Origin of the sequence: Sphingomonas dokdonensis (genome assembly GCF_002197685.1) — a bacterium.
Lineage (GTDB): Bacteria > Pseudomonadota > Alphaproteobacteria > Sphingomonadales > Sphingomonadaceae > Sphingomonas > Sphingomonas dokdonensis.
In genome coordinates this window covers 509,543-565,582 of record NZ_NBBI01000002.1, presented here as the reverse complement: position 1 = coordinate 565,582, position 56,040 = coordinate 509,543, and the positions used below count along the sequence as shown (strand labels likewise).

Genomic DNA, 56,040 nt, shown 5'->3' with positions numbered 1-56,040 from the left:
TCGACGGACGCGTCAGCGCCGATTTGTCGACCGAGACGCCGCGTTCGCGCATGTAATCGGTGGCGGCGGCGGGCATGATCTGCATGAGGCCGTAGGCGCCGGCAGGCGAGACGACCTTGTTGCGGAAGCCCGATTCCTGGAGCGTGTGGGCGTAGACCAGCGCCTTGTCGATCCGCCACCCCGTGTCGGGCGTCCAGTTCGGCGTCGGGTAGCGTGTTTCGGCGGTGGCGACGAAGCCGCGCGGGCAATTGTGTGCGAGCCACACGACGCTGGCGGGCAGATCCATCTGCTCAGTGACGCGCATCAGGCTGGCGAATTCGTTGGCCGGGCCGATCTTCGCCTGCTGGCGGATGACGTCATCGGCGGCGTCGAGCTCGCCGATCTCGGCGAGTGCGGCGGCGACGCGGACGTTGGGGCGACGCTCCAGCGTGGCCCAATCGCTGGTCACCTTCTGCGGCTTCACCGCGCTGGTCTGCATGCCGAGCGACTGGCGGGCGAGCTGGCCGTAGAAGGTTTCGCCATATTGCGACGCGTTGCGCAGCCGCGCCTCGATGCGATCGGGACGGCCGCAGGTCATGTCGGCGCGGCTCGCCCAGTAGAGCCCGGCAGCGCGCATGTCGGTATCGCCGGCGCGCGCGGCGACGTCCTGGAAACCCTCGCCGGCCGCGGCGCAATCATTCTGCCGCCAAGCGGCGAGCGCACCCGTCCAGCGCGCGTGGGTGGCCCAGTCGCCCTGCCCCTGCGCGGCCTTGGCGCCGAGACGGCGGGCATCATCGTCGCGGCCCTGCAGGAAATAGATCCAGGCGACGCGCGACTGCCATTCGGTGGTCGCTTCGGGTGTCAGTCCACTGGTCGAATCGAGCAGCGACTCTGCTTCGCGCCCCATGTCGCCCTTCACATAGGGCTGCATGCGATCGGCGAGCTCGGCGGCGATGGCGTCGCTGCGGGTCGCCTTGGCACGCACGCGGATCGGGGCGCCGTCCTGCCAGACGAGCCGCTGCTGCTCGGGCAGGCTCGGCAGGTCGGCGGCGCCGCGCGACTTGGCGAGGCGGGCGATCGTCTCGGCCTGCGGCAGCTCGGGTGCCTCGGTCAGCAAGCGGACCAGCGGCTCCATCTCGACGCGCGGCGAGCCCTTGGCGGTGTAAAGCTCGGCGCGGGCATAGCTGTGCAGCGGGCCGGTAGGCATGGCATCGAGGCTGAGCTGCGCATCCTGCCAGCGACTTTCGCGAATTGCGGCAAAGACGGCGCGATACTGCGTGCGCTGCTCGGCGGAGAGCTGCGTGGGCAGCGCAGGGCGGGCGGCGCTCGCCTTGGCGGCGGCCGGCGGCTCGGCTGCGGCAAGCGCAGGTGTCATCGCGGCAACACTCACGGCGGCAAGCAACACGCGGCTCACTTCGATCCCCCCATCAACATTTGCAGATCTCTCCAAGCCTCAGCCTTCAGGACGGGACGCTCCAGCAGCATGCGCGGATGGAAGCTCGCCACGACCTGGCTCTGAGTGTCAGCCTTATGGTTAAAAGGGTGCAAACGTCCGCGTGCCTCGATGACGTTCGCCGACAAGATCGCACGGCTCGCCGCATCGCCCATCACGAGAAGGCGTTTTGGCGCGGCCAGGCCAACGTGATGGCGTGCGATTTCGGCGAGCCGCGCCTCCATGTCGCGCGGGAGACGCCCGGCGGCGGGACGCGCGGCGCACAGGCTGGCGAGGTGCACGTCCGCGCGGCTGCGGCCGATCGCGGCGAGCATGCGGTCGAACAGGCGCCCCGCCGCACCGCCAAGCAACGAATCGGCCGCGTCGCGCTCCGGACAGTCGATCAGGATCATCAGGTCGGCATCCGCCGGGCCGGTCGCTGGCACCAATGCGGTGTTCCACCCCGCCTCTGGCGCGGATGCCCCGATACGCCAGGCGAGCAGCTCGGCCATCGTTCCGGGCAGCGTCTCGCCGGGGATCGCTGGCGCCGGGGCGGCGGGCGCTGCCGCTGGTGCGTGGGACGGGGGGGGCAGCGCCACGACCTGGTCGGCCGGCTCGGGCGCGAGCCAGTCGAACGGCTCGTCGCCGACCAGCACGTCAACGCCGGCGTCGCGCCACCATTCCATGGCGCTTGCCGCGGCTTGTCGCCAGTCGATGGTTAAATCTGCCCCCATGTGCACCCACTTAAGCCTGATGGTTGACGTGGCGGTCAATTCACTGGACAGCCACAGGGGACGGAACGTTGCCGGCATGCGCCCGACTGCGGGGGCGATGGGCGGGTTGGCAGATGGAGAGAAGAATGAGCGAACGCGAGTCGATGCCGTATGATGTTGTGATCGTGGGCGCGGGGCCGGCCGGCCTCAGCGCGGCGATCCGGCTGAAACAGCTCGCAGCGGAAAAGGAAGCCGACATTTCGGTCTGCGTGCTCGAAAAGGGCAGCGAGGTCGGCGCGCACATTCTGTCGGGGGCGGTGATCGACCCCAAGAGCCTGGACGAGTTGCTGCCGGACTGGCGCGATGACGGCTGCCCGCTGGCCGAAGTGCCGGTGACGCAGAACATCCATTGGGTGCTGAGCAAGGGCGGCAAGTTCAACATGCCGCATTTCGTCACCCCCTCGTTCATGCACAACAAGGGCACCTACACGGGCAGCCTGGGCAATCTGTGCCGCTGGCTCGCGGGCAAGGCCGAGGAGCTGGGCGTCGAGATCTTCCCCGGCTTCGCCGCGGCCGAGATCCTGTTCAACGAGGACGGCAGCGTGAAGGGCGTCGCGACCGGCGACATGGGCGTGGCGCGCGACGGCACGCACAAGCCCGATTATCAGCCCGGCCTCGAGCTGCACGCCAAATACACCTTCTTCTCCGAGGGATGCCGCGGGCACCTGTCAAAGGAGCTGATGCGCATCTTTGACCTGCGCGCCGATTGCGACCCGCAGTCCTATGGCCTGGGCATCAAGGAATTGTGGGACATCGATCCCGCGCTGCACGAGCCGGGCAAGGTGATCCACACGCAAGGCTGGCCGCTGAGCGAAAGCGAGACCAACGGCGGCGGCTGGATCTATCACCAGGCGAACGGCCAGGTGAGCCTTGGCCTCGTCACCTGGCTGAACTATTCCAACCCGCACGTCTTTCCGTTCATGGAAATGCAGCGCTGGAAGACGCACCCGGAGATTGCGGCGCTGCTCAAGGGCGGCAAGCGCGTGAGCTATGGCGCGCGCGCGATCAGCGATGGCGGCTTGCAGTCGATCCCCAAGCTGGTCTTCCCGGGCGGCGCGCTGATCGGCGACAGCGCCGGATTCCTTAACGTGCCGCGGATCAAGGGCACGCATACCGCGATGAAGAGCGGCATGATGGCCGCCGAGGCCGCCGCCGACGCGATCCTGTCGCAGCGCCAGAGCGACGAGCTGACCGCCTACCCCGCCGCGTTCGAGGCGTCTTGGGTGAAGAAGGAGCTGTCGATCGTCCGCAACGTCGCGCCGCTGGTGAAGAAGTTCGGCGACTTCCTGGGATCGGGCATTGCCGGCATCGCGATGTGGATGGAGCATTTCGGCCTGAAATGGCCGCTGACCATGAAGCAGCATGCCGACCACGACACGCTTTGGCGCAAGGATCTGGCGAAGAAGATCGATTATCCGAAGCCCGACGGCGTGCTGACGTTCGATCGCCTGTCCTCGGTATTCCTGTCGAACACCAATCACGAGGAGGACCAGCCGGTCCACCTGACGCTGAAGGACCCGGACGTGCCGGTCGAATACGACCTGCCGCTCTACGACGAGCCGGCGCAGCGTTACTGCCCGGCGGGCGTGTACGAGATCGTCGGCGAGGAAACGGGCGATCCGAAGTTCGTGATCAACGCGCAGAATTGCGTCCATTGCAAGACGTGCGACATCAAGGACCCGACGCAGAACATCAACTGGGTGGTGCCCGAGGGCGGCGGTGGGCCGAACTATCCGAACATGTGAGACGGCGGTGCGACGCCCCGCACCCGCCCTTGCTACCGGTGCGCGCGGCGGCCGTTCCGGCGGCCGCGCCACTTTCCGCCTGACGGTCGCGCTCGCCGCCCTGGGCCTGCTCGCCCCCGTGCCGGCGGTGGCGAAAACGCCCGACCTGCTGGCGTACATGCAGGCGCGCGCCGCGGACGCCGATGGCGCGGCGGCGCTGGCGGCGCGGCGCTACGCCGATGCGCTGGCAGCGGCGCCGGGCGACACGCGCGTCGCCGCTTACGCCTATCGCCAGGCGGTGGCGGCGGGCGACCTCTCGCTTGCCTTTTCCACCATCAGCGCGCTCGGCCAGGCGGCGCCGCCCGATGCGGACCTGCTGATCCTCGCCAGCGCAGCCGTGCATGACGATGCGGCGGCAGCGGACGCCGCGATCGCGCGGATCGGCAAGGGGCAGTTGGCGGTGCTTTCCTCGTCGCTCGCCGCCTGGGCGGCGCTGGCGGGCGGGCGCGATCCGCTGCCGCTGCTCGCCGCCACGCGCGACGATCCGGTGGCGCGCCGCTTCGCCAGCGAGACGCGCGCGCTGATCCTCATCGCGCAGGGCCATGTTCGCGAAGGCATGGCCACGCTGCGCGCCATACTAGGCAACGGCCAGGCGAGCGAGGATCTGCGGATCATCGCCGCGCGGCTGCTGGTCGGCATGAACAAGACGGCCGAGGCGCGCACCTTGCTGGTCGGCGATGCGCCGGCCATCGCGGCGATGCGCGCGCGGCCGGGCGATGGCAGCAAGCCGACGCTGGGCTTTGGCGTGTCGGCGCTGCTGACGCGCGTGGTGACCGATCTGATCGCCGGCCCGCCCGGGCCGCTGCCGCTTGCGATGGCGCAGGCGGCGGTGGTCGCCGACCCGGCGAACGACCGCGCGCGGCTGCTGCTCGGCTATTCGCTGGGTCGATCGGGTGAGACGGTGCGGGCGCTAGCGACGTTAGAGGCGGTGGGCGACAACAGCCCCTATGCCGCGGCGGCGCGCGGCGGCCGGGTACAGATCCTGGCGGGCGCCGATCGCATGGACGAGGCCTTGGCCCAGGCCGCGGTGCTGGCGAAAAGCGACCGGGCCGATGACCTGCAACGCTATGCCGATCTGCTCGCCAGTGCCGACCGGCCGGCCGCGGCGGCGCCGCTTTACCGCCGGATCATCGATCAGGCCGGGGACAGAGCGGAGTGGTCGGCGTGGATGCAATATGGCGCCGCGCTGGACGAGGCGGGCGATTGGCCGCAGGCGCGCCGCGCGCTGGCCGAAGCGGTGCGGCTGGCACCCGACGAGCCGCTGGCGCTCAACTATCTCGGCTATGCGCAGATCGTCCATGGCGAGCCGGTCGCCCCGGCGCAGGCGATGCTGGAGAAGGCGCGTCGGCTGCGACCCGAGGATGCGGCGATCACCGATTCGCTCGGCTGGGCCTATTTCCTGTCAAACGAGCCCAGGCGCGCACTGCCGCTGATCGAGCAAGCGGCGGCTGCCTCGCCGGTCGATCAGGAGGTGAACGAGCATCTTGGCGACGTCTATTGGGCGCTCGGCCGGCGTTTCGACGCGCGCTACGCCTGGCGCGCGGCCAAGGTGGCGGCAGAGCCCGACGAGGCGGCGCGGTTGGCGGCAAAGATCGCAAACGGCCCGGCGCCGCGCCCATGACCGACGACGTGGAGACGGTGGAGCTGGCACCCGCCAAGCTGAACCTTGCGCTGCACGTGCGGCGCCGGCGCGCCGACGGATATCACGATATCGAGACGCTGTTCGCCTTTTGCCGCGACGGCGATGTGATCACCGTCCGACCGGCGGCGCAGGACGCGCTGAGCATCACCGGGCCGTTCGCGGCCGCGCTTGGCTCGCCTGCTGGCGCCGCCGGTGACGCTGTCGACCCCGACAATCTGGTGATCCGTGCGCTGAACGGCTTTCGCGGCCGCTTCGCCATCGAGGATCGGTACCGGATCACGCTGGAGAAGAACCTGCCGGTCGCCTCCGGCATCGGGGGTGGATCGGCGGACGCGGCGGCGACGCTGCGGGCGCTGGCGCGCATGCACGGCATCGCGGCGAACGATGCGCGGCTGTTCGCCCTATCCGCAGGCTTGGGGGCGGATGTGCCCGCCTGCTTGGTCGGGCGCACCGCGCTGGGCACCGGCAAGGGCGATGCGCTGGTGCCTTTGGCGGATCGCGAGGGAACGCCGGTGTTGCTGGTCAACCCCGGTGTGGGCGTATCAACCGCCGCAGTCTTTTCGGGCTGGGACGGCGTCGATCGCGGCGCGCTGGACCCGAGCGATCCGGAAGGCGGGCGTAACGATCTCGAGCCGCCAGCCCGCGCCGTGGCGCCGGTGATCGACGACGTGATTACCCTTTTGGCGGGACAGCCCGGCGTAACGCTGGCGCGCATGTCCGGCTCCGGCGCGACCTGCTTTGCCTTGTTCGACACGGCGGAGAGTCGCGATCGTGCGGCCGCCACGGTGCGCGCGGCGGCGCCGGCGTGGTGGCTACTCGCCACGTCGCTGTCGTGATCACGCTGGAGCGCGACGGGCCGATCGCCCGGCTGACGCTGAACCGCCCCGAGCGGCGCAACGCGATGGGCATGGCGCATTGGCGCGCGCTGGCCGATATGGTTGGTACGATCGGCGATGACGTGGCCGTGGTGCTGCTCCAATCGGCCGTGCCGGGCACGTTTTCGGCCGGGGCGGACCTCAGCGAGATCGCATCCCTCGCCGAGGACGTGGAGGCCCGCGCGCCGTTCCGCCTGGCGCTGCGCGCGGCGGTCGACGCGATCGCTGCGTTGCCGATGCCGGTGGTGGCGGCGATCGACGGGGGTTGCCACGGCGCCGGCGTCGCGCTGGCGCTGGCGGTGGACCTGCGGGTCGCCGGGCCGGGCGCCAGCTTCGCGCTACCGCCGGCGCGGCTGGGGATCGGCTATCCGGCGGAGGACCTTGGCCTTTTGCAGCGGCTGATCGGGCCGGGACAGGCGGCGCGGTTGCTCTACACGGCCACGCCGATCGACGCGGCGGAGGCGCACCGCATCGGCCTGGTCGACGTGATCGGCGATGGCGCGGCGGTCGCGGCGACGATCGCCGACAATGATCCGGCGGCGCTCGGGACGCTGAAGGCGATGCTGCGCGATCCCGCCGACCCGGCGCATGGCCGCGCGTTCGAGGACAGTTTCGGCAGCGCACGTTTTCGGGCGGGCACGCAACGCTATCGTTGATCGCGCACGATGAAGGGGCGATAGCACCTAGATGCCGATCGACCAGTCCCTCCCCTTCCTGCCCGTGCGCATCGCCGTGCTGACCGTTTCCGACACGCGCGGGCTGGCGGAGGATCGTTCGGGCGATACCCTGGTCGCGCGGCTGGAGGAGGCGGGCCACGTGCTGGCCGACCGGCTGATCCTGCGCGACGATGCCGATGCGATCGTCGCGCAGCTGCATGCCTGGATCGAAGATGCGGCGGTGGATTGCATCATCACCACCGGCGGCACCGGCGTGACCGGGCGCGACGTGACGCCCGAGGCGGTGGAGCGGGTGGCGGACAAGATGATCCCGGGGTTCGGCGAGCTGTTCCGCTGGCTGTCGTTCAAGACGATCGGCACTTCGACGGTGCAATCGCGCGCCTGCGCCTGCGTCGCACGCGGCACCTATATCTTTGCGCTGCCGGGCTCGACCGGGGCAGTGAAGGACGGGTGGGACGGCATCCTGCGCGATCAGCTCGACAGCCGGCACCGGCCGTGCAACTTCGTCGAACTGATGCCCCGGCTGACCGAGCGCTAAGCGCCTGTAATCGGCGGGCGAGCATGGTATGTTCCGCCGCAATGAGCGTTGTAACCACTACCCTCCCCGTGGCCGATCCGTGCGATTTTGTGGTGATCGACGTGGAGACCGCCTGCTCGCGCGTCAGCAGCATCTGCCAGATCGGCATTGTCGGCTTTCGCGCCGGCAAGGAGGTGTTCGCCTATGACACGTTAGTCGATCCGTGCGACGAATTCTCCCCCTTCAACACGCGCATTCATGGGCTGTGCGAAGATCATGTCATGAACCAGCCGACCTATGCCGGCGTGCATGAGATCGTGGCGGGGCACCTCACCGGGCGGGTGACGGTGGCGCATTCGATGTTCGACAAGGGCGCGCTGGCGGCGGCATGCGCGGTGCATGCGCAGACGCCGATCGAGGCGACGTGGCTCGACAGCGTGCGCGTCGCCAAGCGCGCCTGGCCCGATCTGCCGAGCCATCGGCTGAGCGCGCTCGCGAAGTTTCTGGGGCTCAGGCACAAGCACCACAATGCGCTGAGCGATGCACGCACGGCGGGCATGGTGATCGTGCGCGCGATCGAGCATACCGGCATCGACATCGCCGGTTGGCTGAACCCCGCGACCTATCGCACCGCTGCGGCACCGAAGGCCGCCGCGGAAGGCCCGCTGAAGGGGGAGCGGATCGCGATCCTCGGCGCTACCCGCAACGGGGCGCTGGGCCGCTGGCTGGCCGAGATGGGCGGGCGAGTCGTCGCCTCGGTCGGCACCAGCTCGACGATGCTGGTGGTCAGCAACGAGCAGCCATACGGCCGATTCTTTCACGCCAGCCCCGCGCATCGCCGCGCGGAGGAGCTGCAGCGTGCCGGCTCGCGGATCGAGATCGTCATGGAGGACACACTGCGCGCGCGAGTCGCGGCGGCGGGCTGACGCCGTGCGCGATGCTTTATTGGTGTGACGAGGATAGGTTCAGATAGCGAGGTTGCGGGCGGTTCCATTTTCACGCCTGCGATGAGGATTAAGGCCATCGACCCCTCGCCAACAAAGCATCACGGCCAGCAGCGGGGGTAAGCGACACTCCTTCCGCCTTGACGCTGCCAGCACCTTGCGCTCTCGGGCGCGGGGTGCTGCTCATTGGGGCTTGGCCGGGTAATTATACGCTTTGGAGTATTTGTTTCGCCAGAGAGCGTCCTGCACCTGAACGACGACCTTCCTCTTCAAGGCATCACTGAATAGTTTTTCGACGGTCTCGCTGGGAACGAATATCCAATGCGACTGGGCGGGCTCAATGGTAACCGGACATCCGTCTTCAAGATCAAAGTTAGAGAGCGAGCTGTGGCACCATCCGATTCGAACTGGCAAACTCTTGAACCGCACTAGATGGCTGATCCGGTCCCGCCAAGTTACTCTCCGCCAAGGATACACAAACGAGACATTCGTGATGTGAGCCGCACTAGAAGAGGGATTTTGGACTGAAATACCCAGCCCCGCTTTTGCAACCCCTTCGATCGTCTCCACAGCAAAGGTCAGGCGCACCTTGATCTTAGGAGTGGATCGTGTGGCGTTCCATATGAATACCAGCGTGGAAAGCGCAGCGCCGTAGATCGCTAGGTAGTCAGTAAGTTTCATATCGCCTCGTCCCGGCATTGGGCGACAATCCAAGTGCCGAGTCAACGACAACTCGTACATGCCTCGTACACGGCACGCACAAGCCAAAACGGGCAGCTTTCGCTGCCCGCTTTTAGCTTTACAAATGCTTGGCTTTCTTGGTCGGGGCGACAGGATTCGAACCTGCGACCCCCACACCCCCAGTGTGATGCGCTACCAGGCTGCGCTACGCCCCGACCGAGGGGGGCGCCTCTACGCGGCGCGCCCCCATTATGCAAGCGGCGATCAGATTAGCTTGCGCCAATGCTGCCCGTCCCACGCGTCGATCGACATGGCGCTGGGCGAATGATCGCGCAGCGCGCGGCCGAATGCCTTCTGGTGATCGGCCTGGCCGTGCGCACCCAGCGCCTCCGGGCTTGCCCAACGCTCGGCGACGCGCACCAGATCGGGATCGGCCGCGTCGAACGCGAAGGAATATTCCTCGCAGCCATCCTCGGTGCGGACCACCGCGGCGTGATCGGCCAGCATCTTGGCGGCCTTTGCGCCCTCGCCTGCGCCCAGCTTGATCGTGCCCATTACCAGGATCGTCATTCACCTCTCCTTTTGTTGTCTGCGCCCGGTGGCGGGCGAGCCAGGTCGTCACGTACCTGCACCGGCGGATTGCGCCAAGGGCGCAGCAATGTTAGCGGCGCAGGCTTCCCGTGGCGCCCTATTCCGGGCGCCGCGACTCATGTGCACGCAAGGACGGCATGTTCATTTCCCCTGCTTATGCCCAGACGGCCGGCGCCGCCGGTGCCGAGGGCGGCCTCGCCGGCTTTCTCAGCCTCGCCCCGCTCGTTCTCGTCTTTATCGTCTTCTACTTCCTGATGATCCGCCCGCAGCAACGCCGGATGAAGGCGCTGCAGGCCGCGGTGGCCGCCGTGAAGAAGGGCGACACCGTCGTGACCGCCGGCGGCGTGGTCGGCAAGGTGATCAAGGTCGACGATCAGTTCGTTGACGTGGAAATCGCGCCCAACACCCGCATCAAGGTGGTGAAGGCAACGCTCGCCGAGGTGACGGCGCTCGGCTCCAAGCCGGCCAACGACTAAGAACTGGGCCGCCAAACATGCTCGATTTCCCGCGTTGGAAGGTTGTCTCGATCTGGCTGACGATCGCCGTGCTGTGCGCATTGGCGATTCCCAGCCTGATCCCGCAGCGGATCACCGACAAATGGGGCGTCAACCTGCCCCGCATCAACCTGGGGCTCGACCTCGCCGGCGGCAGCTACCTGCTGCTCGAGGCGGACGTGAACGACGTCGCCGAGAGCCGGCTGGAGGCGATGCGCGAGCAGGTGCAGACCGAGATGCGCCGGCAGGATCCGCGGATCGAGATCGGCGACATTTCGTCGCGCGGCGGGCGGCTGTCGTTCCTGCTGCGCGATCCTTCGCAGGTCGATGCCGCGCGCGAGCGGCTGCTGAGCATCACCGGCGGCGGCGTCGGCATGACCGGCCAGCGCGAATGGGACATCCAGGTGGTCGATTCGAGCCGCCTGGTGCTTACCCCGACTCAGGCGGGGCTGACGCAGGCGGTGGACACCGCGATGGGCGACGCGACCGAAGTGGTCCGCCGCCGTATCGACGAGCTTGGCACGCGCGAGCCGACGATCATCCGTCAGGGTTCGAACCGCATCGTCGTCCAGGTGCCCGGCTTGCAGAATCCGCAGGCACTGAAGGACCTGCTGGGCAAGACCGCAAAGCTGGAATTCAAGCTGGTCGACGAAAGCGCGACCCCGCAGCAGCTCGCCAGCAAGCAGGCGTCGGCGGGCAGCCAGGTGCTGGTCTATCCGAACAACCCGACCGGCATCCCGCTGATCGCGGTAAAGCGCTCCGCGATCATCACGGGCGACCAGCTCAGCGATGCGCGCATGGAGTTCAGCCAGCAGACCAACGAGCCGCAGGTCGCGATCACCTTTGACAGCCAGGGCGGGCGCAAGTTCGCACGGGTGACGCAGGAGAACGTGAACAAGCCATTCGCCATCATCCTCGACAATCAGGTGATCTCCGCGCCCAACATCAACGAGCCGATTACCGGTGGTCGGGCCCAGATCTCGGGCAGCTTCACGACCGAAAGCGCCAATGCGCTCGCCATTGCGCTGCGCTCGGGCAAGCTGCCCGTCGCGCTGAAGGTGGTGGAGGAATCGACCGTCGGCCCCGACCTCGGCGAAGAGTCGATCCGTGCCGGCATTCTCGCCTCCGCCGTCGCCGTGGCGCTGGTCGTCGCCTTCATGCTCGTCACCTACGGCCGGTTCGGCGTCTATGCGAACCTCGCCGTGGTCATCAACGTGTTCGTCATCGTCGGCGTGCTGGCGCTGATCGGGGGTACGCTGACGCTGCCCGGTATCGCCGGCTTCGTGCTGACGATCGGTACCGCGGTGGACGCCAACGTGCTGATCAACGAGCGTATCCGCGAGGAGCGGCATCGCGGGCGATCGGTGGTGCAGGCGGTGGAGCTGGGCTATAAGGAAGCCAGCCGCACCATTTTCGAGGCGAACATGACCCACGCCATTTCGGGCATCATCATGTTCCTGCTCGGCTCGGGCCCGGTGAAGGGCTTCGCGGTCGTGCTGCTGATCGGCATCGCCACCAGCGTGTTCACCGCCGTGCTGTTCACCCGCATGCTGACCGCCGGGTGGCTGCGCCGCACCAAGCCGAAGACGATCAACATATGATCGCCGCACCGACCACCATCGTCCCCGTCCTTGCGGGGAACCCTGTTTCCGGACGGCCGGGCCTTAGTTGCGGCCCTGCCCGATCGGCTTCCTGCACCCGCGGGAATGACGGAAGATTGCCATGCGCCTGCTGAAACTCGTTCCCGACAACACCAATATCGATTTCGTCCGGCTGCGTGGGCTGGCGTTCGGCCTGACGCTGATCCTGTCGGTGCTGGCGATCGGCGTCACCTTCGCCAAAGGGCTGAACTTCGGCGTCGATTTCGAAGGCGGACTGATGATCGAGGAGCGGTTCGTGACGCCGCCCGATCTCGATCGCCTACGCGAGGTGGTGAACGCCCAGAATGTCGGCGAAGCCTCGCTGCAGCAGTTCGGCGACCCGCGCACGCTCACCATTCGCCTGCCGATCCAGGAGGGCGCCGACGAGGGCGCGACCAATGCGGCGGTGAAGAAGGTGGAGACCGCGATCTCGCAGGCCTTCCCCGGCGCGACGTTCAGCCGTTATTCGACCATCTCAGGCAAGGTTTCGGGCGAGCTGGTGCGCAACGGCGTGCTTGCCGTGGTGCTGGCGGTGCTCGGCATCGGCCTGTTCGCGATCGTGCGGTTCGAATGGCAGTTCGGCGTGTCGACCATCGCGGCGATCGTCCACGATCTGTTGATGACGCTCGGCTTCTTTGCGCTGACGCAGTTCGAATTCGACCTCAACATCGTCGCCGCGGTGCTGACCATCATCGGCTATTCGATCAACGACAAGATCGTGATCGACGACCGGATCCGCGAGAACATGCGCCGTTATCGCAAGATGGAGATGCGCGAGATCGTGAACCTGTCGGTCAACGAGACGCTGCCGCGCACGGTGATGACCTCCGTCACCATCTTGCTGGCGCTGGGCGCGCTCTTGTTCCTCGGCGGGCACGTGCTGCGCGGCTTCACCGCGGCGATGATCCTGGGCATCGTGGTGGGCACCTATTCGTCGATCTACGTCTCCTCCTCGCTGCTGATCACGCTGGGCCTGCGCGCCAATCCGGCGCCCGAGAAGGTGACCCGCAGCGGCATCGAGAACGCCGAGCGCGTGGCGCCGCGCGGCGAGTGACGCGGGCGTGAAGATCAACCGCGAGCGCGACGCGGGCGGGCCGATCGTCCGCGGCTTCGCGCGCGGCGGCTTTCGCCTTGACGAGGAGCAGGTGCTGCCCGCCGTGCTGCTGACCGTCAGCGCGGCGCAGGGCTGGTCCCCGCCGCCGCTGGCTGAGCTTGACGAGGCGGCGCTGGAGGCGATCCTGTCGCCGGCACCCGAGTTCATCCTGATCGGCACCGGGGCGACGCTCGCGCGGCCACCACGTGCACTGGTGAATGCGGTGGAGGCACGCGGCATCGGCGTGGAAATGATGGACAGCCGCGCTGCTGCGAAGGCCTGGGGCGTGCTGCGCAGCGAAGGGCGGCAGATCGCCGCCGCGCTCTACCCGCTCGACGCATAGCGCCTGCCCCTCGCCCGGTTGGGGCGGATTAGCGCTCGATCATCGCGCGCATGGTGATACGATCGGCGGCATGGCAACAGACAGCGGCACCGTTTCCTTCATCGTCGATCAGCTGGCGCAGACGAACGACGTCGCGGCGAAGCCGATTTTCGGCGAATACGGCATCTACAGCGATGGTAAGCTGGTCGCGCTGATCTGCGACGGGCAGTTGTTCGTCAAACCAACGCCCGGCGGGCGCGCCTTTGCCGGCGATTGCGCGGAGGCGCCGCCCTACCCCGGCGCGAAGCCCAGCCTGTTGATCGATGCCGATCGGTGGGACGACGCGGACTGGCTGGGCGAGCTGGTGGCGATCACCACCGCCGAACTGCCCGCGCCCAAGCCGAAGACGCCGCGTAAGCCCAAGGTGCAGAAGTCAGCCTGACGGGCTGGGCGGCCCCTCCCCCTGATGGAAGGAGCCGCCGGTCGTTATGCCACTGACGGGCGGCGCGCGAAGACGCCGAAGCTGGCGATGATCGCGTAGCAGATCACCGGCAGCACGAGTGCAAACGCCAGGCTGCCCGTGGTGTCCGCCAGCGTGCCATAGAGCGGCGGGACGACGGCACCGCCGACGATGGCGGTGGCGATCACGCCCGATCCTTCGGCAGCGCGCTTCCCCAGCCCCTCGGACGCGAGGCTGAAGATCGTCGGGAACATGATCGAGTTCGCCAGACCGATGGCGATCAGCGCCCAGCCTGCCGCCGTACCGCTGCTGTTGGCGGAGAAGAGCAGCAGCATGATCGCGACCGAGCCGGCGGTCGCCAGCACCTTGCCCGGCGACACCACGCGAAGGATCGCCGAGCCGGCGAAGCGGCCGATCAGTGCGCCACCCCAATAGAAGGGCACGTAATTGCCGGCGGTTTCCAGCGGCACGTTCCACACGGTCGGTTGTGACAGGTAGACGACGAGGTTCGAGCCGATCGCGACTTCCGCGCCGACATAGAGAAAGATGCAGGCGACGCCGAAGGCGAAGCGCGGGCGCTTCAGCAGCGTCAACGGGTGGAAGATCGAGCCGCTCTGCTCCTGCTCTTCCTTGAGGCGATTGCGGCGGGTCCAGACCACGCCCGCGATCACCAGCAGCGCCACGGCAAGGCCGATATAGGTGTGGACGATCGCGCGCGATGCCTCGACGCGATAGGCGTCGAGCGCGGGGCCGCTCAGCGTCGCGGCGCTGACGCCGGCGAGGCTGCCGAGGATCAGCGTCGAGCCGACGCGCGGGAAGATGGTGGTGCCGAGCGAGTTGAATGCCTGCGCAAAGGTGAGCCGGCTCGACGCGGTGCGCGGCGGGCCGAGCAGCGAGATCAGCGGGTTCGCGACGACCTGAACCACGGTGATGCCGGCGCCGAGCACGAAGAGCGCCAGGAGGAACATGCCGAAGGTGGCCGAGCTGGAGGCCGGGATGAACAGCAGGCAGCCCAGCGTCATCAGGATGAGGCCGAACGTCGCCGTGCGCATATAGCCGGCGCGGCGGACCACCGCGGCGGCTGGCAGCGAGAACAGCAGATAGGCGAGGAAGAAGGCGGAATTGACGAGGTTCGCCTGCGCGTGGCTGAGCGTGAACAGCTCCTGCAGCTTGGGCATGACGATGTCGTTGAGGCTGGTGATGCCGCCAAAGATGAAAAACAGCGCAAAGACGAACCAGCGCAGATCGGGCGCGTCGGCATAGGCCGCCCCCACCGCGTCCGCATCTTGCGCGGCGGCGTCGGCACCCGTCGTTACCTGGGCAAATGCCATGAATTAATCCCCTCCGAGAACGTGTAACCGTTTACCGGGAAATTGCCGGAGGGCAAACGCGCCTTTCGCGGGTGTCACTTGTGGCGGGGAAACCACCACATCACGGTGAGGGGAAGCGGGGTCCACGCGCCGATGCGGATGCCGGCAAAGCGCAGCGCGTCCCCTACCCAGCCGTTGCAGGTGCGCAGCGCGCTGTATCGGCCGCGTGCCTCGTAAAAGGCGTCATAGCCGAAATAGCCGTGGCGCCGCTCGCCGCCGTCAGCGAGCGACGCCCGGACATAAGCGGCAAGGCGTCGGTATTCGGCGGGGCGCACGACCAGTCGCCGCACGCTGCCGTCGGCGGCGGGGTGCGGCAGATGATCGACATGGAGCATCGTTCGGCTGCTGCCGAGCGCGGCGGCCGTCACGGTCGAGAGCTTCAGGTCTGCCCAGGTCGGGGTGTTCAAGTAGAAGTCGCGGTCGCCCCAACCGATCGAGACATGATCGTACGCGCCGTAGCGGGGGTCGCGCAGGTCCGTGGCTGGGAAGATCGGGCGCCAGTCGACCCCTGCCGCGACTTTCGGCAGGACAAGGCCGGTGTGGATCCCGTTGCTTTCGATGAATAGCGTGACCCCCTGCTCGGGCGCTTGCCAGCCGCGGTTCGTCGGCAGCGCGCCGCCGATCAGCGCCGCGATCGGATACGCGAGCAGGACCGTTAGAAGGCCGGCGAGGACAAGCGGTAGCGGGCGGCGGCGCATCGGCAGCGTGTATCAGGATGACGGGCGGCTGGCATGCGGCTTTGCGCCACCCCGCCCTCGCGCTGGCCTACAAAACAAAACGGCCGCACCCGGATGGGCGCGGCCGCTTGTTTCGCCGTAAAGGACGGGATCAGTTCGGGCGGCCGATGCCTGCGATCGTGCGGTTGATCAGGGCGCGGTCGGCCTCGGCCCCGTGACGCTCCGCGATCAGCGCGGCGGCGGCGTTAGCCGCGGCTTCAGCCGTCTTGGCGCGGACTTCGAGCAGCGCGGCGCGTTCGGCGGCGGCGATCTTGTCCTCGGCCATCTTGCCGCGGCGCATGACCAGCTCGTCCGCATCCGCCTTGGCCTTGGCGATGATCACTTCCGCCTCGTGATTGGCCTGCGCCGCCATCTCGCCCGCGGTCTTTTCCGCGTCGGCGATCTTGCGCGCATATTCGTCGCGCAGCGCCTCGGCTTCGGCGCGCAGCGCCTTCGCCTCGTCGAGCTGGCGGCGGATGTCGGCGATCTGGCGATCGAGGCCGCCGACGATCAGCGCCGGTACCTTTTTCCAGATCAGGATCGCGAACAGCACGAGCATCGCGAGCGACACCCAGACGGTGCCGTTCAGGCCGAGCAGCGCCGGATCGACGTGATGCTCCGGGCCGCCCTCGGCAACGCTGGTGCTTAGCGCCTCGGAGCCATCGGCCGTCATGCCGCGTGCTTCCGCCGCATGGGCAAGATTCTGCGCCACTTCGGCCGAGCCGCCGGTCGCGGCACTCAGGATGATGAACTCAGCCATGTGCCATCGCCGCCTTCACGGCGCCCCTTGCTTCGTCCGCCGACACCTGAACGCCCGAAACGCGCGCCACGATGTCCTGGGTGGCTTCCGCCGCAACCGCCTCGATATCGTCGAGCGCGCGCTGCGTGGCCGCCGTGATATCCGCCTCAGCCGCCGCAACGCGCGCCGCCTGCTGGTCGCCAGCCGCGTTCAGCGTTTCCTCGCTGGCCTTGGCGGCACGCTGGCGTGCCTCCGCGACAAGCGCCTGGGCTTTCTCGCGATTGGCCTGGTCGCGCACGCGCCAGTCCGCCTCAACCTTGTCCGCTTCGTCACGCGCCGCCGAAGCCGCCGCGAGATCCGCCGCGATCGAATAATCGCGCGCGTCGATCGTCTTCTGCACCTTGGGCAGCATGCCGCGGCCCACGACAAAGAAGACAACGCCGAAGGTGACGACGAGCCAGAACAGCTGCGACGCCCAGGTTGCGGCAAGTTGGGAGATCTGAGGCATCTTGAACCCTTAACCTCCCCTCCGTTCGCGGGCCCGGCTTATGCGCGCTCGATCACCAAGGATCGAGGCCCGGGCCGCGCGAACGGCGGAGGATTTCGTTTCGTGTTAAGCGACGAAAACCAGGATCATCGCGACAACGAACGAGAGCAGACCGAGAAGCTCGGCACCGGCGAAACCGATGAAGAGACGGCCCTGCTGCGCGTCGGCGGCACCCGGATTGCGCAGCGCGCCTTCGAGGAACTTGCCGAACACGTTGCCCACGCCGAGCGAGGCGAGGCCCGCGCCAACAGCGGCCAGACCGGCGCCGAGCAGCTTTGCGGCTTCTGCGTCCATTTTAGTAACTCCCTATCAAAATCAGATGGTTGGATTGAACAGTACGAAACTCAGTGCAGGTTGACCGCGTCGTTCAGGTAGAGCGAGGTCAACAGCGCGAAGACATAGGCCTGGATACCGGCGACCAGCAGTTCGAGCGCCGAAATGCCGACCATCAGGCCGAAGCTGGGGATGCCGACCAGCAGGCCGATCCCCGCGCCAGCGTTGCCGGCGTTGATCACGAAGCCCGCCAGCACCTTCAGCAGCACGTGCCCGGCAGTCATGGCGACGAACAGTCGCAGGCCGAGGCTGAACGGGCGCACCATGAACGAGACGAACTCGATCAGCGGAATGACCGGCAGCAGCCACCAGGGCGTGCCATGCGGCACGAACAGGCTGAAGAAGTGCAGACCGTGGCGCCAGAAGCCGACCACCAGAACGATCGCGAAGCTGAGGATCGCGAGAATGCCGGTGATGGTGAAGTGGCTGGTGAAGGTGAACGGATGCACGCCGACGACGCCCAGCGGCATCAGGCCGAGGATGTTGGCGAACAGGATGAACATGAACAGCGAGAAGACGTAGGGAACGTAGCGCTTCCCCTCTGGCCCGATGTTCGATGCGAGCATGTTGTCGATGAAGCGCACCACGCTTTCGACCATCACCTGCCCGCGGCCGGGGATGAGCTTGCCCTTGGTGCCGAGCGACATGAAGGCGATGAGCCCTACCGTCGCGACCGCCATCCACATCGCCGAATTGGTGAAGGCGATGTTGTACCCGGCAATCTGCCAGTCCTGGGTGCCGAACAACGGCTCAACCAGGAACTGGTGCATCGGATCGATCTTGCCGCCGCCTTCCGCCACGCCTGTTTCCCTTAACGAAAGCGCCCGATCTTACTTCGGGCGCTGGCTAGAAATCCGAATGATGTTCCTGAACGCGGCGCCCGTCCCGAGGGCGAGCATCACGAGCAGACCCCAGGGCTGCGTACCCGCGAATCGGTCGATCACCCAACCGATCAGCGCGCCGCCGACCATTCCCCCGATCAGTTCGGCGAGCACTCGGTTGCCGAGGCGATAGCCGCCATCGGGTTCCGCCTTGCCCGCCCCTGTCCGGTGCGCCTCGTCCGTTTGCGCCGCCTTCAACCGCTCCTCAAGAGAAGTCAGGCGAGCATCGGTGCCGAGGGTGTCTGGTCCGGGCTCGTTCTCTGCCATCCAAGCGTCCCCCACATGTTTTTGGGCAGGCGCAAGGTAGCCAAGTGGCGAGCCCGCCAAGGCGCCGTCCGGTTAGCCGGGGGGTGTGGGGGTGTCAACACTTGCGCAACCTTGTGTCACAGCGGCGCAAGGAGCGAAGCCGTGTGAGCCGAACGCGTTGACGGCAGAGACGCAAGAGCGGCCGCTGGCCGCGGGCCGGAGCCACGCGGCGAAAGAGGAGGAGATGGTCGGCCGGGCGCGCGTCACCTCGGCCGGCCAATCAGCCCCGGGTCAGACGATCAGACGCAGCGTGGATCGCGAGTCGGTGCACCAGCACCACGAGTCGCCCATTCGCCGGTCGGCGTGCGGTACTTTTCGCCGGTGGACGTCTGCTGGATGAGGTTGCAGCCGCTGGTGAAGGCGAGCTGCTCGACCGTGGCGCCCGATGCCTGCGCCTTTTGCGTGTACGCCGCCTTGCGCTGGATGTTGATCGCGTTGACCAGCGCGCGCAGATCGGCCGAGCCGCCTCCTACCACGCCGAGATAGCCGTCGGGCTGCTCACCCACCTGCCCGGCCGCGCGCGCGGCGGCGTAGGCCGGGTCGCGCTGCGCCCAGGCGGCGGCGGACACGCCGCTAAGGGCCAGCGCCCCAGCCACCATCAGCATCGCCTTTTTGGTCTTCATCAGAAAATTCCCGGATTCTGCTTGATCAGCGACTTCGCCTCATTGTCGAGGCGATACACCACTTCCTGCGTCACGCTGATGTTGAGATTGATCACGATCGGCTTGTCCGGCGCGGATACGTTCACGCACGCACCGCTCGCCAGACCAAGGCCGACCACCACCATTCTCTTCACCATTGCAGAAATCGTGTGCCCCTGATGCTTCGTCAATGTGTCGCTCATGGCATATTCTCGCTTGCGGGGGGCTGAATGGCGGGCGGGTCGGCGCGCTTGTTCTGCTCCTCGAGCAGCGCGGGCAGGTTGCGCTCCACCAGCCGCTTGGGATCGTAGAAGGAGGCGGCGGTGTCGATCAGGCTGCGGAACGGCGCCTTGATGCGGACATTGAAGACGAACGGCAGCCGCTGCAGCCGCCGGATGAGGAAATTGGACTTGGCGCCCTCGCCCTGGCTGACGCCGGCGAAGCGCACTTCGGTGACCATATCGCCGGCCAGCGGGCCGTTCATCACCAGCTCCAGATTGCGGTAGCGCAACGAGCGGAGCGCCTGGAACGCGATATTGCCCCAGGTGCCCAGATCTTCCTTCGTCAGTTCGCCGAGATAGGCCAATGTTCCGCCACCCTCGCGCACGACCAGGCGGCCGTTTTCGATCCGCCCGCCGGACTGGTCGAAGATCATCGGCAGTTCGCCGTCGAAGACGCCGGTGGCGTCGATGTTCTTGAGGTCGAACTGCTGAAGGAACTGGCGCAGCTGCACGCCTTCGGCGCGGAAGGTGAGGTTGCGATCGCGGGGCGAGGAGAAATCGAGCAGAGTCGGCTGCAGCGTCAGCGTGCCGCCGCCGAACGGCCAGCGCCCGCCCTTCACCGCGACCCTTAGGTCACGCAGCAGCTGATATTTGATGACGCCGTCGGTCACCGCCACGCCGGGGTTGATCTCCGCCACGGTGGCGATCTGGCCGGGTGCCGATTCGAGCGCCAGTAGATCGGTGAACTGCACCTGCCCCTTGATCCCGCTGACGGGGCCGAACGCCGCCGCAAGGTCCACCTTGTCGGTGCCGAAGGTACCGGTGGAAGTGACGCCGTCGGGGCTCCACGCGATCCGGCCATTGCCGCGGATGGTGCCGCGCACGTCGGCGATGACGCCGAAGGTCAACCGGGTCAGCTCCTCCGGCTGGAAACCATCGCCGAAGGTGATGCCGGGGACGGCAAGTTGCGCCTCGCCGCTGCCGCTCGGCAGCGCGTGACGGATGGCGACCTCGGCGACCTTGACGCTCTTTTCCGGCGTGAACAGCGTACCCTGCGCCGTGATGACGTTGTCGCGTAGTGCGAGCGAAACATCACGTGCGTCCAACTGGTTGAAGCGCGGATCTGCGGCAGCGTCCGCAACCTTGAGCGCGCCGGTCAGCGCCAGGGCGCCATTGGCAAAGCGCCAGTCGCCGCGCGCGCCCGAGAGCAGCAGCGGCACGTTGCCGATCTGGCCCGCGCCATCGGCAAAGGTGCCGGCCAGTGCCGTGCCGTTCGTCACGCGCCCGCTGAGCTTGCCGAAGTTCAGCCGCGTCACGCTGTCCGGCCGCCCGATCCGTGCAGCGACTTGCGCGAGGGTGAAGCCGAGATCGGCATGGCGCCAGCGAACGTCACCGATCGACAGCGCAAGCGGCGAGCCGCCGAGCGCACCGGCGAGGCGGACGTTGTTCGTTGCGATACCGCCGCGCAACCTGCCGCCCTCCATCCGCAGCAACGCCCCATCGGCAGGGCAGAGCGTGAGGCTGGCCGGGCGCAGGCGCAGCCCCGAAAGGCTGAGCGACTGGAAACTCGCGGGCACGCAGCTAGAGTCGACCGAAAGGCGCGCGCCCGAGGCGCGGACAACCAGCGGCAGGCGCAGCGCCTCCAACCGCCCGCCGCTGCCAAGCGGGCCGGTGAGGGTCGCGACGGTCTTGAGCCGCCAGCCGCCGTGCGGCGAAAAAGCAAAGCTGGCCGGCGACAGCGCGAGGCTGGCGTCGCCGGCGGCGTAGCGCGCGATCCGTGCGGTGCCGGTCACCGTGCCGCCGGGCCGCGCCTGCGCCAGATCGATGCGGCCGACCGGCAGCCCGCCGCCGCCGAACCGTAGCACGCCATCGGCACGCAATCCGCCTCGCTCGCCCAGTTCCAACCCGGCGCCATCCCCGAACCGTACGGCCGCGCCCGAACGGGACTCCATCGCCAACGTACGCACGGTGACCAGAGGCTGGCCCGCGGCGGTGCCGAGCGCCACCTCGCCGTTCAGCGCAAAATCGCCCGCGGCGGTGGCGAGCGCCTGCGCCAGCGAGCCGGCCAGCGGCGCCACCGGCGTTCCTGTCGCCGTGCGTGCGACGCTTTCCAGCTGTCGCCGGGTGCCAGGCGCAAGCGCAAGGTCGCGTCCCTCGATGCGACCGGCAGCGATGGCGCGACCGGCGGCCACGCGCCACGTGCCGGCAAAGCTCGCCGCGCCACCCCGCACCATGTCGCTTTGCAGCGTCTCGGCGCGAAGCCGGGCTTCGCCCTCGGTGCGCGCGGGGCTACCGTTGAAACGGATCTGGCCGTCCAGGCTGGCGAGCCGGATGCCCGGTGCGGCGATGCGGTCGGTGCGCAGCCCGGCGGTGCCTTGCCAGCGATCGAGCGCGGCGCCGAGCGCCACGTCGACGGTCGCGCGCGGTGATTGGACGGTGACGCCATCGCAGCTGATCGCCTGCATCCGCACCGGCCCGGCGATCGTCGGCGCCTCCTTGCGCACGGCGATGTCGAGCAGCGCTGTTGGACGCTGCATCGTGCAACCGCCCATCGCAATGCGATCGGTGACCGCCGCCAGCGTCCCGCGGAAGCCATCGTTCAGCTGGCCTCGGCCGGCAAGCTTCAGCCCCACCACGCCGAGCGGCGTGGCAAGCCGCATCCGCGCGTCCGCGACGTTCAGCTCGATCGCCGGCAGCGCGAACGGCTTGCCCGACGGGGCGGGCAGCAGGCGATCGAGCGCGCCGAGCGACAGGCGGCCATCGACCAACGTGCCGCGCAGCCGGACCTTGCCGGCCGACACCGTCGTCACCGTGGGCGTCCCGCCGATCAGCGACAGTCGCGTCTCGACCCAGTCCGCGACCAGATCGGGATTGCGCGGATCGCCGATCACGACGTTGGTCAGGCGTTGCCGCTGGAGCCCGAGATCCTCGATCTGATAGCGCGCCGGCACGCCATTCGCCGCGAGATTGTTGTCGACGACGCGCGTTGCGATCGGCACCCGGCCGAACCACAAGGCGAGCAGCACGATGATGACGAAAAGGAGCAGGCCGAGCAGCACGCGGAGCCAGCGTCTCCGGACCGGCCACTCTTCCTCCGCTACGACCGCCACCTGACCCCTTCCAAAACGCGGAACGGCCACTCTCCTAGGGGCTGATACCGCCGGTTGGAAGCGGGCGCGCGCGCCTGGCGCGACCATCGCGCGGCGCGGAGCGATTGCACTATCGCCGGCCGCCGCCTAGCCATGCTGCCGATGGCCGACAGCGACCCGAATGCGACCGACAACCACGGCCATCGTGCACGGCTTCGCAGCCGCCTGTTGGCGGGCGGCGGCGAAGCGCTGCTGGACCATGAGCTGATCGAATATCTGCTCGCGCTCGCCATTCCGCGCCGCGACACCAAGCCGCTCGCCAAGGCGCTGCTGCGCGAGTTCGGCGGGATCGGCGGGCTGCTGACGGCGGATGCCGAGGCGCTGATGCGCGTGCCGGGCATGGGCGAGACGAGCGCGGCGGCGATCAAGATCGCGCAGGCGGCGGCGGTGCGGCTGGTGCAGGCGGAGGTCGCGGCGCGGCCGGTGCTCGGCAACTGGCAGGCGCTGCTCGACTATCTCCACGCCGACATGGCGCATCACGTGATCGAGCGGGTGCGCGTGCTGCACCTCAACAGCCGCAACATGCTGATCCGCGACGAGGTGATGAGCGAGGGCTCGATCGATCAGGCCCAGGTGCATGTGCGCGAGGTGATCCGCCGTGCTATCGACCTCGGCTCGGCGGCGATCATCCTGGTGCATAACCACCCCTCCGGCGACCCTTCCCCCAGCCGGGCGGATATCGAAATCACCAAGGCGATCGTCGATGCGGGCAAGGGGATGGGGATTGTCGTTCACGACCATCTGATTGTCGGCACCAGCGGCCATGTGAGCCTGCGCGCGAAGGGGTTGATGTAGCGCTTCACCGTCATGCCGGCCTGTCCCGGCATTCACCGGGCCGCGGATCCGGCGCCACGAGGTTTGCCGGCCGGTCCCCCCGGCACAAGGCCGGGGTGAAGAAAGGTCAGCGCTGGGCGTTCTTCTCCGCCTTTTCCTCGGCCGCCGTCTTCGGCTCGGCCAGCTGCGGCGGTTCGGACGTCATCATCGAGCCTTGCAGCGCGATGTCGAGCTTCGCATCCTCGTTGAGCGGGTTGCCGTCAGCGTCGGTTTCCGCGAGCGGATCGGTTTCGGCCGGGTTCTTGGGGCGGTCGGACATTGGAGTCTCCTTCTCCGCTGCAACGGCTCGGGTGCGCCGCCCGTTCCGCCGCTCACTTCGCGTGGTAGAAGTCGTACACCTGCTGTGCGACGCCGGCGCTGATCCCCGGTGCCTTCTGAAGGTCCGCCAGACTGGCGTTGCGCACCGCCCGGCCGGTGCCGAAGTGCATCAACAGCGCCTTCTTTCGCGCCGGGCCGATGCCGGGCACTTCATCGAGCGGGCTCGCCCCCATCGCCTTGGCGCGCTTCTCGCGGTGTGCGCCGATCACGAAGCGGTGGACTTCGTCGCGAAGGCGCTGGAGGTAGAACAGCACCGGCGAGTTGACCGGCAGCATCAACTCGCGCCCGTCCATGAGGTGGAACACCTCGCGCCCCTCACGGCCGTGATGCGGCCCCTTGGCGACGCCAACCAGGCACACGTCCTCGATGCCGAGATCCTCGAGCACCGCCTTGGCCGCGTTGAGCTGCCCCCGGCCGCCGTCGAGCAGGACGAGATCGGGCCAGGTGTCGCCGTCGCGATCGGGATCCTCCTCCAACGCGCGGGCGAAGCGGCGCGTGAGCACCTCGCGCATCATCGCGAAATCGTCGTCGGTCGCCGCCTGCTTGATGTTGAACTTGCGATACTGCCCCTTGCGAAAGCCCTCCGGCCCCGCGACCACCATCGCGCCGACGGCATTGGTGCCCTGGATGTGGCTGTTGTCGTAGATCTCGATCCGCTGCGGCGGCTCGGCAAGCTCGAACAGGTCGGCGACCTCGCGGTTCAGCTTCGCCTGAGTGGTCGATTCGGCAAGGCGCCGCTCCAGCGCTTCCCGGGCATTGCGGCAGGCCTGCTCCATCAGCCGCTTGCGAGTGCCGCGCTGCGGCACCTCGATCGCCACCTTGCGCCCGGCCTGGGTGGTCAGCGCCTCGGCCAGCACCTCGGCATCGGGCAGAACGCGATCGACCAGCACGGTGCGCGCGGGCGGCACCTCCTCGTAGAATTGCATCAGGAAGAGCGTCATTACCTCTTCCTCGCTCACCTCTGCGGTATGCGCGGGAAAGAAATCGCGATGCCCCCAGTTCTGCCCGCCGCGAATGAAGAATGCCTGGATACCGATCACGCCCTCGTGGCTGGCGAGCGCAAAGATGTCGGCATCGCCCACCCCTTCGGCGTTGATGAATTGCGTGCCCTGAATGAAGGTGAGCGCGCGCAGTCGATCGCGCAGGATCGCGGCCAGCTCGAAGTCCATCGCCTCTGCCGCGGCTTCCATCTGCTTGCCGAGCTTGGCCTGCACGTCCGTGGTCTTGCCGGCGAGAAACTTCTTCGAATCGGCGACCAGCTCGTCATAGCCGGCCTTGTCGATCCGCCCGACGCAGGGCGCCGAGCAGCGCTTGATCTGGTACAGCAGGCATGGCCGATCGCGCGTCTTGAAGAAGCCGTCGGTGCAGCTCCTGAGTAGGAACAGCTTCTGGAGCGCGTTGAGCGTGTTGTTGACGCTGCCGGCGCTGGCGAAGGGGCCGTAATAATCGCCCTTGGCCCGCCGTGCGCCGCGATGCTTCTGGATGCGCGGATAATCATGATCCTGCCGCAACAGGATGAACGGAAAAGACTTATCGTCGCGCAGCAGGACGTTGTACGGTGGGCGGTAGCGCTTGATCAGCTGCGCCTCGAGCAACAGCGCCTCGGCCTCGTTGTTGGTCGTGACGATCGTCATGGAGCGCGTCTGCGACACCATGCGCTGCAGCCGCTTGGTCAGGTTCTTGAATTGCGTGTAGTTGCTCACCCGGCTTTTCAGCGCGCGCGCCTTGCCGACGTACAGCACCTCGCCCTTGGCATCGTGCATCCGGTACACGCCCGGCTTCAGCGGCAGCGTGCGCACGACGTTGCGGATCGCGGCGACGCCCGCCTCCAGATCGGGCTGGTCGCTGCCGCGGATCGCGAACGTGGCTTTTTCTTCGTTGAACCGGTCGGGGGGGCCGTAGGAACCTTGCATCGTCGCCTGAATCTAGGGTGTGGTCGCTCGCATCACCACCCCCGTGATGAGCAAGGGGAACGCCCCCCGCCGCACAGGTGTTGAGCGACACATGACCAAGAAACGCGACAGCAACCGCCCCTCCAAGGCCGATCACCACCAGCGCAACGTCGCCATCGGCGCGGCCACCGCTATCGGCGCGATCGCCACCGGGCTGGCCAGCGCGATCCACTTCGGGCTGTTCGACCGGTTCTTCGCGCCCAAGGACGGCCATCGCGCGCCGGAGCTCGAAGGCGATCATCACCCCGGCCCGGACGAGCGCGCGTCCGAGCATTTCCGACCCGATCCGACCGCGCCCGTCTCAGCCGCGGATCGCGAGGCATTGCGCCCTGCGACCGGTCCGGCGCCGGGCTTTTCGGCCAATCGCGGCGATCTGCGCAGCGAACCCTGAGCGATTGGGTCGCCGCGTCTCACGCCGGGCAGCCTGCGCCGGCGTGAGACACGCGACTTACTTGGCTGGCGCCTTGACGCCGCCGCTACGATCGAACGCCTTTTCGCCGCCGATCCAGGTCTGCTCGACGCGGGTCGTGCGCAGCGTCGTCGGGTCGGCGGTCAGCGGATCGCGATCGACGATGATGAAATCGGCCTTTTGCCCCGGCGCGAGATTGCCGAACTTCTGCTCCGCCATCCCTGCGTAAGCCGCGCCGCCGGTGAACGCCCACCATGCCTGTTCACGGGTCACCGCCTCTTCCGGGCGCCAGCCGCCGGGGGGCTGCCCCTGCGCGTCCTGCCGCGTGAAGGCGGCTGCCCAGCCATCCCACGGGTCGGGCTTTTCGACCGGGAAGTCGGAACCGAACGCGAGCTTGCCGCCGTTCGCCAGCACCGATTTCCAGGCATAGGCGCCCGCCAGCCGCGCCGGGCCAAGCCGTGCCTCCGCCATGGTGCGATCGCCGGTCTGGTGCGTCGGCTGCATCGAGGCGATGGTGCCGAACTGGCCGAAGCTCTTGAGATCGGCGGGGTCGATCACCTGCGCATGCTCGATCCGCCAGCGCCGATCGCCCTTGTAGGTCGCGCTGAGCACCTGGATCGCATCGAGCACCTGGCTGTTGGCGCGATCGCCGATGGCGTGCACCGCCAGCTGGAAATTGTCCATCGCCGCGCGGCTCATCTGGTTCTGCAGCTGCGTATCGGACAGGAAGCTGAGCCCCTTCTCACCCGGCGCGTCGGCATAGGGCGCCTTCATCGCCGCGCCGCGTGAGCCGAGCGCACCGTCGAGATAGATCTTCACCCCGCCCATGCGCAGCCGGTCGTCGTAAAGCCACGGCGTCGGCCCCTTGCCGCCGATCCGGCTCGCCGTCTCCACCCCCGCGGCATAGCTCATGATCCGTACGCGGAGCGCGCCGATATCGGCCATGCGACGGTAGCTCAGCCAATCATCGACGCTGGTGCCCATGTCGGCGACGGCGGTGATGCCGTTGGCGAGCAGGCGCTGCTGCGCCTGGAGGAAGGCGGCGTCGCGTTCCTTGGCGAGCGGCTGCGGCACCGCGCGCTCGATCAGTTCCTTGGCGGCATCGACGAAGACGCCGGCGGGCGCGTTGCCGGCTTTCTCGATCCGGCCACCGGCGGGCGCGGCCGTGCTGGCGGTGACGCCGGCTTCGCGCATCGCGATGCTGTTGGACCAGCCGGCGTGGCCATCGGCGCGCTCAAGCCAGATCGGGTGACCGGCGGAAATGTCGTCGAGATCGGCGGCGGTGGGGAAGCGGTTCAGCCCCCATGCTTCCTGGTTCCAACCGCGGCCGGTGACCCACTTCCGCTCGGGATTGGCGGCGATATAGGCCATCACCATCGCCTTTGCCTCGTTCAGCGAGCGCGCGCCCGACAGGTCGAGCGACAGCGTGCCGAAGCCGAGCGCCATGACGTGGCCGTGCGCATCGATGAATCCGGGCAGCAGCGTCTTGCCGCCCATGTCGATGCGCCAGTCGTAGAGCGGCTTGCCCGCGTTCTTCTTGAGCTCGCGGCGGCTGAGCTTGGGCGGCTGTTCGCCCGACGGCACCAGGCGGGTGACGCGGCCGTCCTTGTCGATCAGCACCGCCTTGAAGCGGATGACGCGGCCGTCAGCAGTTGGCGCCAAGCCGTTGACGTTATCGACAATTCCGTCAGCATAGGCCGGGCTGGAAAGCAGCGCGGCGGCAAGGAGCAGAGCGCGCTTCATCGTGGCAGCCTCCGGACGAGGGCGCTGGTATCCTGGCGGCCGCCGTCCATTTTCTGCACCTCGCCGAAGAATTGATCCACCAAGGCCGCCACCGGCAGCACCGCGCCGTTCCGCTTCGCTTCTTCCAGTGCCAGGCCAAGATCCTTGCGCATCCAGTTGATCGCGAAGCCGAAATCGAATTCGTCCTTGGCCATGGTCGGCCAGCGGTTCACCATCTGCCAGCTTTGCGCCGCGCCGCCGGAGATCGCCTCCAGCACCTTGTCGAGATCGAGCTCGCTCGCCTGGGCGAAGCGCAGCGCCTCCGACAATCCCTGGAGCACGCCGGCGATGCAGATCTGGTTCACCATCTTGGTCTGCTGCCCCGCGCCGGCCGCGCCGACGTGAACGATGCGGGCCGCATATGCCTCCATCACGGCCTGTCCCTGGAGAAAAGCGGCCTCGCTGCCACCACACATGGCCGATAGCTGGCCCTTTTCAGCGCCAGCCTGGCCACCAGACACCGGCGCGTCGACGCACAGGGGGCGAGCCGCCGCCAGTCGCCGCGCGATGTCGGCGGAAACGGTCGTGTGGTCGATGAATACCGCCTGGTCCGGCATCGTTGCAAAGGCGCCATTGTCGCCCAGCGTCACCTCGAACAGATCGGCATCGTTGCCGACGCAGGCCACCACCGCGTCCATGCCGCGCGCAGCGGCGGCGGGCGTGTCGGCGACGGCAAGCCCGGTTGCCTCCGCCTTCGCACGGGTGCGGTTATAGACGGTGACCTGGTGGCCCGCGCGCGCGAGATGGCCGGCCATGGGGGCGCCCATCACGCCCGTGCCGATGAAAGCGATCTTCATAACCATCGGCGATAGGGGCAGTTTGCACGGGGCGCCAGATGGTCCTAGAGCGCGCCATCGATCTGGATCATGGATCCCGTTCGGGCCGAGCCCGTCGACGCCCTGCCCTTCTTCGCCGAAGAAACGACAGCCCTCGACCGGCTCTGCTTCGCGCGGCTTGGGATGTTTACTTATGGCGACTGCGGCACAACCGACGACCGATACCCTTCCCGTCAGCATCGCGGATATCCGCGACGCACATGCCCGCATTCGCGACCAGATCGTGCGCACCCCCACGCTCGTCAGCAAGACGCTGTCGGCGCTGGCCGGCGCGACCATCTATCTCAAGTTCGAGAACCTGCAGTTCACCGCAGCGTACAAGGAGCGCGGCGCGCTCAATACGCTGCTGCTGCTGGACGAGGAAGCCAAGGCGCGCGGCGTGATTGCGGCGTCGGCCGGCAATCATGCGCAGGGCCTCGCCTATCACGCCAACCGGCTGGGCGTGCCCGCCACCATCGTGATGCCCACCACCACACCGACGGTGAAGGTGGTGCAGACCGAGGGACATGGCGCGACGGTGGTGCTGCACGGCTACACCTTTGACGAAGCCTATGCGCATGCCCGCGTGCTGGAGGCGGAGCGCGGCTATACCTTCGTCCACCCGTTCGACGATGCGCGCGTGATCGCCGGCCAGGGGACGGTGGCGATCGAAATGCTGGAGGAAGTGCCGGCGATCGACACGTTGGTCGTGCCGATCGGCGGCGGCGGGCTGATCTCCGGCATGTCCACCGTGGCACGCGCGGCCGACCGGCCGATCGAGGTCGTCGGCGTGCAGGCCGAGCTGTTCCCCTCCATGTACAACAAGCTGCGGCATACCGAGCTGCCCTGCGCCGGCGACACGCTGGCCGAAGGCATCGCGGTGAAGCAGCCCGGCGGCATCACGGCGCGGATGGTGGAGGCGCTGGTCGACGACATCCTGCTCGTCACCGAACGCAGCCTGGAGGAATCGGTCAGCTTGCTGCTCCAGATCGAGAAAACGGTGGTCGAGGGCGCGGGCGCGGCGGGCCTCGCCGCGGTGCTCGCCAACAAGGAGCGGTTCGCCGGCAAGACGGTGGGCATCGTGCTGTGCGGCGGCAATATCGATACGCGGCTGCTCGCCAACGTGCTGCTGCGCGATCTGGCGCGATCGGGTCGGCTGGCGCGGCTGCGCATCCGGCTGCAGGACCAGCCGGGCGCGCTGTATAACGTCGCGCGAATCTTCGACCAGGAGCGGGTGAACATCCTGGAACTGGCGCACCAGCGGATCTTCACCAACCTGCCGGCGAAGGGGCTGAGCCTCGACGTCGAGTGCGAGACGCGCGACCGGGCGCATCTCGACCGGCTGCTCGCCGCGCTCGACACGGCCGGTTATATGGTGAGCCTGATCGAGCTGGCGTGATGATCGACGGGTTTGACCCATATCGGGTCAGATCGGGCTTGCGGCAATTTCCGCGTCGCGCTGCGTCGCGGAAATACGCCGGCATGCCCCTTCATGCGGCTTTTCACCGCGCGCCGAGCGTTCCATATTCTGAGACAGGCGCGATCAACCAGCGTGCCTGTGTGGGGATTTGCCGGCGGTGACTGCGCCTTTTCGTTTTCCGCGTTTCTTTGTGACCAGCCCGGCGCCCTGCCCCTATCTGCCCGGACGGCAGGAGCGGAAGGTGTTCACCGAATTGTCCGGCCCGCACGCCAGCGAGTTGAACGATGCGCTGGGGCGGATCGGCTTTCGCCGCAGCCAGTCGGTCGCCTATCGGCCGTCATGCGTCGGCTGCAACGCGTGCATCTCGGTCCGCGTGGTCACCAAGGAATTCGAGCTCAACGCCACGCAGCGCAAGCTGATGCGGCGCAACGAGGATCTGGAAATCACTGCCTGCCGCCCCTGGGCGACCGAGGAGCAATATCAGCTGCTACGCGCTTATCTGGCGCAGCGCCATCCAGGCGGCGGCATGGCCGGCATGGAAGACCAGGATTATGCCGACATGGTCGAGCATTCGCCGGTCAATTCGGTGGTGGTCGAATATCGCGAGCCGGCCGTTGACGGGCGCCCCGGCCGGCTGATCGGCGCTTGCCTGACCGACCGGCAGGCGGACGGGCTGTCGATGGTCTACAGCTTTTTCGATGCCGAGGAGGGCGCACGGCCGGGCCTTGGCAACCTCATCATCCTGGATCACATCCTGCGCGCACGCGCGGCGGGGCTGCCCTACGTCTATCTCGGCTATTGGGTGAAGGGCGCGGCGCGCATGGCGTACAAGACGCGCTATCGTCCGCTCGAGCAGCTCGGGCCGCAGGGCTGGACGGTGTTGAGCGACGCGGAACTCGACACGCCGTCGGCCGGCGAACTCGCCTTTTCCGGCGCCTAGTCGTCACCCTGGACGGTAACGTCCACCTCAAGCCGCTCTACGCCGTCGCCGAGGCGCGAGCCGGCGACGGGCGAGGCACCGCCGGCATCGAGCGCGATCGCGACACGAACGTGATGCTCCTCGGGTGACCGGCCCAGCCAGGGATCGAAGGCCACCCAGCCGAGATCGTCTATATGCGCCTCCGCCCAGCCATGCGGCGTGGGGCGGTGATCGCCGGTGAGATCGCAATAACCGGTGACGTAGCGCGCCGGTGCGCCCGCCGCGCGCGCCGCGGCAATGAAGACATGCGCCATGTCGCGCGGGGTCAGCGCGTCCAGGACAAAGGCTTCGGCAGCGGTGCGGCCGGCCTCGGGGCGGCCGCAATCGTCGGCAAACCGCTCACGAACCGCGGTGTTCAGGCGGCGCAGCGCGGCGAGATCCCGGCCGCTCGACACCTCGCTGGCAAATGACATGATCGCCTGGTTTGCCGCCGTGGCGGGCGTGGTGCGCAGAAAAAAGCGCGGGGGCAGGCATTCGGTGACGCCGCGCAGCACGCCGTCCGAGGAACTGGTTACCACCTCGCCCGATACGATCAGCTCGATCCGCTCGATCGCGCCTTCGCAATACAACATGGTGGTGGCGTTGCCGAACCCGTCGCGATGCTGCGTCATGCGCGAATCGCAATCCACCGCGATCTGCCAGTCGGCCACCGTCTGATCGTGCGTGTCGCTGGGCGTCATGCGCAGCAGCTGAACGATGCGGCCCTGCGGCGCGGTGAAGGCGTAAACGGTGCGGTGATCGATGGAGAGGCGCATCAGTGAAACTTGAACTGGCGGGCAATGGCGGCGTGCAGCTGATCGTTTTCGGCGATCACCGCCTGAAGATGCTGGTGCAATCCCGACACGATCACGTCGCCGCTGCGCGTCTTCAGCGCACGGGCGTGGCGGCTGCGCGCCATGCGATCGGCCTCGCCATTGGTGCCCGTGCGCCGGGCGAGTTGCGTGAGCACGTCGGTGACCTCCTCGATCGCGCCGGCAACGCTGCGCGGCAGCTCGCTGCGGGTCAGCAGCAGGTCGATGACATTGGCCGGCACCAGCCCGTCATTGTACAGCCAGCGATAGGCGGTGACGGCCGAAACGGTCTGCAGGATGGTGGTCCATTGATCGCGGTCCACCGTACCGCCGACCTCCGCGCCCTCGGGCAGCAGGAGGTGATATTTGACGTCGAGCAGCCGCGCGGTGTCATCGACGCGCTCGGTCGCCTGGCCGAGCCGGATGAACAGCGTCGTCTGGTTGCGCAGCATGCGGTGCAGCGCGCCCTCGAACCCGCGCGTCTCGTGCTTCACCGCATCAACCAGCGCCAGCGTGCGATCGGTGTCGGCGCGGGCGACGCGCTTGTCGAACACCAGCCAGGCGCTGTTGATCGCCGACCAGGATTCGCGGGTCAGCGCGATGCGGACCGCGCGCGCGTTCATCCGTGCCATGTCGAGGCAGCGGACGAGCGAGCCGGGGTTGCTCGAATCGCTGGTGAGAAAGCGCGATACCGCCTCGCGCGTCAGGCTGGCGCCGGTCGCCTTGAACGCGGCCTCGGTGTCGGTGACGGTGAGTGCCGACAGCCACGCCGCTTCGCCGGCGGGGCGCGCGGAGAGGACGTCGAGGCGGATCGTCGCCTCGACCAGCCGCGCGATGAAGTCGGCGCGCTCGATGTAGCGGCCGAGCCAGTAGAGCGAGGAGGCGGTGCGGCTCAGCATGGCGCGTTACCACTGATGCGCGACGACCGGGATGCTTGTTGCGGCGTCACAGGCTCTGCTCCTGCGTCATGCCATCCGGCCCCATCGTCTGCGTCTGCTTCATTCCCTCGTCCAGCAGCACGAAGCTGTCCTTGGTGCCGCCGCCCTGCGAGGAATTCACCACCAGCGAGCCTTCGCGCAGCGCCACGCGGGTCAGCCCGCCGGGCACCACCTGCACGCCCTTCGCGCCGCTGAGCACGAAGGGTCGGAAATCGACGTGGCGCGGCGCGACGCCCGATTCGACCAGCGTCGGCACGGTGGAGAGCGCCAGCGTGGGCTGCGCGATATAGCGGTGCGGCTCGGCCTCCAGCACCTGGCGGAACTTCTCGATCTCGCCATTTGACGCGGTGGGGCCGACGAGCATGCCATAGCCGCCCGAGCCGTCGACCAGCTTGACCACCAGTTGGTCGAGATTGTCGAGCGTGTAGCGCAGCGCCTCCGGCTCGCGGCAGCGCCACGTTTCGACGTTGGGCAGCTTCGCCTCCTTGCCCGAGTAGAAGCGGACAATTTCGGGCATGTAGCTGTAGATCGCCTTGTCGTCGGCGATGCCGTTGCCGGGCGCGTTGATGATCGCAACGTTGCCGGCGGCGTAGGCGGCGATGAGGCCGGGCACGCCAAGCATCGAATCGGGGCGGAACACCAGCGGATCGAGGAAGTCGTCGTCGACGCGGCGGTAGATCACGTCGACCTTCACCCGGCCGGCGATGGTGCGCATGTACACCGCATCATTGTCGACCACGAGATCGGCCGCCTCGACCAGCTCGATCCCCATTGAGTCGGCCAGAAAGCTGTGCTCGTAATAAGCGGAATTGTAGTGGCCGGGGGTCAGCACCACGCAGGTCGGGTTCTGCCCGCAGCCGCGCGGCGCGACCGAGCGCATGGTTTCGAGCAGGCGATCGGGGTAGCTGTCCACCGCCGCCACGCGCAGCTGGCCGAACAGCTCGGGGCACAGCCGCACCATCGCCTCGCGGTTTTCCAGCATGTAGCTGACGCCAGACGGCGTGCGGGCATTGTCCTCCAGCACGAAGAACTGGTCGGGCCCGGTGCGCACCAGATCGATGCCACAGATATGCGCCCAGATGCCGTGCGGCGGGCGGATGCCGACCACCTCGGGGCGGAATTGCGGATTGAGGAAGATCAGATCCTCGGGCAGCACGCCGGCCTTCAAAATCTCCTGCGCGCCGTAGATGTCGTCGAGAAAGGCGTTGATCGCCTCGACCCGCTGGATCAGCCCCTCGGACAGCCGCGCCCATTCGTCGGCGAGGAAGACCCGCGGCACGATGTCGAAGGGAATGATCCGCTCGCTGGCGTCATTGTCGCCATAGACCGCAAAGGTGATGCCGAGCTGGCGAAAGGTGCTTTCGGCTGCCTCTTGTCGACGGCGCAATTCGTCGGGCGGGGTGTCGGCGAGCCAGTCGACCAGATTGGCGAGCTCCGGCCGGCTCGCGCCGTCGGTGCCCAGGATTTCGTCGAATGCCCATGTCCCCATCAGACGGTTAACGCCCCATCGATCGTTTCGGGTGCATGCTGATATATATTGTTGCAGCGCACAAGGGCGTGGGTCGTTCGCGGTCGGCTGCGATGGCCTTACGGCCTGTCGCCGCTGGTGTTCACGTGCCCTTCGGCAGTGCGGCGAGCATGCCGCTGGTCAGCAATTGCGGCAGAACCCGTGGGCTGTTCGCGCCCTTTGGGTACCACAGGTACAGCGGCACGCCGGCGCGATTGTGCGCCTCAATGAAGCGGCCGAGCACGGGATCGCCGTCGGTCCAGTCGCCGACCAGCACCGCGACATTGCCATCGGCGAATGCCTGACGCGCGGCCTCCGTCTCGATGGCCGCTTTCTCGTTCACCTTGCAGGTGAGGCACCAGTCGGCGGTGAAATAGGCGAACACCGGGCGACCCTCGGCACGCAGGGCAGCGAGGCGTGCTTCGCTGAACGGCTCGACACCGGCGAGCGTCGTCTCGGCGGCGGCGGCGGGCGCTTGCGGGCGGACGAGCACTGCCGCAGCGAACGCCAGCGCCAAGGCGGGCGCCGCCGGCCACCACGCCCGCTCACGCCCCGCCAGTTGCCGCCGCCCGGTCCACCACAGGCCGAACGCGGCAAGAAGCGTCGCCGCGAGGCCCAGCGTCATGCCGTCGACCCCCGCCTGACGCCCCAGCACCCAGGCGAGCGCCAGCGCGGTAAGGAACATCGGTATCGATAGGATCCGCCGCAGCCGCGCCATCCACGCGCCGGGCTTCGGCAAGCGACGGCGCAGCGCGGGCACGAAGCCGATGGCGAGGAAGGGCAACGCGATGCCGAGCCCCAGCCCGGCGAAGACCAGCAGCGCCGCCGCCGGTGGCAGGACCAGCGCGGCGCCGAGCGCGGCGCCCATGAACGGCCCGGTGCATGGCGTGGCGACAAAGGCGGCGAGCGCGCCGGTCATGAACGCGCCGCCCGCTCCCGAATGGCTGGCGAAGCGCGGCGTCGGCAGCTCGAACAGCCCGGCGAGGTTCAGCGCGATGCCGGCGACCAGCAGCAGCAGCACGGCGATCACGCGGGGATCCTGCAGCTGGAACGCCCAGCCGACCGTCGCCCCCCCGGCGCGCAGGGCAAGCAGCAGCCCGCCTAGGGCCAGGCACACCAGCACTACCCCGGCGGTATAGGCCAGCGCCTCGCGCCGCGCGGCGCCCTCCGTCTCGCCCGAGCGCGCGAGGCCGAGCGCCTTGAGGCTGAGGATCGGGAAGACGCAGGGCATCACGTTGAGCAGCAGCCCGCCGAGCACCGCCCCCGCAAAAGCGAGCAGCGCGGTGCCGATCGCGAAGCCTGGCGCAGCAGGCGAAGCGGCTGACACGATGCCGGGCGCGGCGGTGAGCAAGAAGCCGCGATCCTTGCCGACCGCAAGCACGCCGTTGATCGCACCGTCGGCGGGGCTGGTTGCGGCCTTGGTGGTCAGCGTCAGGCGATCGCCACTGCGCACCGCCACCTGCGGCGCGGCATAATCGATCGCGCCGCCCGCCAACGGGTAGAAATACACGTCTTTCGCGTCACCTTCGGCGTCCGCCGGGAACGGCACGGCGAGGCGGAACTGGCCATCCGCGATCTGCCACATCGCGGGCGAGCCGAGCGGGCGTGGCAGCTTCTGGCGCCAGGCATCGAACCGCGCGCGGGTGGCAGCATCGATCGCACCATCGCCAACGACCAGCTCGGTCGAGAGCGTCTGGCTTTCGGGTACGCAGATCTCGGTGGTGCAGACGAGGTAATCGGCCTTCACCGTGATCGGCAGCCGGGTGCCCGGCGCAAGCCCGGCGGGAATCGTCAGGTCGACCAGCTGCGCGAACGGCGCCTCATAGACATAATTCATCAGCCCGGCGACGATCAGCCGCTCGGGCACCGGATAACGCAGGCCGCCGGCCTGGACGCCATCCGGGAGCGTCCATGTCAGCCGTGTTTCCACGCCCGCGTCACCCGGATTCTGCCAATAGCCGTGCCAATCGCGCTCGGGTCGCGAATCGAACGCCAGCGTGACGGTGCTGCCCGCCGCCGGCCGTGGCGTTTCCGCCACCAGGTCGATCGCGACATGCCGCGTCTGCGCCGCCGCGATCGGCGACAGCAATGCCATCACCGTGAAAAGAAACGCCGATAGCCACGCTTGCTTAGCCGCCATGGGGCGGACATACCGCGGCCGCCCCTGCTTTGCACCAAGGTCTGTCATGAAAGCTTTGCTCGCCGCCCTGCTCGCCTCGATTGCGCTGCCGCTGACCGCCGGCGCGGCTGCCGCCCAGGAGGCGGCGCTCGAGTCGGCGCAGCCGCCGGCCCCCGCCCCGGCCGTGACGCCGCAGAACCCGCCCAAGCTGATCGTGGCGATTTCGGTGGACCAGTTCTCGGCCGACCTGTTCGCGCAATATCGCAACCATTTCACCGATGGCTTCGCGCGCCTGCTGCAAGGCGCGGTGTTCCCCGCCGGCTATCAGAGCCATGCCGCGACCGAGACGTGCCCCGGGCATTCGACGATTCTTACCGGCATGCGCCCGGGCCACACCGGCATCATCGCCAACACCTGGATCAACCAAAAGGCGGTGCGCGCCGACAAGGAAGTCTATTGCGCCGAGGACGAGCGGATCGCGGACACCGACCATAGCAACTACACGCCGGCCGACTGGCATCTGAAGGTGCCGACGCTGGGCGAGATGATGAAGGCCGCCAATCCGGCGAGCCGCGTCGTCTCGGTCGCCGGCAAGGATCGCGCGGCGATCATGATGGGCGGACACAAGATCGACGAGGTCTGGTTCTGGGGCGGCAAGAACTTCATTTCCTATGCCGGGCGGGTCGCACCGCCGGCGGTGCAGCGCGGACAGGAAGCCGTGGCCAAGCTGATCGCGCAGCCGCAGGAGCCGCTGCCCGTCCCCGGCTTCTGCCGGCCGCTGATGCAGCCGATCGCGGTAGGGGGCCAGACGATCGGCAATGGCCGTTTCGCTCGCGATGCGGGCGACACGCGCGCATTCCGCGCCTCGCCCGCGCTGGACGGCGCGGTGTTCGCGATTGCCGCCGGGCTGATCCAGGACATGAAGCTTGGTCAGGGCAGCGCCCCCGACATCATCTCGATCGGCGCCTCGGCGACCGATTACGTCGGCCATGGTTATGGTCCGGGCGGCGGCGAGATGTGCCTGCAGATGGCGGAGCTCGACAAGACGCTGGGCGGCTTCTTCGCGGTGCTCGATTCGTGGGGGCTCGACTATGAAGTCGTGCTGACTGCCGATCACGGCGGCCATGACATGACCGAGCGCCAGCAGCTGCGCGCGATGCCGGGCGAAAGCCGCGTCAGCACCGACATTTCGGTGAAGGCGATCGGCGAGGCGATCGGCAAGCAGCTCGGCATCGCTGGGCCGGTGCTGCTCGGGTCGGAGGGCGACATCTACATCGCCGATTCGGTACCGGCCAATCGCCGCCCGGCGGTGAAGGCGGAAACGGTGAAGCGGCTGCGTGCCTTCCCGCAGGTCGCCGCAGCGCTGACGCGCGAGGAGATCGCCGCGGCTGCAATCCCCGCCACGCCGCCGGAGACCTGGACGCTGGCGGAGCGCGCGCACGCCTCGTTCGATCCGGAGCGCTCCGGCGACATCCTGCTGATGCTGAAGCCGCGCGTCGTGGGCATCGCCAAGCCGGGCCCCGGCTATGTCGCGACGCACGGCAGCCCGTGGGATTACGACCGCCGCGTGCCGATCCTGTTCTGGCGCAAGGGCATGGCAGGCTTCGAGCAGCCGCAATCGGTGGAAACGGTGGATATCGTGCCGACGCTCGCCGCGACCATCAAGCTGCCGGTGAAGGGCCTCGACGGCCGTTGCCTTGATCTGGACAGCGGCACGCCCGACACCTGCCGTTGAGTAACAGCTGACGTGCGGGGCGGCGGGCCGCTGATCGGCCGCCCCGCACCTCTCATCTTTCAGGGTTCAGGGCTCACGCGTCTCATAGGCGCGCACACCGGCGCCGAGCTGATTGGTGCCGAGCGCCAGCCGCTCGCCGCTGACGTTCGCCACAAAGGCGGGGCTCTTGGACTGGCCCGGCGCGAGGCTCGCCACATTGTCGTGCACGCTGAGGCCGGCGGAGCGATACTTCTGCTGCTCGGCGGCGACCACGATCATCCCCGTCCAGTTTTCCTTGCGCGCCCCCTGAACAAAGGTGTTGCGCGCGATCTCGCCCGTTGCGCCCTCGGGCAGGTCGATCATGTAATTGGTGCGGTTGCCGGCCGAGTCGTCGAAGCTATTATCGGTGATGAGAACGCGCGGCACACGCAGCTTCACGTAATGGCCGCCCTGCCCACGCTCGAAGCGCGAATTGGTGATCGTCACCGTGCCGCGGCTGCCGAGATAGACCGAATGCGCGCAATCCTCGGTCTCGTGGCATTGGCCGAGCCCGGAGAAGGTGGAGCGGTCGATGGTGACGTTGCTGGCCTCGTCCGTGCCGCCGAGAATGCCCTCCTGACTGTCGAGGAACATCGAGTTGCGCACCGTCAGGTCGCCGATCTCGATGCGGATGCCGGCGCCGTTGCCGTCGGGCACGCGGATGCCGCGAAAGACGAGGCCGTCGACGACCGAGCCGCCGCCGCGCAGCACCAGCGCGGCCTTGCCCTCGCACGCGCCCTCGAAGATCGCGGTGCCGGCGCGGACGGCCTTGAAGGTGACGCGGCCGGCCTGCTGGATCGCGCATTCGCGATACACGCCCGGCGCGATCAGCACGGTGAAATCCTGCCCGCGATTGGCCTGCAGCGCATCGTCGAGCGAGCCATAGCCCTCGCCTGTCTCCTGGACCGTAAAGGGGGCGCTGGCCTGCTGGGCCTGCGTCGCGCTCGCGGCGAGCGCCGTGGCGAGGAGAATGGGGGCAAGACGCATGGAACGATCCTTTCGGAACCGCCGTGGCGTGGCCGGCCGCGCGGCGGAAGCCTCAAACGTGCATCTTACTCGCGCGCAGTAGCACGGCGCGTTGCCAGCCGGCGTGTTTGTCCCGTCGCGGCACGCTTCCGCCGTGTCTCGTTTCCTGTTGCAACTGACTTAATCGGGCCGCACAAGCGCGGGGAAACATCACGTCCATAGGCGGAGAGGCACAATGCAAAGCTATCTGAAGCACTATATCGACGGCGCATGGGTCGACAGCGAGGGTGGCAAGCGCCACGAGGTCATCGACCCGTCGACCGAGCAGGCCGCGACCGAAATCACGCTGGGCAGCGAAGCCGACGTCAACAAGGCCGTCGCCGCCGCCAAGAAGGCGTTCAAGACCTGGTCGCAATCCTCGGTCGAGGATCGTATCGCGCTGCTCGAGCGGATCATCGCGCTGTACAAGAAGCGCATTCCCGATCTTGCCGCCGCGACCAGCCGCGAAATGGGCGCGCCGATCTCGTTCGCGAACATGGCGCAGGCGCCCGCCGGCCTCGGCCATTTCATGGGCACACTCGCCGCGCTGAAGGAATTCAGCTTCTCCGAGAACGCCGGCAAGGGCGCGCGCGTCGTGCATGAGCCGATCGGCGTCGTGGCGATGATCACGCCGTGGAACTGGCCGCTGAACCAGATCTGCGCCAAGGTCGCGCCCGCACTTGCCGCCGGCAACACCATGGTGCTGAAGCCGTCGGAAGAAGCGCCGGCCAACGCGATGATCCTGGCCGAGATCCTGGAAGAGGCTGGCGTGCCGGCGGGCGTGTTCAACCTCGTCAACGGCGACGGCCCGACCGTGGGCGCCGCGCTCTCGTCGCACAAGGACGTCGACATGGTGAGCTTCACCGGTTCGACCCGCGCCGGCGTCGCGGTGGCGACCGCAGCGGCAGCGACCGTCAAGCGCGTCCACCAGGAGCTGGGCGGCAAGGCGCCCAACGTGGTGTTGCAGGGCGCGGAGCTTGGCAAGGTACTGCCGCCGACGCTCTCGGGCGTGATCGCCAACACCGGCCAGAGCTGCATCGCGCCGACCCGCCTGCTCGTCCACAAGAGCCAGGTCGGCGAGGCCGAGGAGGTGGTGAAGGCGATCATGGAAGCGACCCAGGTCGACAGCCCCGACAAGGAAGGCGCGCACATCGGCCCGGTGGTCAACAAGGCGCAGTTCGAGAAGATCCAGACGCTGATCCAGTCGGCGCTCGACGAAGGCGCGCGCCTCGTCACCGGCGGCGTGGGTCGCCCGGACGGCCGCAACGCCGGCTATTACGTGAAGCCGACGGTGCTCGCCGACGTGACGCCGGAAATGCGCATCTATCGCGAAGAAACCTTCGGCCCGGTCGCGACGATCTCCACCTATGACGACACCGAACAGGCGGTGGAGATGGCGAACGACACCGATTACGGCCTGTCGGCAACGATCTCGGGCGATCCGGTCGAGGCGGCGAAGATTGCCGGCAAGCTGCGCGCGGGCCTTGTCACGATCAATTCGTGGGGGCCGAATGGCTCAACGCCCTTTGGCGGTTACAAGTCGTCGGGCAACGGGCGCGAGGGCGGGAAATGGGGCCTCACGGACTTCATGGAAGTGAAGACCATCGTCGGCGAAAACGCCGCCTGATTGGAAACACCAACAGCGGGCGCCCCCATCGGGCGCCCGTTTTTCTTAGGGGAGAGGGAATAATGATCGTTAGCGTTCTGTATCCAAACCATGACGGCGCGAAGTTCGACGCCAGCTATTACAAGGCGACGCATGCCGAGCTGGCACGCGACATCTGGAGCCCTGAGAAGATCGAACTGATCGAGGGCCAGGCCCCCGGCGGTGGCACGCCGCCGTTCGCGCTCATTGCCAATTTCCACTTCGCCTCGCCCGAAGCGATGGGTCAGGCAATGGCAAGCCCGCGTATGGGCGAGTTGCAGGCCGACGTGCCGAACTTCACCGACATCACGCCGCAAATCATGGTCGGCCGGGCGCTGTGATGTGATGCTGGTGCTGCGCGCACCCTGACCAGGGTAGCGCGGGGCATCTTAGCCTCCCAAAGTACGTCAGGCACGAAAAAGGGCGCCGCGATTGCTCGTGGCGCCCTTTTCTTATCTGCTGCGCGGATCAGCGACCGGCTGGTGCCTCGGCACCCGGCGCTGCCCCGACCGGAGCACCTGGGGCACCCGGCGCACCGCCCATCATCTGCTGCTGCTGCAGCTGACGAAGCACCGCCTCGGGCAGGAAGTCGATCAGCTCGACATCAAACACGAGGGTCGAGTTACCCGGGATCGGCCCCTTGGTCTCGCTGCCGTAGCCAAGCTCCGGCTTGATCCAGAAGCGATACTTGGCACCCTTCGGCATCAGCTTCAGGCCCTCGGAGAAGCCGGGCACCACACCCGTCACCGGAAAGGGCGTCGGCTGCTGCGACTTGTCAAAGGTGGTGCCGTCGAGGAGCTTGCCCTCGTACATCACCAACGCGACGTCCGTGTCGGTCGGCTTCGGCCCCGAACCGGGCTCGATGACCTGATACTGGAGACCCGACGCCGTCGTCACCACGCCCGACTTGCGCGCGTTGCGCGTCAGGAAATCGTCGCCCTGTACCGCCAGCGCGGCGGCGGCGACGAAGGCGGCGATGATGCCGACGATCAGCCAGACAACATAGCTGCGCTTGACCGGCGCGATCGGAACGGCGGTTACGGTCGACATGGCGATCCCCGAGGTCAGAACCGGGCGCGAATCACGCGCCCGGATGCAGCGAATAGAGAGAAAGTTGAGACGCTCGCGCGGTTCTTACCGTGCGCCGTCACGCTCCGCCCGCTTGCGCTCCAGCTTGCGCGCACGGCGCACAGCGGCCGCACGCTCACGTGCACGCTTTTCCGACGGCTTCTCATAGTGCCGACGCAGCTTCATTTCGCGATAAACGCCCTCGCGCTGCAGCTTCTTCTTGAGCGCGCGCAGGGCCTGGTCGACGTTGTTGTCGCGAACGATGATCTGCATAAAACCGACACTTCTCCGAGATCTGAAACAGCCCGATTCCGCGAAACGGAAACGGCGGCCGCGAGCATAGCCCGCGCCGTGAACCCGCTGCGTCTACCACCACCCCTGCCCCCGCGCAACCCGCCGTGCTGTGGCGATTGCGTCACAGCGTCGCCGGTTCCCTTTGCGTGCGGCGACGGCGGCGGTACAGCGCGCCGCATGACGATGCTTTCGCTCTACGACAGCCTGTCGCGCTCGCTGCGCGCGTTCGAGCCCCTCGATCAAGCCAAGGGCGTGCGCGTCTATTCCTGCGGGCCGACGGTCTATAACTATGCGCACATCGGCAACCTGCGCGCCTATGTCTTCACCGATACGCTTGCGCGCGTGCTGCGGTGGAAGGGCTATGACCTGACGCACGTGATCAACATCACCGACGTCGGGCACCTTACCTCCGATGCCGATGCCGGCGACGACAAGATGGAGGCGGCGGCGAAGCGCGCGGGCACCGACATCTGGGCGATCGCGCGCCATTATACCGACGCGTTCAAGCAGAACCTCGCCGATCTCAACATCGCCACGCCGACGCATCTGCCGCTCGCGACCGACCATATCGCCGAAATGATCGACTTCGCGGCCGCGATCGAGCCCAAGCATTGCTACCGGCTGGACAGCGGGCTGTATTTCGATGTCAGCACCGTGCCTGATTACGGGCGGTTGGCGCGATCGCGCGACGACGAGGGCGAGAGCCGGATCGATCCGGTCGCGGGCAAGCGACACGCACAGGATTTCGCGATCTGGCGCACCAGCGCGCCGGGCGAGAACCGCCAGATGGAGTGGGATTCGCCCTGGGGTCGCGGCGCGCCGGGCTGGCACCTCGAATGCTCGGTCATGAGCAAGAAATATCTCGGCGAGACGTTCGACATCCACACCGGCGGGATCGATCATCGCGAGATCCACCATCCCAACGAGATCGCGCAGAATCAGGCGCATTGTGGCTGCGGCGACAGCGGCGCGGCCTTCTGGATGCACAACAACTTTCTGGTCGAGCGTGCGGGGAAGATGAGCAAGTCATCGGGTGAGTTCCTGACGCTAAAGGCGCTGGTCGACCGCGGTTTTCACCCCCTCGCCTATCGGATGCTTTGCCTGCAGGCGCATTATCGCAGCGAGCTTGAGTTTTCCTGGGAAAACCTCGCGGCGGCGCAGGTGCGGCTGAAGCGGATGGTTCAGGCGATCGAGGGCCTGCGCGCGCGCGCCGATGCGCCGGCCAAGGGAAGCGCGGCGGCCTATCGCGAGCAGCTCGACGCGGCGATTTCCGATGACCTGAACACCGCAAAGGCGCTGCCAGTGCTCGACGCGCTGATCGCCGACAAGAAGGTGTCGCCCGCCGATCGGGTGGAGGCGCTGGGCGATTTCGTCGCGGTGCTCGGCCTGCCGCTCGATACGATAGGCCGACAGGATCTGCGCGTGCGGCCCGCCTCGGCCACGATCGACGAGGCCACGATCGCGACGCGGCTGGCGGAGCGACAGGAAGCGCGCGCCGCGAAGGACTTCGCCGCCTCCGATGCGATCCGCGACTCGCTCCTCGAAGCGGGCGTCGAGGTGATGGATGGCGATCCGCTCGGCTGGGACTGGCGGATCGTGTCGGCCTGAGCTGCGGCGCCTTACCTGAGCGGGACGTCGCGCTGCGCGAGGATCGGCGGCGTGTAAGGCCGCGTGCCGGGGGGAATGGCGGCGGCGGCCGCCTCGATCGCCGCGATTCGGCGCTGGGTGGCGGGATGCGTGCGGCTGCGGAAGATGCCCCCGTCGATATCGTCGCCATTGTCACGCCAGAAGCGCGCGGCCGACGCTGGATCGTATCCGGCGTTGTAGAGCAGCGCGACTCCGAGCACGTCGGCCTCCAGCTCCACCTTCTGGCTTAGCGCGGCGTTGCGGCCGAGCTCGCGCAACAGCCCGCCCTTCACCCCCGCCGCTTCCAGGCGAACGCGGTGCCTGAGAATGGTATGCGCCAGCTCATGCGCCACGATGACGGCCGTCTCATCGTCGCGGTAACGCTCGAAAAAACGCACGCCGATCTGGACGACCTTGCCGTCCGACAGTGCAGTCATCTTGGTCCCGAGCACCACCTCGAAGCGGCTGCGGCAGCCGGGCTCGGCTGCGAGTTGCACGTCCTGGCGCTTGCCATTGCGAACGATCGTCAGGCGAACGGGCATGCCCTGCCGCTCCAGCACACCGAGCGCCGCATCGCGATCCGCGCTGGAAGGCGGCGTTGCGGTCGCCGTCAGCGGCTGCGACCCGATGGCCGCGACGCCGTCATTGGCCTGCACGCCCACCCTGGCAGCAGGTGAGCCGGCAACCACGGCCTCGACAGCAACCGGCGTGGCAAAGCCAAACACCGTGCGGGCCGATGCCAATGAACCTGCATCATATTGCGTCTCGGCCTGAAGGACGAGGCCCGTTGCGGGCGCCGTGTCGCGGCACAGGGCCGCGTTCGCGGTGACCAGGCGATGCGCGATCGTGGCGAGCCTCAGGTCGATCGCGCGAAGCGCCTCGAAGCTGGCAGCCTGATCCTCCGTGGCCGCGGGCGGGGCAAGCGGCGGGGCGGTGGCAACGGACGCAGCGACGAGGGGCAGGAAAGCAAACACATCTACCCGATAGGCGAGCCGATCGCGTCGCGCTATCACCCTCGATCATGAAGGCTGTTCTCCCCGCGCTCGCCCGTCCGCTGCTCGAAGCGAAGCTCCCCTCGGATCTGGACGTAGCGTGGTGGTCGAGCCCAGCCGAAGCAAAGGCGATGATCGGTGACGCGGACATCGCCTGGGTGGACATGCAGCCGACGAAGCTGACCGAGGACACGCTACGCGCGGCCGGCGACGGGCTGAAATGGGTATCCACCATCTACGCCGGGCTGGATGCCTTTCCGCTCGACGTGCTGCGCGCGCGCGGGGCGACGCTGACCAACGGCGTCGGCATCAACGCGATCGCGGTGGCGGAGTATGCCGTGCTGGGCGTGCTGGCCGGCGCCAAGCGGCTGGACGAGGTGATTCGCGCGCACGACCGGGCCGAGTGGCTGCGCGATGCACCGGGCAAGATCGAGCTGGCGGATACCAAGGCGATCGTGATCGGCTATGGCGCGATCGGCAAGCTGATCGGCGACCGGCTGGCGGCGTTCGGCGTCGAGGTGACGGGCGTGACCCGCTCGGGCAGCAACGGCACGCTGACGCCCGACGCATGGCGCGTGTGTCTGGGCGATTACGACTGGGTGGTGCTGGCGGCGCCCTCCACCAGCGAGACAAAGGCGATGATCGGCGCAGCGGAACTGGCGGCGATGAAGCCGGGCGCGTGGCTGATCAACATCGCGCGCGGCGACATGATCGACGACGACGCGCTGCTCGCGACGCTGAACGCCGGCACGATCGGCGGCGCGTTTCTCGACCCGACCAATCCGGAGCCGCTGCCGGCCGATCACCCGCTATGGAAAGCGCCCAATTGCATGATCACCATGCATCTGTCGGGCCGCAGCCAGACCAAGATGTTTCAGCGCGCGGCGGCGATGTTCCTGCGCAATCTGGAGGCGTTCCGCGCCGGGCGGGCGATGGAGAATGTCGCGGATCTCGACCGCGGCTATTGATCAGCCGATCATTCCGCCGTCATCGGCCGCGAGCACGCGGCCCATGGCGTCGAACAGATTGTCCATCGCCACGGGTTTGAAGATCACTTCGTCCGCGCCGGCGGCAAGGCAGCGTTCGCGCAGATCAATGGCTGTGTCGGCCGTAACGACGATGATCGGCACGCGCCCCTTCTGATCAGGACGGGCGCGGATGTGCCGAATGGCGGTAATTCCGTCCATGCCGGGCATGCGCAGATCGACCAGCAGCATGTCGAATTCCTGACCGTCGAGAATGCGCAGCCCTTCTTCTGCGCTTTCTGCCTCGATCATGTCCGCACCGGCCACGTTAAGCATATCTCGGACGACCCTGCGGTTCATGCGGTCGTCCTCGATGAACAGGACGTTCATGGCCGTGCGCCGAACAGGCAGAATAGATGTTCCATCGCCGGCGCTGTTATCGGCTCAAGCCGCTTGCGAAACAAGAGTGCAGGCGACCGGTTCGTCGCTAAACAGCGCCTGCACCAGCGCTTCCTTTCCAATCGGCTTGGTGATGAAGCGCGAAACGCCAGCATCACAAAGCATTGCCTGTTCGGCAGGATCTAATGCCGGACCCAGCAGGGCGATCCGCGCGGCCGGCGCGTGGCCCGCCAGTGCACTCACGGCAGCGATCGGATCGTCGCTGGTACGCAAGGTCGCGTCGTCGATGAGGATCGTCGCCGGCGGCTGGTTCTCGGCAGATTCGGCAGCCTCCTCACCCGTGGCGGCGAAGGCTACGGTGCCGCCGACAGGCGCGAGCAGCGCCTTGAACATGGCGCGGGTGATCGGGTTGCGATCGACGACCAGCACGCCCGATCCCGGCACGGCGACAGCCTCACCCGACTCGGCCGGCTCATACGGGAGGTCGAGCACAAAGGTGGCTCCCTCGCCTTCGTTGCTTTCGACGGTCACCTCACCCCCCATGGCTCGTGATAGATTGCGGCAGATCGACAGGCCAAGGCCCGTGCCGCCGAACTGGCGCGTCGTGCCGGTATCCGCCTGACGAAATGCCTCGAAGATCACGTCGTGCTTGTCCGGTGCGATACCGATGCCGGTATCCGCAACCACCAGCCGCCACCGATCGCCCTGCGCCTCAGCGACGACGCTGACGTGACCGGTGGCGGTGAATTTCACCGCATTGGACAACAGGTTGAAGATGATCTGGCGCAAGCGCGTGGCGTCGGCGATGGCCCAGCCCGGCGCGTTGTCCAGAGCAAGCGTAAAGCCAAGCTGCTTGTGCCGCGCCTGCTCCTCCCAGATTCGCGACGCGTCCGTGATCGTGCGTCGGATATCGGTCGGCGCCTGCTCGATCGTCATGCGACCCGTTTCGATCTTGGCGACATCCAGGATGTCGTCGACCAACGCACGCATCGTCATCCCCGCACCATGAACCACAGACAGCCGCTCGCGCATGGGCGGATCGACCTTAGCGTCGGCAAGCATCACCTGCGTCATGCCGAGAATGCCGTTCAGCGGCGTGCGGATCTCGTGACTGGTGGTGGCGAGGAATTCGGTCTTTGCCGCCAGTGCCTTGGCCAGGGCCGTGTTGCTCCGCGCCAGCGCGTTGCGACTGCGGCGGATCATGACAATGCCGATGACGAGTATGGCGATGATCAGCAGCGTGCCGAGGAACAGCCATTGCTGCGTGCGCGCGCGCGCGCGTTCGAAGGCAATCGTCTTCTGCAGATCCGCCGCCTTGAGCTGCGCGATGCGAAGCTCCTGATTGGCGAAGTCGAACTGCGCGCTGGCGATCGCCGCACTGTTCGACCGGGCAATGTCGGTCGCCTGATCGTCCAGCCGCTTCAGCGCGGCGAGATGCTTGATCGCCAGATCGGTGCGACCCAGCTTCGAATAGATCTTGTAGGCGATGTCATGCGCGGAGCGATCGGGCGGCAAGGTCTTGGTCAGATCCTCACCAGCGAACCGCTGGTCGATCAGCCGTTCTGCGGCAACCATGTCGCCCCGCTGGAACGCGGCCTGCGCGGCGAGCGAGACAAAGCCGCTGCGATGCGCCGCCGCCTCCGGCTTGGCGGACAGCGCCAGGCCTTCGTTGATCGCGCGTTGCGCGCCGGCCAGATTGTTTCGGGCAAGCCGAACATCGGCGACATTGGTGAGGATCTGCGCGTAGATGAACGGGCTCTTCATCTCGCGCGCGAGGGCAAGCCCCTTGACGAGTTCGGCTTCGGCGGCGGCGTAGCGCTTCAGCTCGCGCAGTGCGATGCCGCGCCCGTTGTAGATGGCAACGGACAGCCCGGGATCGGCACGGTAGACGTCGATCGCCTGCCCGAAATATTTGAGCGCCGATTCGTGATCGTTTGCCGTGGCATAGACCAGCGCGATCATAATCAGCGACTTGGCGCGACTGCGGGTATCGCCGAGATCGCGGAACATGTCGTGCGCCCGGCGCAGATCGGACAAGGCGCGGCCGATCTGACCGACCGTGTACAATGCCCCGCCTTCCGACAGGAGGACATCGGCATGCAATTGCGTGCCAGGCACGGTCCTTTTTGCTAGTCGGCTTGCCTGCCCTAGGATTTCGACCGCGCGCTGATGCTGCACGACGCGGCTATACGCCTCGCCCATGAGCCAGAGCGCCGTCACCTCCATCTGCGGTGATTTGGCTCGGCGTGCATAGGCAAGCGCGGAGCGCGATCTCGAAACCGCATCCTCCGGATCGCTCTGCATCTCCGCTTTCACGGAGGCGGTCAGTGCATCGAACTGCGGGTCGCGGCCGGTGGGCGACGGCGCGGCCGCGGCAAGGACCAGCGGCATGGCTAGCGTCATTGCCGCACGGCCGATCCGCGAACCGATCACGCGCGCTTCCAGGCGGTCGCCAATGCGTTGAACGTGGCGCGCGTGTCCTGCGACACGAGCTGGTGCCCGTCTTCTTCCATGAAAAGCAGCAACGCATCGAGCGAGATGGGGCGGCTGATCAGGAAGCCCTGCACCATGTCGCACCCCATGACGGTGAGCAGCGCCAGCGCGGCCTGTGTTTCGACTCCCTCGGCCACCACTTCCATCTCAAGCGCATGCGCGAGATCGATGGTGGATCGGACGATCAGCGGGTCGCGATTGGAGCTGGTCAGCTGAGTCACGAACAATTTGTCGATCTTCAGCTCGCGTGCCGGCAATTGCTTGAGGTACGCGAGACTGGACAGACCCGCACCGTAATCGTCGATCGCGATGACGATGCCGATGTCGGCAAAGCGCTGAAGATTCGCGATTGCCGACGACGGGTCGCGAATGACCGAGGTTTCGGTAACTTCAAAGCCCAGCTTCGCGCCTGATCCGGTAATCAGGCGGCACGCCGTTTCGACGAACGCCTGGTCGCCGAGCAACTGACCCGAAATGTTGATGAAGATGCGCAGATCGTGTCCCGCGGCCTGCAACCGGCCCTGATCGGCGATCGCACGTTCGATCGTCCAGACGGTCAGTGCGTCGATCAGCCCGCCATCTTCCGCGGCACCAATGAAGTCGCCTGGCGGTACCAAGCCGCGCGTGGGATGTTGCCACCGCACCAACGCTTCCGCGCTGCCGATCTCCTGCCGGCGAACGTGAACCTTGGGCTGATAGGCCAGGAACAGCTGGTCCTCGGCGATCGCCGTGCGCAGTTCGGCGGCGATCCGGCGAGCCTCGTGTGCGCCGGGCGCACTGACGTCGTGGCGGATCGGCACATGCGCCGCACGCGCCTCCGCCAGGGCGGCTTCGGCCTCCTCTGCCAAACGCACGTCATCGGAATTCACGGATCGGACAGCCGCCGCACCGAAATAGATTTCCAGCCGGTGGGGCTCGCCATCGAGCAGGAACGGCGCGTCGCATTCCTCCCGCAGACGATCCAGCATATCATCGAGCTGGGTCGGCTCCACCCCCTCGGTCGCGATTTCGATCGTGGTGCGGCCGACAACGGTGAGCCGGAGATGCGGCATGGCCGTAGCCAACCGAGCCGAGACGTCCGTGACCAGCAGATCGCTGCGAGCGCAGCCGACATGGCGACGCACAGCCGCGAAGTTCGCGATCTCCGCGAGCACCAGAAAGCGCCACGTCAAACGCGGGGCGAGCACCGCAGGCAAAAGCTCGGACGCACCGCCAGACGCGACGGGCACATGGGGAGCGGGATTGCCGAGACCGACCATAAGGCCCGGATATCCGGCAGGGCTGAAGATACCCTTAATGATCCAAAGTGGCACGCGGCAGCGACACTGCCGTTAATAAACTCTCTTGAACATTGGTAAACAGATTGTTAACTATAGTTTACGTCTTACGGACGTGAACACTAGGGAGTTCAAGATGCTCGCTTTCATTCTCGCGCTGATCTACGGCAACGGCGACGTTAAGCCCTGGTAAAGGGGTTTGCCGGCGGGCTGATGAGCCAAGCTACGGCTAGGTAGCAAAAGGTTCGTTACCTGCTGGTCGGTTCGCTACGGTGATCAGTTACAAGTTCCGGGCTGTGGAAGACGCAGCCATCGAGAACTGAAAACCCCCGCGCCAGTCTCTGGCCGGGGGTTTTCAATATTTCAGATCCTGAACTTTAAGTCAGGCGATTTAGTTCTCGGCTGACACTGTTCACCTGAGACTTTGCGCCACGGCCTCGTTCACGATCTTGCCGGCACGCACGTTAAGCCCTGACATCAGGCCCGGATTGTCGTCGCACGCGGCGATCCCCTTGTCGGCAAGCGCGAGACCATAAGGAAGCGTGGCATTGTTCAGTGCGTGACTGGACGTGAGCGGCACCGCGCCGGGCATGTTCGCAACGCAATAATGAATGACGCCATCGACCTCATAGGTGGGATCGGCATGGGTGGTCGCATGGCTGGTTTCGAAACAGCCACCCTGATCGATGGCGACATCGACCAGCACCGAGGCCCGCTTCATCCCGCCGAGCATCGCGCGCGTGACGAGCTTGGGCGCCGAGGCGCCGGGGATCAGAACGGCGCCGATCACCGCATCGGCGGCGCCGATCTCCTGTTCGATCACATCCATGGTGGAGTAGCGCGTACGCACGCGCCCCTGAAACAGCTCGTCGAGTTCGCGCAGCCGGGGCAGCGACCGATCGACGATCGTCACTTCCGCGCCAAGACCGATCGCCATGCGTGCGGCATGCGTGCCAACGACGCCGCCGCCGAGCACCACCACGCGCGCCGGCGCCACGCCGGGCACACCGCCGAGCAGCACGCCCCGACCACCGTTATAGGCCATCAGCGCAGCGCCGGCGGCCTCGATCGACAAACGACCAGCCACCTCGCTCATGGGCGCGAGCAGCGGCAGACCGCCGGCGCGATCCGTCACCGTCTCATAGGCAACGGCGCTCACGCCGGAGGCCATCAGACCTTTGGCCTGCTCCGGATCGGGTGCGAGATGGAGATAGGTGAAGAGAATCTGGTCATCGCGAAGCTGTACCCATTCATTGGGCTGTGGCTCCTTCACCTTCACGATCATCTGCGCGGCGGCAAAAACCTCCTCGGCGCTGGGCAGGATCTTGGCACCAGCGGCCTCATAGGCGGCATCATCGGCCGTGATGCCGGCGCCAGCTTGGGTTTCGACAAGCACTTCGTGACCATGCGCGACATATTCACGCACCGCGCCCGGCGTCAGACCGACGCGATATTCGTGATTCTTGATTTCCTTGGGCACACCGACGCGCATGCGAGTCTCCTGGTTTCAGATGAGACCATCTATGGTGGCAAACGCCGTCGCGCTAGGGCACACAGACAGTCCTTAAACAACAACGCCCCCGGCCGAGCCGCGCGACGCGCGCTCCGCCGAGGGCGAGTGTAAGAAGATCTGGCGAAGACTAGATGTCGTCGCCGAGCGCACCCTTTACCTTGCCCATGAACTCCTGGCCTTTGCCTTTGGCTTCCTGGCTGGCGCCTTCCGCTTCGAGCCGGTCGTCCTGCGCCGTGCGCGTCGCCGGATCCTTGTCCGCCATCGCCTGCTTGGCCTTGCCGACGGCCTCGTTCACGTTGCCTTTGATCTTGTCGACCATCTCACCCATGACAATACTCCTGCCTAAAATAGATCAACGACAGGACATGGGCGATGTTCCCTTACGCACGGGGGTGAGCATCGCGATAAACGTCGAGCAAATGGGCGGCATCGACCGCGGTGTAGATCTGGGTCGAGCCGAGGCTGGCGTGCCCGAGCAATTCCTGCAGCGAGCGCAGATCCGCACCGCGGCCGAGCAGGTGCGTGGCGAAGGAATGGCGCAGCGCATGCGGGGTCGTGCGGTCCGACAGGCCGAGCGTCGCGCGCGCGGCGCGGACGGCGGCCCGCACCACGCCGGGTGACAGTGCGCCGCCGCGGACGCCGCGAAATAGTGGCTGAGCCGTGTCGACCGGCCAGGGCGCTGCCGCGACATACGTCTCCAGCGCAGTGCGCACCTGCGGCAGCAGCGGGACGATGCGCGTCTTGTTGCGCTTGCCCATGACGGTGATCGTTGCGCCCAAGGGCAGCGCCGCGCCAGTCAGCGCCAATGCCTCGCCGATCCGCAGGCCAGCGCCGTAAAGCAACAGCAGCAAAGCCCAGTCGCGCTTGCCAGTCCATTCCAGCCGGGCGGCATCGCCCACCTCTTCGGCGAGCGCCACCGCCTCATGCGGGGCGATCGGGCGCGGCACGCCCTTCTGCACCCGCGGCCCCTTCAGCCGCGGCGCGCTGCCGGCGCCATTCGCCCAATCGAGAAAGTGGCGCGCGGCCGACAGTTCACGCGCAGCCGAGGCGTTGGTCAGCCCGTCGCCGCGGCGATGCGCCAGATAGGCGCGCAGGTCGGCCGGCGTCACCGCAGCCAGCGCGCCGCGATCGACTGAGGTGCCGAGGTGCCGGCCTAGAAAGGCGATGAGCCGGACGGCGGTGGCGCGATAGGCACGCACCGTATGCACCGAACGGCGCAGCGTGCGCGAAAGGTGCGCGGCGTAGAGGGTTGGCAGGTCTTCCACCCGCGCTTTGTATCACCGGCTTTTCACCGAGTCGCCTGCGCCCCATATGCGAGGGCCTCATGTCTCGTGCCCGTGTTCTCGTTCTCAATTCCGCGCTGGGTCCGCTCGATTACCGCGTGCCGCATGGCATGACGGTGGAGCCGGGCTCGATCGTCGTCGCCCCGCTCGGGCCGCGCCAGTTGATGGGCGTGGTGTGGGAGCCCGAGCGGCTGCCGTCCGATGCGGAGGTCGGCGACAATCGCCTGCGTAATCTGTTGGCGGTGGCCGACGCGCCGCCGCTCCGCCCCGCATTGCGGCGACTGATCGAATGGACGGCGGACTATTACCTCGCGCCACCGGCATCGGTGGCACGCATGGCGCTGTCCTCGACATCGGCGCTGGAAGGCTCGCGTCATGTCGTCGAGTATCGCGCCACGGGCCACGTGCCCGAGCGGATGACGACGCAGCGCGAACAGGCGCTGGAGCGGATCGGCGATCGCCAGGGGCTGATCCGCGAGCTTGCGGCGATCGCCGACGTGTCGGACGGGGTGATCCGCGGGCTGGTGAAGGCGGGCGCGATCGAAGGGGTCGAGGTGGATATCGACAGCCCTTATCCGCAGCCCGATCCCGATCACGCGCCGCCGGCCCTCTCCGACGATCAGCAGGCGGCGGCGGATGTGCTGATCGGCGACGTCGCGGCAGGCGCGTTTCGCCCCACGCTGCTTGATGGGGTGACCGGATCGGGCAAGACCGAGGTGTATTTCGAGGCGGTGGCAGAGGCGCTGCGGCATAAGCGGCAGGTACTGGTGCTGCTGCCCGAAATCGCGCTGACCGAGCCGTTCCTCAAGCGCTTCCACGATCGCTTCGGCTGCGAGCCGGTGGCGTGGCACTCGGGACTGCGTTCTACCCAACGGCGACGCGCGTGGCGGGCGATCGCCAGTGGCGAGGCGCGGGTGACGGTCGGCGCACGATCGGCATTGTTCCTGCCTTATGCGAACCTCGGCCTGATCGTCGTCGACGAGGCGCACGAGACGAGCTTCAAGCAGGAAGACGGCGTGCATTACCATGCGCGCGACGTGGCGGTGATGCGCGGCAAGTTCGAAGGCTGTCCGGTGATCCTCGCCTCCGCCACGCCGGCGATCGAGACGCGGCAGCAGGTGACGCTGGGCAATTATGCCGAAGTGAAGCTGCCCGCGCGATTCGGGCCGGCCGAGATGCCGGCGATCGCGGCGCTGGATCTGCTGGAGCACAAGCCCGATCGCGGGCGGTGGCTGGCGCCCCCGCTGGTGCAGGCGCTGGAGGAAACGCTGGCGCGCGGCGAGCAGTCTTTGCTGTTCCTCAACCGGCGAGGCTATGCGCCGCTGACCTTGTGTCGCACCTGCGGGCACCGATTCCAGTGCCCGAATTGCACCGCCTGGATGGTTGAGCATCGGCTGACCCGGCGGCTCGCCTGTCACCATTGCGGGCATATCGAGCCGGTGCCGCGCGCTTGCCCGGAGTGCAGCGAAGAGGACAGTCTGGTCGCGTGCGGCCCCGGCGTCGAGCGGATCGCCGACGAGGCAACCGCACTATTTCCGGAGGCGCGCGTTGCGGTGGTGACGTCCGACACGATCTGGTCGCCGGCGAAGGCCGCCGAGTTCGTCGGGCGGATGGAGGCAGGTGCGATCGACATCGTCGTAGGCACGCAGCTTGTCACCAAGGGCTATCACTTTCCCAATCTGACGTTGGTGGGGGTGGTCGATGCCGATCTCGGGCTCGAGGGCGGCGATCTGCGCGCTGCCGAACGGACCTTTCAGCAAATCCGCCAGGTGTCGGGTCGCGCCGGTCGCGGCGAGAAGCCGGGGCGCGTCTTTATCCAGACGCATGCGCCGGGTGCGCAGGTCATGCAGGCGCTGGTCACCGGCGATTCGGACGCCTTTTACGCGGCGGAAACCGACGCGCGGCGCGATGCGGGGGCCCCGCCGTTCGGGCGCTATGCGGCGATCATCGTGTCGAGCGAGGATCAGGGCGCCGCACAGGATGTCGCCAAGGCGATCGGGCGCAGCGCGCCGGAGGTCGAGGGCATGCACGTCTATGGCCCCGCCCCCGCGCCGCTGGCGATGCTGCGCGGGCGGCATCGCTTTCGCCTGCTGGTCCACGCCCGCCGCGCGCTGGACGTGCAGGAGGTGATTCGCGGCTGGCTGGGTGCGCTCGACTGGCCGTCAAAGGTGCGCGTCGCGGTGGACGTGGACCCGTACAGCTTTCTCTGATCGGCGGTTCGGGCGCTTACTGGCCGCGCGGTCGGCGCAGCACGATGTAGAGCGCGCCTTGCCCGCCGTGCCGCGGATGGGCGCCGCGCACCGCCGCGATCGCGCCGGCGTGGCGCGATCCGGCGAGCCAGTCGCCGATCGCCGCGCGGATTGCGCCGCGGGCATGGGGACGCTCGCTCTCGGGGCGCGGCGGCTTGCCCGTTACCAGCAGGATCACGCGATCACCCCGCGCCACCGAGCGCGCAAGCGCACCATCGAGCAGATCGTGCGCGGAATGCAGCGTGTGGCCGTGGAGGTCGATCGTGGCGTCGGGCGTCACCAGCCCGCGCGACAACCGTTTGTCCCAGCCGCCATCCAGGGTGACGCCGGGCAGTACGCGCTTAGGCGCTTCGATCGGCTTTCGCTGCGGCGGCATCGGCCGGCTGGCAATGGGCTTGGCCGCCTGCTTCACCGGCTCCCTGGCGGGTGCGGGTTTTGGCACGGTCGCCGCCGCCACGGCGCGCAGCGGACGAACCGTTTGCATCACCCGCGCCCAGAGCGCGGCTTCCTGCGGATCAAGGCCGCGCGACACCGGGCCGTGAACCGAGGCGCGCCAGCGTGCCGGTCGGCAGCAGCAGGAAAGCGGTGCCGCGCGCGCTCATGCCGCCCGCGATCGCGCGCGCCTCGTCGCCGGCGCCCCAGAACGTGTCGAAGCGATTGGTGCCCTTGATCGCGCCGCCGGTATCCTGCGCAACCCACAGGCCGGTCGCGTCGGTGCGATCCATCGACAGGAACACCGGTGCGCCGAGCGGCACGAAGCGGACGTCGGCCGCCACTGTCGCCTGATCGGACACCGGCAGCCCCATC

55 protein-coding genes and 1 tRNA gene (2 of these 56 only partly in view) are annotated in these 56,040 nt (G+C 67.5%); 21 read left to right on the top strand and 35 right to left on the bottom strand.

Features of this window, described 5'->3' with window-relative positions:
- Positions 1-1,354, bottom strand: partial view of a lytic transglycosylase domain-containing protein gene (locus SPDO_RS07550; protein ID WP_088367036.1) — the 5' portion only. Its footprint begins 413 nt before the window's first position; only the first 1,354 of its 1,767 coding nucleotides appear in the window; the start codon lies at positions 1,352-1,354; the stop codon falls past the left edge of the window.
- 35 nt (positions 1,355-1,389) lie between these two features.
- Entirely contained in the window at positions 1,390-2,145 is a 756-nt protein-coding gene (locus SPDO_RS07545) for a uracil-DNA glycosylase (protein ID WP_088366841.1), read from the bottom strand.
- Between the two features lie 125 nt (positions 2,146-2,270).
- On the opposite strand from SPDO_RS07545, the gene SPDO_RS07540 reads away from it, so the two are divergent.
- The 6 genes from SPDO_RS07540 to SPDO_RS07515 are packed head-to-tail and all read left to right on the top strand — an operon-like array spanning position 2,271 to position 8,605.
- Positions 2,271-3,929 (top strand): electron transfer flavoprotein-ubiquinone oxidoreductase, encoded by a 1,659-nt coding sequence (locus SPDO_RS07540; protein ID WP_088366840.1) that lies wholly within the window; start codon positions 2,271-2,273, stop codon positions 3,927-3,929.
- Positions 3,930-3,936: 7 nt separating this feature from the next.
- Positions 3,937-5,589, top strand: coding sequence for a tetratricopeptide repeat protein (locus SPDO_RS07535; protein ID WP_245829273.1), 1,653 nt, complete (start codon positions 3,937-3,939; stop codon positions 5,587-5,589).
- Complete coding sequence (locus SPDO_RS07530; protein ID WP_088366839.1) at positions 5,586-6,446, top strand: 4-(cytidine 5'-diphospho)-2-C-methyl-D-erythritol kinase; 861 nt, start codon at positions 5,586-5,588, stop codon at positions 6,444-6,446. Before SPDO_RS07535 ends, SPDO_RS07530 begins: the two co-directional genes overlap by 4 nt.
- A complete protein-coding gene (locus SPDO_RS07525; protein ID WP_245829272.1) occupies positions 6,419-7,141 on the top strand; it encodes an enoyl-CoA hydratase/isomerase family protein in 723 nt (240 codons plus the stop codon). Before SPDO_RS07530 ends, SPDO_RS07525 begins: the two co-directional genes overlap by 28 nt.
- Positions 7,142-7,172: 31 nt before the next feature.
- Entirely contained in the window at positions 7,173-7,700 is a 528-nt protein-coding gene (gene moaB / locus SPDO_RS07520) for a molybdenum cofactor biosynthesis protein B (protein WP_088366837.1), read from the top strand.
- A gap of 41 nt (positions 7,701-7,741) precedes the next feature.
- Positions 7,742-8,605, top strand: a complete 864-nt coding sequence (locus tag SPDO_RS07515) for an exonuclease domain-containing protein (RefSeq protein WP_088366836.1) — start codon at positions 7,742-7,744, stop codon at positions 8,603-8,605.
- A 201-nt stretch (positions 8,606-8,806) separates the two neighbouring features.
- On the opposite strand, the gene SPDO_RS16675 is transcribed toward SPDO_RS07515, so the two are convergent.
- The 3 genes from SPDO_RS16675 to SPDO_RS07505 form a co-directional block, all read right to left on the bottom strand.
- Positions 8,807-9,304 (bottom strand): hypothetical protein, encoded by a 498-nt coding sequence (locus tag SPDO_RS16675; protein ID WP_143559609.1) that lies wholly within the window; start codon positions 9,302-9,304, stop codon positions 8,807-8,809.
- 138 nt (positions 9,305-9,442) lie between these two features.
- Positions 9,443-9,519 (bottom strand) — tRNA-Pro (locus SPDO_RS07510).
- Positions 9,520-9,568: 49 nt separating this feature from the next.
- On the bottom strand, positions 9,569-9,874 hold the full coding sequence (locus SPDO_RS07505) for a putative quinol monooxygenase (protein ID WP_088366835.1): 306 nt from the start codon (positions 9,872-9,874) through the stop codon (positions 9,569-9,571).
- A gap of 158 nt (positions 9,875-10,032) precedes the next feature.
- On the opposite strand from SPDO_RS07505, the gene yajC reads away from it, so the two are divergent.
- The 5 genes from yajC (at position 10,033) to SPDO_RS07480 (ending at position 13,886) form a co-directional block, all read left to right on the top strand.
- On the top strand, positions 10,033-10,371 hold the full coding sequence (gene yajC, locus SPDO_RS07500; protein ID WP_088366834.1) for a preprotein translocase subunit YajC: 339 nt from the start codon (positions 10,033-10,035) through the stop codon (positions 10,369-10,371).
- A 17-nt stretch (positions 10,372-10,388) separates the two neighbouring features.
- A complete protein-coding gene (secD, locus tag SPDO_RS07495; protein WP_088366833.1) occupies positions 10,389-11,990 on the top strand; it encodes a protein translocase subunit SecD in 1,602 nt (533 codons plus the stop codon).
- Positions 11,991-12,111: 121 nt separating this feature from the next.
- Positions 12,112-13,083: a protein translocase subunit SecF gene (secF, locus tag SPDO_RS07490; RefSeq protein WP_088366832.1), complete on the top strand. Its 972-nt coding sequence runs from the start codon at positions 12,112-12,114 to the stop codon at positions 13,081-13,083.
- A 7-nt stretch (positions 13,084-13,090) separates the two neighbouring features.
- Positions 13,091-13,465 carry an Mth938-like domain-containing protein gene (locus tag SPDO_RS07485; protein ID WP_169716244.1) on the top strand — a complete coding sequence of 125 codons (375 nt, stop codon included), beginning with the start codon at positions 13,091-13,093 and terminating at the stop codon, positions 13,463-13,465.
- A 70-nt stretch (positions 13,466-13,535) separates the two neighbouring features.
- Positions 13,536-13,886, top strand: a complete 351-nt coding sequence (locus SPDO_RS07480; RefSeq protein ID WP_088366831.1) for a TfoX/Sxy family protein — start codon at positions 13,536-13,538, stop codon at positions 13,884-13,886.
- A 44-nt stretch (positions 13,887-13,930) separates the two neighbouring features.
- On the opposite strand, the gene SPDO_RS07475 is transcribed toward SPDO_RS07480, so the two are convergent.
- From SPDO_RS07475 to SPDO_RS07430, 10 genes are all read right to left on the bottom strand, one after another.
- The gene (locus SPDO_RS07475) at positions 13,931-15,235 is read right to left on the bottom strand and encodes a sugar MFS transporter (protein WP_088366830.1); all 1,305 of its coding nucleotides are present in this window, start codon (positions 15,233-15,235) and stop codon (positions 13,931-13,933) included.
- Between the two features lie 74 nt (positions 15,236-15,309).
- Positions 15,310-15,972, bottom strand: coding sequence for a TIGR02117 family protein (locus SPDO_RS07470; RefSeq protein WP_088366829.1), 663 nt, complete (start codon positions 15,970-15,972; stop codon positions 15,310-15,312).
- A 130-nt stretch (positions 15,973-16,102) separates the two neighbouring features.
- Positions 16,103-16,750: a F0F1 ATP synthase subunit B family protein gene (locus SPDO_RS07465; protein WP_088366828.1), complete on the bottom strand. Its 648-nt coding sequence runs from the start codon at positions 16,748-16,750 to the stop codon at positions 16,103-16,105.
- Positions 16,743-17,237 carry a F0F1 ATP synthase subunit B family protein gene (locus SPDO_RS07460; protein WP_088366827.1) on the bottom strand — a complete coding sequence of 165 codons (495 nt, stop codon included), beginning with the start codon at positions 17,235-17,237 and terminating at the stop codon, positions 16,743-16,745. Before SPDO_RS07460 ends, SPDO_RS07465 begins: the two co-directional genes overlap by 8 nt.
- Before the next feature lie 105 nt (positions 17,238-17,342).
- Complete coding sequence (locus SPDO_RS07455) at positions 17,343-17,570, bottom strand: F0F1 ATP synthase subunit C (protein WP_046409264.1); 228 nt, start codon at positions 17,568-17,570, stop codon at positions 17,343-17,345.
- Between the two features lie 50 nt (positions 17,571-17,620).
- Positions 17,621-18,409, bottom strand: coding sequence for a F0F1 ATP synthase subunit A (locus SPDO_RS07450; protein WP_088366826.1), 789 nt, complete (start codon positions 18,407-18,409; stop codon positions 17,621-17,623).
- Positions 18,410-18,439: 30 nt separating this feature from the next.
- Entirely contained in the window at positions 18,440-18,757 is a 318-nt protein-coding gene (locus tag SPDO_RS07445) for an AtpZ/AtpI family protein (RefSeq protein WP_088366825.1), read from the bottom strand.
- A 278-nt stretch (positions 18,758-19,035) separates the two neighbouring features.
- Entirely contained in the window at positions 19,036-19,419 is a 384-nt protein-coding gene (locus SPDO_RS07440) for a YdbL family probable chaperone protein (protein ID WP_088366824.1), read from the bottom strand.
- The gene (locus tag SPDO_RS07435) at positions 19,419-19,640 is read right to left on the bottom strand and encodes a YnbE family lipoprotein (protein WP_211280012.1); all 222 of its coding nucleotides are present in this window, start codon (positions 19,638-19,640) and stop codon (positions 19,419-19,421) included. The genes SPDO_RS07440 and SPDO_RS07435 overlap by 1 nt, the downstream gene beginning before the upstream one ends.
- Positions 19,637-22,768, bottom strand: coding sequence for an intermembrane phospholipid transport protein YdbH family protein (locus SPDO_RS07430; protein ID WP_245829270.1), 3,132 nt, complete (start codon positions 22,766-22,768; stop codon positions 19,637-19,639). Before SPDO_RS07430 ends, SPDO_RS07435 begins: the two co-directional genes overlap by 4 nt.
- A gap of 141 nt (positions 22,769-22,909) precedes the next feature.
- Here SPDO_RS07430 and radC point away from each other — a divergent pair, with 141 nt between their 5' ends.
- Positions 22,910-23,602, top strand: coding sequence for a RadC family protein (gene radC, locus SPDO_RS07425; protein ID WP_088367033.1), 693 nt, complete (start codon positions 22,910-22,912; stop codon positions 23,600-23,602).
- Between the two features lie 106 nt (positions 23,603-23,708).
- Here the strand turns inward: radC and SPDO_RS07420 are convergent, their stop codons facing one another.
- Both SPDO_RS07420 and uvrC read right to left on the bottom strand, forming a co-directional pair.
- Complete coding sequence (locus tag SPDO_RS07420; RefSeq protein ID WP_088366821.1) at positions 23,709-23,900, bottom strand: hypothetical protein; 192 nt, start codon at positions 23,898-23,900, stop codon at positions 23,709-23,711.
- 52 nt (positions 23,901-23,952) lie between these two features.
- Complete coding sequence (uvrC, locus tag SPDO_RS07415) at positions 23,953-25,872, bottom strand: excinuclease ABC subunit UvrC (RefSeq protein ID WP_088366820.1); 1,920 nt, start codon at positions 25,870-25,872, stop codon at positions 23,953-23,955.
- Positions 25,873-25,963: 91 nt separating this feature from the next.
- Between uvrC and SPDO_RS07410 the strand changes: the two genes are divergently transcribed.
- Positions 25,964-26,302, top strand: a complete 339-nt coding sequence (locus SPDO_RS07410; RefSeq protein ID WP_088366819.1) for a hypothetical protein — start codon at positions 25,964-25,966, stop codon at positions 26,300-26,302.
- Between the two features lie 57 nt (positions 26,303-26,359).
- Here SPDO_RS07410 and SPDO_RS07405 read toward each other — a convergent pair whose 3' ends face one another.
- Both SPDO_RS07405 and SPDO_RS07400 read right to left on the bottom strand, forming a co-directional pair.
- Complete coding sequence (locus tag SPDO_RS07405; protein WP_088366818.1) at positions 26,360-28,063, bottom strand: amidohydrolase; 1,704 nt, start codon at positions 28,061-28,063, stop codon at positions 26,360-26,362.
- Positions 28,060-28,899 (bottom strand): NAD(P)-dependent oxidoreductase, encoded by an 840-nt coding sequence (locus tag SPDO_RS07400; protein ID WP_088366817.1) that lies wholly within the window; start codon positions 28,897-28,899, stop codon positions 28,060-28,062. Before SPDO_RS07400 ends, SPDO_RS07405 begins: the two co-directional genes overlap by 4 nt.
- Positions 28,900-29,071: 172 nt before the next feature.
- Between SPDO_RS07400 and SPDO_RS07395 the strand changes: the two genes are divergently transcribed.
- Both SPDO_RS07395 and SPDO_RS07390 read left to right on the top strand, forming a co-directional pair.
- Positions 29,072-30,316, top strand: coding sequence for a threonine ammonia-lyase (locus SPDO_RS07395; RefSeq protein ID WP_088366816.1), 1,245 nt, complete (start codon positions 29,072-29,074; stop codon positions 30,314-30,316).
- A gap of 178 nt (positions 30,317-30,494) precedes the next feature.
- Positions 30,495-31,277, top strand: coding sequence for an arginyltransferase (locus SPDO_RS07390; protein ID WP_088367032.1), 783 nt, complete (start codon positions 30,495-30,497; stop codon positions 31,275-31,277).
- Here SPDO_RS07390 and SPDO_RS07385 read toward each other — a convergent pair.
- From SPDO_RS07385 to SPDO_RS07370, 4 genes are all read right to left on the bottom strand, one after another.
- On the bottom strand, positions 31,274-32,071 hold the full coding sequence (locus SPDO_RS07385; RefSeq protein WP_088366815.1) for a transglutaminase family protein: 798 nt from the start codon (positions 32,069-32,071) through the stop codon (positions 31,274-31,276). The genes SPDO_RS07390 and SPDO_RS07385 overlap by 4 nt on opposite strands.
- A complete protein-coding gene (locus SPDO_RS07380; protein WP_088366814.1) occupies positions 32,071-33,006 on the bottom strand; it encodes an alpha-E domain-containing protein in 936 nt (311 codons plus the stop codon). Before SPDO_RS07380 ends, SPDO_RS07385 begins: the two co-directional genes overlap by 1 nt.
- A 46-nt stretch (positions 33,007-33,052) precedes the next feature.
- Positions 33,053-34,534, bottom strand: a complete 1,482-nt coding sequence (locus SPDO_RS07375) for a circularly permuted type 2 ATP-grasp protein (RefSeq protein WP_088366813.1) — start codon at positions 34,532-34,534, stop codon at positions 33,053-33,055.
- Positions 34,535-34,655: 121 nt separating this feature from the next.
- Positions 34,656-36,692: a protein-disulfide reductase DsbD family protein gene (locus SPDO_RS07370; protein WP_088366812.1), complete on the bottom strand. Its 2,037-nt coding sequence runs from the start codon at positions 36,690-36,692 to the stop codon at positions 34,656-34,658.
- Between the two features lie 46 nt (positions 36,693-36,738).
- Here SPDO_RS07370 and SPDO_RS07365 point away from each other — a divergent pair, with 46 nt between their 5' ends.
- Complete coding sequence (locus SPDO_RS07365; protein ID WP_088366811.1) at positions 36,739-38,406, top strand: alkaline phosphatase family protein; 1,668 nt, start codon at positions 36,739-36,741, stop codon at positions 38,404-38,406.
- 66 nt (positions 38,407-38,472) lie between these two features.
- On the opposite strand, the gene SPDO_RS07360 is transcribed toward SPDO_RS07365, so the two are convergent.
- Complete coding sequence (locus SPDO_RS07360) at positions 38,473-39,411, bottom strand: right-handed parallel beta-helix repeat-containing protein (protein WP_088366810.1); 939 nt, start codon at positions 39,409-39,411, stop codon at positions 38,473-38,475.
- Positions 39,412-39,625: 214 nt separating this feature from the next.
- Between SPDO_RS07360 and SPDO_RS07355 the strand changes: the two genes are divergently transcribed.
- Positions 39,626-41,056, top strand: a complete 1,431-nt coding sequence (locus SPDO_RS07355; RefSeq protein WP_088366809.1) for an aldehyde dehydrogenase family protein — start codon at positions 39,626-39,628, stop codon at positions 41,054-41,056.
- Positions 41,057-41,118: 62 nt separating this feature from the next.
- The gene (locus tag SPDO_RS07350; RefSeq protein ID WP_158212162.1) at positions 41,119-41,415 is read left to right on the top strand and encodes an EthD family reductase; all 297 of its coding nucleotides are present in this window, start codon (positions 41,119-41,121) and stop codon (positions 41,413-41,415) included.
- 127 nt (positions 41,416-41,542) lie between these two features.
- Here SPDO_RS07350 and SPDO_RS07345 read toward each other — a convergent pair whose 3' ends face one another.
- Positions 41,543-42,124 (bottom strand): FKBP-type peptidyl-prolyl cis-trans isomerase, encoded by a 582-nt coding sequence (locus SPDO_RS07345; RefSeq protein ID WP_088366807.1) that lies wholly within the window; start codon positions 42,122-42,124, stop codon positions 41,543-41,545.
- Between the two features lie 84 nt (positions 42,125-42,208).
- Positions 42,209-42,415: a 30S ribosomal protein S21 gene (gene rpsU, locus SPDO_RS07340; RefSeq protein WP_007404630.1), complete on the bottom strand. Its 207-nt coding sequence runs from the start codon at positions 42,413-42,415 to the stop codon at positions 42,209-42,211.
- A gap of 198 nt (positions 42,416-42,613) precedes the next feature.
- Here rpsU and cysS point away from each other — a divergent pair, with 198 nt between their 5' ends.
- Complete coding sequence (cysS, locus tag SPDO_RS07335) at positions 42,614-44,044, top strand: cysteine--tRNA ligase (RefSeq protein ID WP_088366806.1); 1,431 nt, start codon at positions 42,614-42,616, stop codon at positions 44,042-44,044.
- Between the two features lie 11 nt (positions 44,045-44,055).
- Here the strand turns inward: cysS and SPDO_RS07330 are convergent, their stop codons facing one another.
- Positions 44,056-45,036, bottom strand: a complete 981-nt coding sequence (locus SPDO_RS07330) for a M48 family metallopeptidase (protein ID WP_088366805.1) — start codon at positions 45,034-45,036, stop codon at positions 44,056-44,058.
- A gap of 47 nt (positions 45,037-45,083) precedes the next feature.
- Between SPDO_RS07330 and SPDO_RS07325 the strand changes: the two genes are divergently transcribed.
- Positions 45,084-46,022: a D-2-hydroxyacid dehydrogenase gene (locus SPDO_RS07325; protein ID WP_088366804.1), complete on the top strand. Its 939-nt coding sequence runs from the start codon at positions 45,084-45,086 to the stop codon at positions 46,020-46,022.
- Here the strand turns inward: SPDO_RS07325 and SPDO_RS07320 are convergent, their stop codons facing one another.
- The 6 genes from SPDO_RS07320 to SPDO_RS07295 form a co-directional block, all read right to left on the bottom strand.
- Positions 46,023-46,409 (bottom strand): response regulator, encoded by a 387-nt coding sequence (locus SPDO_RS07320; RefSeq protein ID WP_088366803.1) that lies wholly within the window; start codon positions 46,407-46,409, stop codon positions 46,023-46,025. It abuts the gene before it with no gap.
- 54 nt (positions 46,410-46,463) lie between these two features.
- Complete coding sequence (locus SPDO_RS07315; protein WP_088366802.1) at positions 46,464-48,851, bottom strand: ATP-binding response regulator; 2,388 nt, start codon at positions 48,849-48,851, stop codon at positions 46,464-46,466.
- Positions 48,848-50,170 carry an EAL domain-containing protein gene (locus tag SPDO_RS07310; RefSeq protein WP_088366801.1) on the bottom strand — a complete coding sequence of 441 codons (1,323 nt, stop codon included), beginning with the start codon at positions 50,168-50,170 and terminating at the stop codon, positions 48,848-48,850. The genes SPDO_RS07315 and SPDO_RS07310 overlap by 4 nt, the downstream gene beginning before the upstream one ends.
- 430 nt (positions 50,171-50,600) lie before the next feature.
- Positions 50,601-51,680, bottom strand: coding sequence for an alanine dehydrogenase (gene ald, locus SPDO_RS07305; RefSeq protein ID WP_088366800.1), 1,080 nt, complete (start codon positions 51,678-51,680; stop codon positions 50,601-50,603).
- Positions 51,681-51,828: 148 nt separating this feature from the next.
- Complete coding sequence (locus tag SPDO_RS07300) at positions 51,829-52,029, bottom strand: CsbD family protein (protein WP_088366799.1); 201 nt, start codon at positions 52,027-52,029, stop codon at positions 51,829-51,831.
- 52 nt (positions 52,030-52,081) lie between these two features.
- On the bottom strand, positions 52,082-52,966 hold the full coding sequence (locus SPDO_RS07295) for a tyrosine-type recombinase/integrase (protein ID WP_088366798.1): 885 nt from the start codon (positions 52,964-52,966) through the stop codon (positions 52,082-52,084).
- Between the two features lie 59 nt (positions 52,967-53,025).
- On the opposite strand from SPDO_RS07295, the gene SPDO_RS07290 reads away from it, so the two are divergent.
- Entirely contained in the window at positions 53,026-55,194 is a 2,169-nt protein-coding gene (locus tag SPDO_RS07290) for a primosomal protein N' (protein WP_088366797.1), read from the top strand.
- A gap of 16 nt (positions 55,195-55,210) precedes the next feature.
- Here the strand turns inward: SPDO_RS07290 and SPDO_RS07285 are convergent, their stop codons facing one another.
- Both SPDO_RS07285 and mltA read right to left on the bottom strand, forming a co-directional pair.
- Positions 55,211-55,717: a Smr/MutS family protein gene (locus tag SPDO_RS07285; protein ID WP_088367031.1), complete on the bottom strand. Its 507-nt coding sequence runs from the start codon at positions 55,715-55,717 to the stop codon at positions 55,211-55,213.
- Positions 55,718-55,748: 31 nt separating this feature from the next.
- Positions 55,749-56,040, bottom strand: the final stretch of a protein-coding gene (gene mltA, locus SPDO_RS07280) for a murein transglycosylase A (protein WP_425441934.1). Its footprint extends 977 nt past the window's final position; only the last 292 of its 1,269 coding nucleotides appear in the window; its start codon lies beyond the right edge, outside the window; its stop codon occupies positions 55,749-55,751.

Excerpts from the sequence above, each read along its gene's own strand:
- SPDO_RS07350 (WP_158212162.1), top strand. The coding sequence starts at position 41,119 with ATGATCGTTAGCGTTCTGTATCCAAACCATGACGGCGCGAAGTTCGAC.
- SPDO_RS16675 (WP_143559609.1), bottom strand. The coding sequence starts at position 9,304 with ATGAAACTTACTGACTACCTAGCGATCTACGGCGCTGCGCTTTCCACG.
- SPDO_RS07455 (WP_046409264.1), bottom strand. The coding sequence starts at position 17,570 with ATGGACGCAGAAGCCGCAAAGCTGCTCGGCGCCGGTCTGGCCGCTGTT.
- SPDO_RS07325 (WP_088366804.1), top strand. The coding sequence starts at position 45,084 with ATGAAGGCTGTTCTCCCCGCGCTCGCCCGTCCGCTGCTCGAAGCGAAG.
- SPDO_RS07410 (WP_088366819.1), top strand. The coding sequence starts at position 25,964 with ATGACCAAGAAACGCGACAGCAACCGCCCCTCCAAGGCCGATCACCAC.
- SPDO_RS07375 (WP_088366813.1), bottom strand. The coding sequence starts at position 34,534 with ATGGGGACATGGGCATTCGACGAAATCCTGGGCACCGACGGCGCGAGC.
- SPDO_RS07355 (WP_088366809.1), top strand. The coding sequence starts at position 39,626 with ATGCAAAGCTATCTGAAGCACTATATCGACGGCGCATGGGTCGACAGC.
- SPDO_RS07545 (WP_088366841.1), bottom strand. The coding sequence starts at position 2,145 with ATGGGGGCAGATTTAACCATCGACTGGCGACAAGCCGCGGCAAGCGCC.
- SPDO_RS07385 (WP_088366815.1), bottom strand. The coding sequence starts at position 32,071 with ATGCGCCTCTCCATCGATCACCGCACCGTTTACGCCTTCACCGCGCCG.
- SPDO_RS07320 (WP_088366803.1), bottom strand. The coding sequence starts at position 46,409 with ATGAACGTCCTGTTCATCGAGGACGACCGCATGAACCGCAGGGTCGTC.
- yajC (WP_088366834.1), top strand. The coding sequence starts at position 10,033 with ATGTTCATTTCCCCTGCTTATGCCCAGACGGCCGGCGCCGCCGGTGCC.
- moaB (WP_088366837.1), top strand. The coding sequence starts at position 7,173 with ATGCCGATCGACCAGTCCCTCCCCTTCCTGCCCGTGCGCATCGCCGTG.
- SPDO_RS07300 (WP_088366799.1), bottom strand. The coding sequence starts at position 52,029 with ATGGGTGAGATGGTCGACAAGATCAAAGGCAACGTGAACGAGGCCGTC.
- SPDO_RS07465 (WP_088366828.1), bottom strand. The coding sequence starts at position 16,750 with ATGGCTGAGTTCATCATCCTGAGTGCCGCGACCGGCGGCTCGGCCGAA.
- rpsU (WP_007404630.1), bottom strand. The coding sequence starts at position 42,415 with ATGCAGATCATCGTTCGCGACAACAACGTCGACCAGGCCCTGCGCGCG.
- SPDO_RS07440 (WP_088366824.1), bottom strand. The coding sequence starts at position 19,419 with ATGAAGACCAAAAAGGCGATGCTGATGGTGGCTGGGGCGCTGGCCCTT.
- SPDO_RS07505 (WP_088366835.1), bottom strand. The coding sequence starts at position 9,874 with ATGACGATCCTGGTAATGGGCACGATCAAGCTGGGCGCAGGCGAGGGC.
- SPDO_RS07540 (WP_088366840.1), top strand. The coding sequence starts at position 2,271 with ATGAGCGAACGCGAGTCGATGCCGTATGATGTTGTGATCGTGGGCGCG.
- SPDO_RS07395 (WP_088366816.1), top strand. The coding sequence starts at position 29,072 with ATGGCGACTGCGGCACAACCGACGACCGATACCCTTCCCGTCAGCATC.
- SPDO_RS07460 (WP_088366827.1), bottom strand. The coding sequence starts at position 17,237 with ATGCCTCAGATCTCCCAACTTGCCGCAACCTGGGCGTCGCAGCTGTTC.
- SPDO_RS07380 (WP_088366814.1), bottom strand. The coding sequence starts at position 33,006 with ATGCTGAGCCGCACCGCCTCCTCGCTCTACTGGCTCGGCCGCTACATC.
- SPDO_RS07370 (WP_088366812.1), bottom strand. The coding sequence starts at position 36,692 with ATGGCGGCTAAGCAAGCGTGGCTATCGGCGTTTCTTTTCACGGTGATG.
- SPDO_RS07290 (WP_088366797.1), top strand. The coding sequence starts at position 53,026 with ATGTCTCGTGCCCGTGTTCTCGTTCTCAATTCCGCGCTGGGTCCGCTC.
- radC (WP_088367033.1), top strand. The coding sequence starts at position 22,910 with ATGGCCGACAGCGACCCGAATGCGACCGACAACCACGGCCATCGTGCA.
- SPDO_RS07365 (WP_088366811.1), top strand. The coding sequence starts at position 36,739 with ATGAAAGCTTTGCTCGCCGCCCTGCTCGCCTCGATTGCGCTGCCGCTG.
- SPDO_RS07310 (WP_088366801.1), bottom strand. The coding sequence starts at position 50,170 with ATGGTCGGTCTCGGCAATCCCGCTCCCCATGTGCCCGTCGCGTCTGGC.
- SPDO_RS07470 (WP_088366829.1), bottom strand. The coding sequence starts at position 15,972 with ATGCGCCGCCGCCCGCTACCGCTTGTCCTCGCCGGCCTTCTAACGGTC.
- SPDO_RS07530 (WP_088366839.1), top strand. The coding sequence starts at position 5,586 with ATGACCGACGACGTGGAGACGGTGGAGCTGGCACCCGCCAAGCTGAAC.
- SPDO_RS07435 (WP_211280012.1), bottom strand. The coding sequence starts at position 19,640 with ATGAGCGACACATTGACGAAGCATCAGGGGCACACGATTTCTGCAATG.
- SPDO_RS07420 (WP_088366821.1), bottom strand. The coding sequence starts at position 23,900 with ATGTCCGACCGCCCCAAGAACCCGGCCGAAACCGATCCGCTCGCGGAA.
- secF (WP_088366832.1), top strand. The coding sequence starts at position 12,112 with ATGCGCCTGCTGAAACTCGTTCCCGACAACACCAATATCGATTTCGTC.
- SPDO_RS07360 (WP_088366810.1), bottom strand. The coding sequence starts at position 39,411 with ATGCGTCTTGCCCCCATTCTCCTCGCCACGGCGCTCGCCGCGAGCGCG.
- cysS (WP_088366806.1), top strand. The coding sequence starts at position 42,614 with ATGACGATGCTTTCGCTCTACGACAGCCTGTCGCGCTCGCTGCGCGCG.
- SPDO_RS07400 (WP_088366817.1), bottom strand. The coding sequence starts at position 28,899 with ATGAAGATCGCTTTCATCGGCACGGGCGTGATGGGCGCCCCCATGGCC.
- SPDO_RS07475 (WP_088366830.1), bottom strand. The coding sequence starts at position 15,235 with ATGGCATTTGCCCAGGTAACGACGGGTGCCGACGCCGCCGCGCAAGAT.
- SPDO_RS07405 (WP_088366818.1), bottom strand. The coding sequence starts at position 28,063 with ATGAAGCGCGCTCTGCTCCTTGCCGCCGCGCTGCTTTCCAGCCCGGCC.
- uvrC (WP_088366820.1), bottom strand. The coding sequence starts at position 25,872 with ATGCAAGGTTCCTACGGCCCCCCCGACCGGTTCAACGAAGAAAAAGCC.
- SPDO_RS07445 (WP_088366825.1), bottom strand. The coding sequence starts at position 18,757 with ATGGCAGAGAACGAGCCCGGACCAGACACCCTCGGCACCGATGCTCGC.
- ald (WP_088366800.1), bottom strand. The coding sequence starts at position 51,680 with ATGCGCGTCGGTGTGCCCAAGGAAATCAAGAATCACGAATATCGCGTC.
- SPDO_RS07345 (WP_088366807.1), bottom strand. The coding sequence starts at position 42,124 with ATGTCGACCGTAACCGCCGTTCCGATCGCGCCGGTCAAGCGCAGCTAT.
- SPDO_RS07480 (WP_088366831.1), top strand. The coding sequence starts at position 13,536 with ATGGCAACAGACAGCGGCACCGTTTCCTTCATCGTCGATCAGCTGGCG.
- secD (WP_088366833.1), top strand. The coding sequence starts at position 10,389 with ATGCTCGATTTCCCGCGTTGGAAGGTTGTCTCGATCTGGCTGACGATC.
- SPDO_RS07285 (WP_088367031.1), bottom strand. The coding sequence starts at position 55,717 with ATGCAAACGGTTCGTCCGCTGCGCGCCGTGGCGGCGGCGACCGTGCCA.
- SPDO_RS07515 (WP_088366836.1), top strand. The coding sequence starts at position 7,742 with ATGAGCGTTGTAACCACTACCCTCCCCGTGGCCGATCCGTGCGATTTT.